The 56,070-nt window shown below is 69.8% G+C and carries 56 protein-coding genes; 49 read left to right on the top strand and 7 right to left on the bottom strand.

The features are described from left to right. Positions 1–478: 478 nt before the first annotated feature. From rpoB to gdhA, 11 genes are all read left to right on the top strand, one after another. Positions 479–3,964, top strand: coding sequence for a DNA-directed RNA polymerase subunit beta (rpoB, locus tag IO29_RS19920; RefSeq protein ID WP_030380872.1), 3,486 nt, complete (start codon positions 479–481; stop codon positions 3,962–3,964). A gap of 97 nt (positions 3,965–4,061) precedes the next feature. Next, the gene (locus IO29_RS19915) at positions 4,062–7,970 is read left to right on the top strand and encodes a DNA-directed RNA polymerase subunit beta' (RefSeq protein WP_030380871.1); all 3,909 of its coding nucleotides are present in this window, start codon (positions 4,062–4,064) and stop codon (positions 7,968–7,970) included. Positions 7,971–8,229: 259 nt separating this feature from the next. Then, complete coding sequence (locus tag IO29_RS19910; RefSeq protein WP_030380870.1) at positions 8,230–8,706, top strand: DUF1707 and DUF4190 domain-containing protein; 477 nt, start codon at positions 8,230–8,232, stop codon at positions 8,704–8,706. 267 nt (positions 8,707–8,973) lie between these two features. Continuing rightward, positions 8,974–9,345, top strand: a complete 372-nt coding sequence (gene rpsL, locus IO29_RS19905; RefSeq protein WP_003948652.1) for a 30S ribosomal protein S12 — start codon at positions 8,974–8,976, stop codon at positions 9,343–9,345. Between the two features lie 2 nt (positions 9,346–9,347). Further along, complete coding sequence (gene rpsG, locus IO29_RS19900) at positions 9,348–9,818, top strand: 30S ribosomal protein S7 (protein ID WP_003992340.1); 471 nt, start codon at positions 9,348–9,350, stop codon at positions 9,816–9,818. A gap of 39 nt (positions 9,819–9,857) precedes the next feature. Continuing rightward, positions 9,858–11,984 carry an elongation factor G gene (fusA, locus tag IO29_RS19895; protein WP_030380869.1) on the top strand — a complete coding sequence of 709 codons (2,127 nt, stop codon included), beginning with the start codon at positions 9,858–9,860 and terminating at the stop codon, positions 11,982–11,984. A 145-nt stretch (positions 11,985–12,129) separates the two neighbouring features. Further along, positions 12,130–13,323, top strand: coding sequence for an elongation factor Tu (tuf, locus tag IO29_RS19890; protein WP_030380868.1), 1,194 nt, complete (start codon positions 12,130–12,132; stop codon positions 13,321–13,323). Positions 13,324–13,553: 230 nt separating this feature from the next. Then, positions 13,554–16,757, top strand: a complete 3,204-nt coding sequence (locus IO29_RS19885; RefSeq protein ID WP_030380867.1) for a glycosyl hydrolase 115 family protein — start codon at positions 13,554–13,556, stop codon at positions 16,755–16,757. A 48-nt stretch (positions 16,758–16,805) separates the two neighbouring features. Next, positions 16,806–17,912 (top strand): endo-1,4-beta-xylanase, encoded by a 1,107-nt coding sequence (locus IO29_RS19880; protein WP_030380866.1) that lies wholly within the window; start codon positions 16,806–16,808, stop codon positions 17,910–17,912. A 191-nt stretch (positions 17,913–18,103) separates the two neighbouring features. Continuing rightward, entirely contained in the window at positions 18,104–19,351 is a 1,248-nt protein-coding gene (locus IO29_RS19875) for a hypothetical protein (protein ID WP_030380865.1), read from the top strand. Between the two features lie 228 nt (positions 19,352–19,579). Next, entirely contained in the window at positions 19,580–20,953 is a 1,374-nt protein-coding gene (gene gdhA / locus IO29_RS19870) for an NADP-specific glutamate dehydrogenase (protein ID WP_051707785.1), read from the top strand. Positions 20,954–20,969: 16 nt separating this feature from the next. Here the strand turns inward: gdhA and IO29_RS19865 are convergent, their stop codons facing one another. Further along, the gene (locus IO29_RS19865) at positions 20,970–23,102 is read right to left on the bottom strand and encodes a PIG-L family deacetylase (protein ID WP_234307568.1); all 2,133 of its coding nucleotides are present in this window, start codon (positions 23,100–23,102) and stop codon (positions 20,970–20,972) included. A 293-nt stretch (positions 23,103–23,395) separates the two neighbouring features. Then, positions 23,396–24,916 (bottom strand): MFS transporter, encoded by a 1,521-nt coding sequence (locus IO29_RS19860; protein ID WP_030380862.1) that lies wholly within the window; start codon positions 24,914–24,916, stop codon positions 23,396–23,398. A gap of 130 nt (positions 24,917–25,046) precedes the next feature. On the opposite strand from IO29_RS19860, the gene IO29_RS19855 reads away from it, so the two are divergent. From IO29_RS19855 to truA, 32 genes are all read left to right on the top strand, one after another. Beyond that, the gene (locus IO29_RS19855; protein ID WP_030380861.1) at positions 25,047–25,538 is read left to right on the top strand and encodes a MarR family winged helix-turn-helix transcriptional regulator; all 492 of its coding nucleotides are present in this window, start codon (positions 25,047–25,049) and stop codon (positions 25,536–25,538) included. A 562-nt stretch (positions 25,539–26,100) separates the two neighbouring features. After that, positions 26,101–26,409 carry a 30S ribosomal protein S10 gene (gene rpsJ, locus IO29_RS19850; protein WP_003948644.1) on the top strand — a complete coding sequence of 103 codons (309 nt, stop codon included), beginning with the start codon at positions 26,101–26,103 and terminating at the stop codon, positions 26,407–26,409. Positions 26,410–26,425: 16 nt separating this feature from the next. Further along, positions 26,426–27,070: a 50S ribosomal protein L3 gene (gene rplC, locus IO29_RS19845; RefSeq protein ID WP_030380860.1), complete on the top strand. Its 645-nt coding sequence runs from the start codon at positions 26,426–26,428 to the stop codon at positions 27,068–27,070. 7 nt (positions 27,071–27,077) lie between these two features. Further along, positions 27,078–27,737, top strand: coding sequence for a 50S ribosomal protein L4 (rplD, locus tag IO29_RS19840; RefSeq protein ID WP_030380859.1), 660 nt, complete (start codon positions 27,078–27,080; stop codon positions 27,735–27,737). Further along, positions 27,737–28,156, top strand: coding sequence for a 50S ribosomal protein L23 (rplW, locus tag IO29_RS19835; RefSeq protein ID WP_030380858.1), 420 nt, complete (start codon positions 27,737–27,739; stop codon positions 28,154–28,156). The genes rplD and rplW overlap by 1 nt, the downstream gene beginning before the upstream one ends. A 51-nt stretch (positions 28,157–28,207) precedes the next feature. Beyond that, the gene (gene rplB / locus IO29_RS19830) at positions 28,208–29,044 is read left to right on the top strand and encodes a 50S ribosomal protein L2 (protein ID WP_030380857.1); all 837 of its coding nucleotides are present in this window, start codon (positions 28,208–28,210) and stop codon (positions 29,042–29,044) included. Positions 29,045–29,056: 12 nt separating this feature from the next. Beyond that, the gene (rpsS, locus tag IO29_RS19825) at positions 29,057–29,338 is read left to right on the top strand and encodes a 30S ribosomal protein S19 (protein ID WP_006140908.1); all 282 of its coding nucleotides are present in this window, start codon (positions 29,057–29,059) and stop codon (positions 29,336–29,338) included. A 43-nt stretch (positions 29,339–29,381) separates the two neighbouring features. Further along, the gene (rplV, locus tag IO29_RS19820) at positions 29,382–29,729 is read left to right on the top strand and encodes a 50S ribosomal protein L22 (protein WP_003974262.1); all 348 of its coding nucleotides are present in this window, start codon (positions 29,382–29,384) and stop codon (positions 29,727–29,729) included. Then, positions 29,729–30,562: a 30S ribosomal protein S3 gene (rpsC, locus tag IO29_RS19815; RefSeq protein ID WP_030380856.1), complete on the top strand. Its 834-nt coding sequence runs from the start codon at positions 29,729–29,731 to the stop codon at positions 30,560–30,562. Before rplV ends, rpsC begins: the two co-directional genes overlap by 1 nt. Positions 30,563–30,567: 5 nt before the next feature. Then, entirely contained in the window at positions 30,568–30,987 is a 420-nt protein-coding gene (gene rplP / locus IO29_RS19810; RefSeq protein ID WP_006140905.1) for a 50S ribosomal protein L16, read from the top strand. Then, complete coding sequence (rpmC, locus tag IO29_RS19805; RefSeq protein WP_003998824.1) at positions 30,987–31,211, top strand: 50S ribosomal protein L29; 225 nt, start codon at positions 30,987–30,989, stop codon at positions 31,209–31,211. The genes rplP and rpmC overlap by 1 nt, the downstream gene beginning before the upstream one ends. Further along, positions 31,211–31,498: a 30S ribosomal protein S17 gene (gene rpsQ / locus IO29_RS19800; RefSeq protein WP_003992363.1), complete on the top strand. Its 288-nt coding sequence runs from the start codon at positions 31,211–31,213 to the stop codon at positions 31,496–31,498. The genes rpmC and rpsQ overlap by 1 nt, the downstream gene beginning before the upstream one ends. A 145-nt stretch (positions 31,499–31,643) precedes the next feature. Next, a complete protein-coding gene (gene rplN / locus IO29_RS19795) occupies positions 31,644–32,012 on the top strand; it encodes a 50S ribosomal protein L14 (protein WP_003974257.1) in 369 nt (122 codons plus the stop codon). 2 nt (positions 32,013–32,014) lie between these two features. After that, positions 32,015–32,338 carry a 50S ribosomal protein L24 gene (rplX, locus tag IO29_RS19790; protein ID WP_030380855.1) on the top strand — a complete coding sequence of 108 codons (324 nt, stop codon included), beginning with the start codon at positions 32,015–32,017 and terminating at the stop codon, positions 32,336–32,338. Beyond that, positions 32,338–32,895 (top strand): 50S ribosomal protein L5, encoded by a 558-nt coding sequence (gene rplE / locus IO29_RS19785; protein ID WP_030380854.1) that lies wholly within the window; start codon positions 32,338–32,340, stop codon positions 32,893–32,895. The genes rplX and rplE overlap by 1 nt, the downstream gene beginning before the upstream one ends. Before the next feature lie 5 nt (positions 32,896–32,900). Further along, the gene (locus IO29_RS19780) at positions 32,901–33,086 is read left to right on the top strand and encodes a type Z 30S ribosomal protein S14 (protein WP_003956452.1); all 186 of its coding nucleotides are present in this window, start codon (positions 32,901–32,903) and stop codon (positions 33,084–33,086) included. 238 nt (positions 33,087–33,324) lie between these two features. Beyond that, positions 33,325–33,723 carry a 30S ribosomal protein S8 gene (rpsH, locus tag IO29_RS19775; RefSeq protein WP_030380853.1) on the top strand — a complete coding sequence of 133 codons (399 nt, stop codon included), beginning with the start codon at positions 33,325–33,327 and terminating at the stop codon, positions 33,721–33,723. Positions 33,724–33,747: 24 nt separating this feature from the next. Further along, positions 33,748–34,287 carry a 50S ribosomal protein L6 gene (rplF, locus tag IO29_RS19770; RefSeq protein WP_030380852.1) on the top strand — a complete coding sequence of 180 codons (540 nt, stop codon included), beginning with the start codon at positions 33,748–33,750 and terminating at the stop codon, positions 34,285–34,287. A gap of 3 nt (positions 34,288–34,290) precedes the next feature. Continuing rightward, complete coding sequence (rplR, locus tag IO29_RS19765; RefSeq protein ID WP_030380851.1) at positions 34,291–34,674, top strand: 50S ribosomal protein L18; 384 nt, start codon at positions 34,291–34,293, stop codon at positions 34,672–34,674. Positions 34,675–34,710: 36 nt separating this feature from the next. Further along, on the top strand, positions 34,711–35,316 hold the full coding sequence (rpsE, locus tag IO29_RS19760; protein WP_006140899.1) for a 30S ribosomal protein S5: 606 nt from the start codon (positions 34,711–34,713) through the stop codon (positions 35,314–35,316). Between the two features lie 2 nt (positions 35,317–35,318). Beyond that, a complete protein-coding gene (gene rpmD, locus IO29_RS19755; protein ID WP_006140898.1) occupies positions 35,319–35,501 on the top strand; it encodes a 50S ribosomal protein L30 in 183 nt (60 codons plus the stop codon). A 2-nt stretch (positions 35,502–35,503) separates the two neighbouring features. Beyond that, the gene (gene rplO / locus IO29_RS19750; protein ID WP_006140897.1) at positions 35,504–35,959 is read left to right on the top strand and encodes a 50S ribosomal protein L15; all 456 of its coding nucleotides are present in this window, start codon (positions 35,504–35,506) and stop codon (positions 35,957–35,959) included. A 235-nt stretch (positions 35,960–36,194) separates the two neighbouring features. Continuing rightward, the gene (gene secY / locus IO29_RS19745; RefSeq protein WP_030380850.1) at positions 36,195–37,508 is read left to right on the top strand and encodes a preprotein translocase subunit SecY; all 1,314 of its coding nucleotides are present in this window, start codon (positions 36,195–36,197) and stop codon (positions 37,506–37,508) included. Beyond that, positions 37,508–38,170, top strand: a complete 663-nt coding sequence (locus tag IO29_RS19740) for an adenylate kinase (protein ID WP_030380849.1) — start codon at positions 37,508–37,510, stop codon at positions 38,168–38,170. The genes secY and IO29_RS19740 overlap by 1 nt, the downstream gene beginning before the upstream one ends. A gap of 163 nt (positions 38,171–38,333) precedes the next feature. Next, positions 38,334–39,170 carry a type I methionyl aminopeptidase gene (map, locus tag IO29_RS19735; RefSeq protein ID WP_030380848.1) on the top strand — a complete coding sequence of 279 codons (837 nt, stop codon included), beginning with the start codon at positions 38,334–38,336 and terminating at the stop codon, positions 39,168–39,170. Positions 39,171–39,312: 142 nt separating this feature from the next. Next, complete coding sequence (gene infA, locus IO29_RS19730; RefSeq protein ID WP_003948620.1) at positions 39,313–39,534, top strand: translation initiation factor IF-1; 222 nt, start codon at positions 39,313–39,315, stop codon at positions 39,532–39,534. 68 nt (positions 39,535–39,602) lie between these two features. Continuing rightward, positions 39,603–39,716: a 50S ribosomal protein L36 gene (rpmJ, locus tag IO29_RS19725; RefSeq protein ID WP_003998809.1), complete on the top strand. Its 114-nt coding sequence runs from the start codon at positions 39,603–39,605 to the stop codon at positions 39,714–39,716. A 191-nt stretch (positions 39,717–39,907) separates the two neighbouring features. Then, positions 39,908–40,288, top strand: coding sequence for a 30S ribosomal protein S13 (rpsM, locus tag IO29_RS19720; RefSeq protein ID WP_004984507.1), 381 nt, complete (start codon positions 39,908–39,910; stop codon positions 40,286–40,288). A gap of 65 nt (positions 40,289–40,353) precedes the next feature. Continuing rightward, a complete protein-coding gene (rpsK, locus tag IO29_RS19715; protein ID WP_003948617.1) occupies positions 40,354–40,758 on the top strand; it encodes a 30S ribosomal protein S11 in 405 nt (134 codons plus the stop codon). 246 nt (positions 40,759–41,004) lie between these two features. Further along, entirely contained in the window at positions 41,005–42,027 is a 1,023-nt protein-coding gene (locus IO29_RS19710; RefSeq protein WP_003966937.1) for a DNA-directed RNA polymerase subunit alpha, read from the top strand. Positions 42,028–42,112: 85 nt separating this feature from the next. Then, a complete protein-coding gene (rplQ, locus tag IO29_RS19705) occupies positions 42,113–42,616 on the top strand; it encodes a 50S ribosomal protein L17 (protein WP_030380847.1) in 504 nt (167 codons plus the stop codon). Between the two features lie 165 nt (positions 42,617–42,781). After that, the gene (gene truA, locus IO29_RS19700) at positions 42,782–43,651 is read left to right on the top strand and encodes a tRNA pseudouridine(38-40) synthase TruA (RefSeq protein WP_030380846.1); all 870 of its coding nucleotides are present in this window, start codon (positions 42,782–42,784) and stop codon (positions 43,649–43,651) included. A 49-nt stretch (positions 43,652–43,700) separates the two neighbouring features. On the opposite strand, the gene IO29_RS19695 is transcribed toward truA, so the two are convergent. After that, on the bottom strand, positions 43,701–44,582 hold the full coding sequence (locus tag IO29_RS19695) for a membrane protein (protein WP_030380845.1): 882 nt from the start codon (positions 44,580–44,582) through the stop codon (positions 43,701–43,703). Between the two features lie 294 nt (positions 44,583–44,876). Here IO29_RS19695 and rplM point away from each other — a divergent pair, with 294 nt between their 5' ends. From rplM to glmM, 3 genes are all read left to right on the top strand, one after another. Further along, entirely contained in the window at positions 44,877–45,320 is a 444-nt protein-coding gene (gene rplM / locus IO29_RS19690; RefSeq protein WP_030380844.1) for a 50S ribosomal protein L13, read from the top strand. A gap of 42 nt (positions 45,321–45,362) precedes the next feature. After that, complete coding sequence (rpsI, locus tag IO29_RS19685; protein ID WP_030380843.1) at positions 45,363–45,875, top strand: 30S ribosomal protein S9; 513 nt, start codon at positions 45,363–45,365, stop codon at positions 45,873–45,875. Between the two features lie 325 nt (positions 45,876–46,200). After that, a complete protein-coding gene (gene glmM / locus IO29_RS19680; RefSeq protein WP_030380842.1) occupies positions 46,201–47,559 on the top strand; it encodes a phosphoglucosamine mutase in 1,359 nt (452 codons plus the stop codon). 23 nt (positions 47,560–47,582) lie between these two features. Here glmM and IO29_RS19675 read toward each other — a convergent pair whose 3' ends face one another. The 3 genes from IO29_RS19675 to IO29_RS19665 all read right to left on the bottom strand — a co-directional run bounded on the left by IO29_RS19675 (position 47,583) and on the right by IO29_RS19665 (position 49,848). After that, positions 47,583–48,506, bottom strand: a complete 924-nt coding sequence (locus tag IO29_RS19675) for a DUF389 domain-containing protein (protein ID WP_030380841.1) — start codon at positions 48,504–48,506, stop codon at positions 47,583–47,585. Between the two features lie 34 nt (positions 48,507–48,540). Then, entirely contained in the window at positions 48,541–49,509 is a 969-nt protein-coding gene (gene coaA / locus IO29_RS19670) for a type I pantothenate kinase (protein WP_033226069.1), read from the bottom strand. A 111-nt stretch (positions 49,510–49,620) separates the two neighbouring features. Beyond that, the gene (locus tag IO29_RS19665) at positions 49,621–49,848 is read right to left on the bottom strand and encodes a hypothetical protein (RefSeq protein ID WP_030380839.1); all 228 of its coding nucleotides are present in this window, start codon (positions 49,846–49,848) and stop codon (positions 49,621–49,623) included. Between the two features lie 239 nt (positions 49,849–50,087). On the opposite strand from IO29_RS19665, the gene glmS reads away from it, so the two are divergent. Both glmS and IO29_RS19655 read left to right on the top strand, forming a co-directional pair. After that, positions 50,088–51,935 carry a glutamine--fructose-6-phosphate transaminase (isomerizing) gene (glmS, locus tag IO29_RS19660; protein WP_030380838.1) on the top strand — a complete coding sequence of 616 codons (1,848 nt, stop codon included), beginning with the start codon at positions 50,088–50,090 and terminating at the stop codon, positions 51,933–51,935. A gap of 183 nt (positions 51,936–52,118) precedes the next feature. After that, on the top strand, positions 52,119–52,490 hold the full coding sequence (locus IO29_RS19655; RefSeq protein ID WP_030380837.1) for a holo-ACP synthase: 372 nt from the start codon (positions 52,119–52,121) through the stop codon (positions 52,488–52,490). Positions 52,491–52,503: 13 nt separating this feature from the next. On the opposite strand, the gene IO29_RS19650 is transcribed toward IO29_RS19655, so the two are convergent. Then, a complete protein-coding gene (locus tag IO29_RS19650; RefSeq protein WP_030380836.1) occupies positions 52,504–54,297 on the bottom strand; it encodes a PP2C family protein-serine/threonine phosphatase in 1,794 nt (597 codons plus the stop codon). A gap of 134 nt (positions 54,298–54,431) precedes the next feature. Between IO29_RS19650 and IO29_RS19645 the strand changes: the two genes are divergently transcribed. After that, positions 54,432–55,868 carry an NAD(P)H-hydrate dehydratase gene (locus tag IO29_RS19645; RefSeq protein ID WP_030380835.1) on the top strand — a complete coding sequence of 479 codons (1,437 nt, stop codon included), beginning with the start codon at positions 54,432–54,434 and terminating at the stop codon, positions 55,866–55,868. Positions 55,869–56,070 lie beyond the last annotated feature (202 nt).

Below are 56,070 nucleotides of genomic sequence, written 5' to 3'. Positions count from 1 at the left end.
CCCGCCCCGGGGGGTAGGGTGATCTTCGTCGTGCCTCCAGGCACCCCTCGGTGCCTGCTGCACATGACGACGGCAGCAACCGGTTTGGGCAAGGGGGGCCTTGACGAACCGCACGCAGCGCGCAATTCTCAGGACGCGTCGTCACAACGATCCGAATCCGAGGCATGGATCGGCGACGAAGAGGGCAGTATCGATGTGCATCGAGGGCGTGGCTTGCCGCAGGTGTTGAGGAACAACGAGGGCCTCCGAGTGCCCGTAGACCCGCACTGGACATCAGTGTGCCAACTGGCTACACTGTCCCTTTGCGCTGCCTGTTAGCTGCTTCCTGCCCGTCACCAGGAGCATGCCCTCATTCGAGCCCGGCGACTGGATCGTCCCTGACCTGGCCTTTTGGCCGACCTCAGGAACCCCTGTCCCGGTGTCCCGGTGAGGTACCGGGACGCGCGTAGTGAGTCCGAGCCCTCGGAAGGACCCCCTCTTGGCCGCCTCGCGCAACGCCTCGACCGCGAATACGAACAACGCTGCCAGCACCGCCCCGCTGCGCATCTCCTTTGCAAAGATCAAGGAGCCCCTCGAGGTTCCGAACCTTCTCGCGCTGCAAACCGAGAGCTTCGACTGGCTGCTCGGCAACGACGCGTGGAAGGCTCGCGTCGAGTCGGCTCTGGAGTCCGGTCAGGACGTCCCCACCAAGTCCGGTCTGGAGGAGATCTTCGAGGAGATCTCCCCGATCGAGGACTTCTCCGGGTCGATGTCGCTGACCTTCCGCGACCACCGCTTCGAGCCGCCGAAGAACAGCATCGACGAGTGCAAGGAGCGCGACTTCACGTTCGCCGCCCCGCTCTTCGTCACCGCCGAGTTCACCAACAACGAGACCGGCGAGATCAAGTCCCAGACCGTCTTCATGGGCGACTTCCCGCTCATGACGAACAAGGGCACCTTCGTCATCAACGGCACCGAGCGTGTCGTGGTGTCGCAGCTGGTCCGTTCGCCGGGCGTCTACTTCGACTCCTCCATCGACAAGACGTCCGACAAGGACATCTTCTCGGCCAAGATCATCCCGTCCCGGGGTGCCTGGCTGGAGATGGAGATCGACAAGCGCGACATGGTCGGTGTGCGCATCGACCGCAAGCGCAAGCAGTCCGTCACCGTCCTGCTCAAGGCGCTCGGCTGGACGACCGAGCAGATCCTCGAGGAGTTCGGCGAGTACGAGTCCATGCGCGCCACCCTGGAGAAGGACCACACCCAGGGCCAGGACGACGCGCTGCTCGACATCTACCGCAAGCTGCGTCCGGGCGAGCCCCCCACGCGGGAGGCCGCGCAGACGCTGCTCGAGAACCTCTACTTCAACCCCAAGCGCTACGACCTCGCCAAGGTCGGCCGCTACAAGGTCAACAAGAAGCTGGGCGCCGACGCGCCGCTGGACGCCGGCATCCTGACCGTCGAGGACATCATCTCGACGATCAAGTACCTGGTGCAGCTGCACGCCGGTGAGACCGAGACCGTCGGGGACAACGGCCAGCCGGTCGTCGTCGAGACCGACGACATCGACCACTTCGGCAACCGCCGTCTGCGCAGCGTCGGCGAGCTCATCCAGAACCAGGTCCGCACGGGTCTGGCGCGGATGGAGCGCGTGGTGCGCGAGCGCATGACGACCCAGGACGTCGAGGCGATCACGCCGCAGACCCTGATCAACATCCGGCCGGTCGTCGCCTCCATCAAGGAGTTCTTCGGCACCAGCCAGCTGTCGCAGTTCATGGACCAGAACAACCCGCTGTCGGGTCTCACCCACAAGCGCCGTCTGTCGGCCCTTGGCCCGGGTGGTCTCTCCCGTGAGCGGGCCGGCTTCGAGGTCCGTGACGTGCACCCCTCGCACTACGGCCGCATGTGCCCGATCGAGACGCCCGAAGGCCCGAACATCGGTCTGATCGGCTCGCTCGCCTCCTACGGCCGGGTCAACGCGTTCGGCTTCGTCGAGACGCCGTACCGCAAGGTCGTCGACGGCCAGGTCACCGACGAGGTGGACTACCTGACCGCCGACGAGGAGGACCGCTTCGTCATCGCGCAGGCCAACGCCACGCTCAACGACGACATGCGGTTCGCCGAGGCCCGCGTCCTGGTCCGCCGCCGCGGCGGCGAGGTCGACTACGTCGGCCCCGAGGACGTGGACTACATGGACGTCTCGCCGCGCCAGATGGTGTCGGTCGCGACCGCCATGATCCCGTTCCTGGAGCACGACGACGCCAACCGTGCCCTCATGGGCGCGAACATGATGCGTCAGGCTGTGCCCCTCATCAAGAGCGAGGCCCCGCTCGTCGGCACCGGCATGGAGTACCGCTCCGCCGTCGACGCCGGCGACGTGGTCAAGGCCGAGAAGGACGGTGTGGTCCAGGAGGTCTCCGCGGACTACATCACCACCGCCAACGACGACGGCACGTACATCACGTACCGCCTGGCCAAGTTCTCCCGGTCCAACCAGGGCACCTCGGTCAACCAGAAGGTCATCGTCAACGAGGGCGACCGCGTCATCACGGGCCAGGTGCTCGCCGACGGCCCGGCCACCCAGAACGGCGAGATGGCGCTCGGCAAGAACCTGCTCGTCGCGTTCATGCCGTGGGAGGGTCACAACTACGAGGACGCGATCATCCTGTCGCAGCGCCTCGTCCAGGACGACGTCCTCTCCTCGATCCACATCGAGGAGCACGAGGTCGACGCCCGTGACACCAAGCTCGGCCCCGAGGAGATCACCCGGGACATCCCGAACGTCTCCGAGGAGGTCCTCGCCGACCTCGACGAGCGCGGCATCATCCGCATCGGTGCCGAGGTCATCGCCGGCGACATCCTGGTCGGCAAGGTCACGCCCAAGGGCGAGACCGAGCTGACCCCGGAGGAGCGCCTGCTGCGCGCCATCTTCGGCGAGAAGGCCCGTGAGGTCCGCGACACCTCGCTGAAGGTGCCGCACGGCGAGACCGGCAAGGTCATCGGCGTGCGCGTCTTCGACCGTGAGGAGGGCGACGAGCTTCCCCCCGGTGTGAACCAGCTGGTGCGCGTGTACGTGGCGCAGAAGCGCAAGATCACCGACGGTGACAAGCTCGCCGGCCGGCACGGCAACAAGGGCGTCATCTCCAAGATCCTGCCGATCGAGGACATGCCGTTCCTGGAGGACGGCACCCCGGTCGACATCATCCTCAACCCCCTCGGCGTCCCGTCCCGCATGAACCCGGGACAGGTCCTGGAGATCCACCTCGGCTGGCTCGCCAGCCGCGGCTGGGACGTCTCCGGCCTCGCGGAGGAGTGGGCGCAGCGGCTCCAGGTCATCGGCGCCGACAACGTCCAGCCCGGCACCAACGTCGCCACCCCGGTGTTCGACGGCGCCCGTGAGGACGAACTGGCGGGTCTGCTCCAGCACACCATCCCCAACCGGGACGGCGAGCGCATGGTGCAGCCCACCGGCAAGGCGAGGCTGTTCGACGGCCGCTCCGGCGAGCCGTTCCCGGCGCCGATCTCGGTCGGCTACATGTACATCCTCAAGCTGCACCACCTGGTCGACGACAAGCTGCACGCCCGTTCGACCGGTCCGTACTCGATGATCACCCAGCAGCCGCTGGGTGGTAAGGCCCAGTTCGGTGGCCAGCGCTTCGGCGAGATGGAGGTGTGGGCGCTGGAGGCGTACGGCGCCGCGTACGCCCTCCAGGAGCTGCTGACCATCAAGTCCGACGACGTCACCGGCCGCGTGAAGGTCTACGAGGCCATCGTCAAGGGCGAGAACATCCCCGAGCCCGGCATCCCCGAGTCCTTCAAGGTGCTCATCAAGGAGATGCAGTCCCTGTGCCTCAACGTGGAGGTGCTGTCCAGCGACGGCATGTCCATCGAGATGCGCGACACCGACGAGGACGTCTTCCGCGCGGCGGAGGAGCTCGGCATCGACCTGTCCCGGCGCGAGCCGAGCAGCGTCGAAGAGGTCTGACGGGAGTCAGGCGGGGCCTCTCGTGCAGAGGCCCCGCCGATCCCGCGACCCCCGTTTCAGACCACAGACTTACAACCCTGAGAGGGATTGACGCATAGTGCTCGACGTCAACTTCTTCGACGAGCTCCGGATCGGCCTGGCCACCGCTGACGACATCCGTCAGTGGAGCCACGGCGAGGTCAAGAAGCCCGAGACGATCAACTACCGCACCCTCAAGCCGGAAAAGGACGGGCTCTTCTGCGAGAAGATCTTCGGCCCCACCCGGGACTGGGAGTGCTACTGCGGCAAGTACAAGCGCGTCCGCTTCAAGGGCATCATCTGTGAGCGCTGCGGCGTCGAGGTGACCCGCGCCAAGGTGCGCCGTGAGCGGATGGGCCACATCGAGCTGGCCGCTCCCGTCACCCACATCTGGTACTTCAAGGGCGTTCCGTCGCGCCTCGGTTACCTGCTCGACCTCGCTCCGAAGGACCTGGAGAAGGTCATCTACTTCGCGGCGTACATGATCACGTACGTCGACGAGGAGCGCCGCACCCGCGACCTGCCCTCCCTGGAGGCGCACGTCTCCGTCGAGCGGCAGCAGGTCGAGAACCGCCGCGACGCCGACCTGGAGGCCCGCGCCAAGAAGCTCGAGACCGACCTGGCCGAGCTCGAGGCCGAGGGCGCCAAGGCCGATGTGCGCCGCAAGGTGCGCGAGGGCGCCGAGCGCGAGATGAAGCAGCTGCGCGACCGCGCGCAGCGCGAGATCGACCGCCTCGACGAGGTGTGGACCCGGTTCAAGAACCTCAAGGTCCAGGACCTCGAGGGCGACGAGCTGCTCTACCGCGAGCTGCGCGACCGCTTCGGCACCTACTTCGACGGCTCGATGGGTGCCGCGGCGCTCCAGAAGCGCCTGGAGTCCTTCGACCTCGACGAGGAGGCCGAGAGGCTCCGCGAGATCATCCGCACCGGCAAGGGCCAGAAGAAGACCCGTGCCCTGAAGCGGCTGAAGGTCGTCTCCGCGTTCCTCCAGACCTCCAACAGCCCCAAGGGCATGGTCCTGGACTGCGTCCCGGTCATCCCGCCGGACCTGCGTCCGATGGTGCAGCTGGACGGTGGCCGCTTCGCGACCTCCGACCTGAACGACCTGTACCGCCGTGTCATCAACCGCAACAACCGCCTGAAGCGGCTTCTCGACCTCGGCGCGCCCGAGATCATCGTGAACAACGAGAAGCGCATGCTCCAGGAGGCCGTCGACGCGCTCTTCGACAACGGCCGCCGCGGCCGCCCGGTCACGGGCCCCGGCAACCGTCCGCTGAAGTCGCTGTCCGACATGCTCAAGGGCAAGCAGGGCCGCTTCCGTCAGAACCTGCTCGGCAAGCGCGTGGACTACTCCGCGCGTTCCGTGATCGTCGTCGGTCCGCAGCTCAAGCTGCACCAGTGCGGTCTGCCGAAGGCGATGGCGCTGGAGCTGTTCAAGCCGTTCGTGATGAAGCGCCTGGTCGACCTGAACCACGCGCAGAACATCAAGAGCGCCAAGCGCATGGTCGAGCGCGGCCGCACCGTGGTGTACGACGTCCTCGAAGAGGTCATCGCCGAGCACCCGGTGCTGCTGAACCGTGCGCCCACCCTGCACCGCCTCGGCATCCAGGCCTTCGAGCCGCAGCTGGTCGAGGGCAAGGCCATCCAGATCCACCCGCTCGTCTGCACCGCGTTCAACGCGGACTTCGACGGTGACCAGATGGCCGTGCACCTGCCGCTGTCCGCGGAGGCGCAGGCCGAGGCCCGCATCCTGATGCTGTCCTCGAACAACATCCTCAAGCCCGCCGACGGCCGTCCGGTGACGATGCCGACCCAGGACATGGTCCTCGGTCTGTTCTTCCTCACCACCGACGGCGAGATGCGGGACACCAAGGGCGAGGGCCGGGCCTTCGGCTCCACCGCCGAGGCGACCATGGCGTTCGACGCCGGCGAGCTGGCCCTCCAGTCGCCCGTCGACATCCGCTTCCCGGTGGGCACCATCCCGCCGCGCGGCTGGACCCCGCCGGTCTCCGAGGAGGACGACGCCGACGCCGCCGCCTGGCAGCAGGGCGACCCGTTCCGCCTGCGGACCACGCTGGGCCGCGCGCTCTTCAACGAGCTGCTGCCCGAGGACTACCCGTTCGTCGACTACTCGGTGGGCAAGAAGCAGCTCGGCGAGATCGTCAACGACCTGGCCGAGCGTTACCCGAAGGTGGTCGTGGCGGCGACGCTCGACAACCTGAAGGCGGCCGGCTTCTACTGGGGCACCCGCTCCGGCGTCACCGTGGCCATCTCCGACGTCGTCGTTCCCGAGGCGAAGAAGGAGATCGTCAAGGGCTACGAGGCGCAGGACGAGAAGGTCCAGAAGCAGTACGAGCGCGGTCTGATCACCAAGGAAGAGCGCACGCAGGAGCTCATCGCGATCTGGACCAAGGCGACCAACGAGGTCGCCGAGGCGATGAACGCGAACTTCCCGAAGACGAACCCCATCTTCATGATGGTCGACTCGGGTGCGCGCGGAAACATGATGCAGATGCGTCAGATCGCCGGTATGCGCGGTCTGGTGTCCAACGCCAAGAACGAGACGATCCCGCGTCCCATCAAGGCGTCCTTCCGTGAGGGCCTCTCCGTCCTGGAGTACTTCATCTCCACGCACGGTGCCCGTAAGGGTCTGGCGGACACCGCCCTGCGTACGGCCGACTCGGGTTACCTCACCCGTCGTCTGGTCGACGTCTCGCAGGACGTCATCATCCGCGAGGAGGACTGCGGCACCGACCGCGGTCTGCGCCTCAAGATCGCCGAGCGCGGTGCGGACGGCGTGCTGAGCAAGACCGAGGACGTCGAGACGTCCGTGTACGCGCGCTGCCTCGCCGAGGACATCGTCGTCGAGGGCAAGGTGCTGGCCCCGGCCGGCACCGACCTGGGCGACGTCCTCATCGAGGAGCTCGTCAGGCACGGCGTCGAGGAGGTCAAGACCCGCTCGGTCCTGACCTGCGAGTCCGCCGTCGGCACCTGCGCCATGTGCTACGGCCGTTCGCTGGCCACCGGCAAGCTGGTCGACATCGGTGAGGCGGTCGGCATCATCGCCGCCCAGTCCATCGGTGAGCCCGGCACCCAGCTGACGATGCGTACCTTCCACACCGGTGGTGTGGCCGGTGACGACATCACGCAGGGTCTGCCGCGTGTCGTCGAGCTCTTCGAGGCCCGTACCCCGAAGGGTGTCGCCCCGATCTCCGAGGCCTCCGGCCGGGTGCGGATCGAGGAGACCGAGAAGACCAAGAAGATCGTCGTCACCCCGGACGACGGCAGCGACGAGACGGCGTTCCCGATCTCCAAGCGTGCCCGTCTGCTGGTCTCCGAGGGCGACCACGTCGACGTGGGCCAGAAGCTCACGGTGGGTGCCACCAACCCGCACGACGTGCTGCGCATCCTCGGTCAGCGCGCGGTCCAGGTGCACCTGGTCGGCGAGGTCCAGAAGGTCTACAACTCGCAGGGCGTGTCGATCCACGACAAGCACATCGAGATCATCATCCGGCAGATGCTCCGCCGGGTGACGATCATCGAGTCCGGCGACGCGGAGCTGCTGCCGGGCGAGCTCGTCGAGCGCGGCAAGTTCGAGACCGAGAACCGTCGTGTGGTCCAGGAGGGCGGACACCCGGCCTCCGGCCGTCCGCAGCTGATGGGTATCACCAAGGCCTCGCTGGCGACGGAGTCCTGGCTGTCGGCCGCCTCCTTCCAGGAGACGACCAGGGTCCTGACGGACGCGGCGATCAACGCCAAGTCCGACAGCCTCATCGGCCTCAAGGAGAACGTCATCATCGGTAAGCTCATCCCGGCCGGTACGGGTCTGTCCCGCTACCGCAACATCCGGGTCGAGCCGACCGAGGAGGCCAAGGCGGCGATGTACTCGGCCGTCGGCTACGACGACATCGACTACTCGCCGTTCGGCACGGGCTCCGGCCAGGCGGTGCCGCTGGAGGACTACGACTACGGTCCGTACAACCAGTAAGCGGTCGGTAGGCGCGGTCGAGGGCCGCGCCGGCGGTTCGTGAGCACGCGACGGGCGGTCACCCCCAGGGGTGGCCGCCCGTCGGCGTGTGCGGCCTCCTCACGCCCTCGGAGGTGTCTTCCGGCGGGGAGGGAACCATCGCGCATCGGGGCGCGTTTGGAGATGATGGAGGCCATACCGCCGCCGGGGGAGGTGTTCCGTGACATATCCGACACCGTGGCAGCCGTGGAGCGGGCAGAACGCGCAGCACGGCTCGTCGATGCTCGCGTCCCACGCGGACCGGGAGCGGGCCGTCGACGTCCTCAGAGCGGGGTTCAGCGAGGGCCGGCTTCAGCAGCCCGAACTGGAAAAGCGCATCGCGCGGGCGTACGAGGCGCGGACGGTGGGGGAGCTGGGACTGCTCGTCGCCGACCTGCCGCAGGGGCCGGTCCCGATGCAGCCCGCCGTGGCCGCGGCCCCCGTGCCGCGTACGTTCCTGCCGGCGCCGACGCTGCCGCCGCCCAACAACGGCAAGGCCGTGGGCGCCCTGGTGTGCGGCATCCTGACGACGATGACGGCGGGGCTGACGGGTATCCCCGCCGTGGTGCTGGGCCACACGGCCCGCAGCGAGATACGCCGGACGGGCGAGGGGGGCGACGGCTTCGCGCTGGCCGGCCTGATCCTGGGCTGGCTGTCGATCGCGGGCTGGACGCTGTTCCTGATCTTCGTGATCGCGGCGGCGTCGATGTCCACCTGAACGCTGCGGCGGTGTCCGTGGGGGCCCGGCCGTGGCGGAGTTGTTTTGACCGCAGGCAATGAGGTAGGTACGCTCAGACCTTGTGCCTGGGGTGTGCCCTGGCCCTCGTGCGTGCCTGCACCCGTACGGGGAGCCGTCACCGGCCACCGTAATCTGCGCCTTTTCTGCCTCGCGGCGGGGATCCGCAGTATTCGACACACCCGACCGCGTGGGTCGGAGATGTTCCAGGTTAGCTGTACCCATCGGCACACAGAAACCGGAGAAGTAGTGCCTACGATCCAGCAGCTGGTCCGCAAGGGCCGGCAGGACAAGGTCGAGAAGAACAAGACGCCCGCACTCGAGGGTTCGCCCCAGCGTCGCGGCGTCTGCACGCGTGTGTTCACGACCACCCCGAAGAAGCCGAACTCGGCCCTCCGCAAGGTCGCGCGTGTGCGTCTGACCAGCGGCATCGAGGTCACTGCTTACATTCCGGGTGAGGGACACAACTTGCAGGAGCACTCCATCGTGCTCGTGCGCGGCGGCCGTGTGAAGGACCTGCCGGGTGTTCGCTACAAGATCATCCGTGGCTCCCTCGACACCCAGGGTGTCAAGAACCGCAAGCAGGCCCGCAGCCGTTACGGCGCCAAGAAGGAGAAGTAAGAATGCCTCGTAAGGGCCCCGCCCCGAAGCGTCCGGTCATCATCGACCCGGTCTACGGCTCTCCTCTGGTGACCTCCCTGATCAACAAGGTGCTGCTGAACGGCAAGCGCTCCACCGCCGAGCGCATCGTCTACGGCGCCATGGAGGGTCTGCGTGAGAAGACGGGCAACGACCCGATCATCACGCTGAAGCGCGCGCTGGAGAACATCAAGCCGACCCTCGAGGTCAAGTCCCGCCGTGTCGGTGGCGCCACCTACCAGGTGCCGATCGAGGTCAAGCCCGGTCGCGCCAACACCCTCGCGCTGCGCTGGCTGGTCGGCTACTCCCGCGCCCGTCGCGAGAAGACCATGACCGAGCGCCTGCTCAACGAGCTCCTCGACGCCTCCAACGGCCTCGGTGCCGCGGTGAAGAAGCGCGAGGACACCCACAAGATGGCCGAGTCCAACAAGGCCTTCGCGCACTACCGCTGGTAGTCGCTTCCCACATCGAGACCGAGAGAAGACTGAAGCCTTATGGCTACCACTTCACTTGACCTGGCCAAGGTCCGCAACATCGGGATCATGGCCCACATCGACGCGGGCAAGACGACCACCACCGAGCGGATCCTGTTCTACACCGGCGTTTCGTACAAGATCGGTGAGGTCCACGACGGCGCCGCCACCATGGACTGGATGGAGCAGGAGCAGGAGCGTGGCATCACGATCACGTCCGCTGCCACCACCTGTCACTGGCCGCTCGAGGACAACGACTACACCATCAACATCATCGACACCCCGGGGCACGTCGACTTCACCGTCGAGGTGGAGCGCTCCCTGCGTGTGCTCGACGGTGCCGTGACGGTGTTCGACGGTGTCGCGGGTGTCGAGCCGCAGTCCGAGACGGTGTGGCGTCAGGCCGACCGCTACGGCGTGCCGCGCATCTGCTTCGTGAACAAGCTGGACCGTACGGGTGCCGAGTTCCACCGCTGCGTGGACATGATCTCGGACCGCCTGGGTGCCCAGCCGCTGGTCATGCAGCTCCCGATCGGTGCCGAGGCCGACTTCAAGGGCGTCGTGGACCTGGTCCGCATGAAGGCGCTCGTGTGGTCCGCCGAGGCGGCCAAGGGCGAGATGTACGACACCGTCGACATCCCGGCCACGCACACCGAGGCCGCCGAGGAGTGGCGCGGCAAGCTGGTCGAGGCCGTCGCCGAGAACGACGAAGAGATGATGGAGCTGTTCCTGGAGGGCCAGGAGCCCACCGAGGAGCAGCTGTACGCGGCGATCCGCCGCATCACCATCGCCTCCGGCAAGTCCAGCGACACCACGGTCACCCCGGTGTTCTGCGGCACCGCGTTCAAGAACAAGGGCGTCCAGCCCCTGCTCGACGCGGTCGTGCGCTACCTGCCGACCCCGCTCGACGTCGAGGCCATCGAGGGCCACGACGTCAAGGACCCCGAGGTCGTCGTCACGCGCAAGCCGTCCGAGGACGAGCCGCTGTCCGCCCTCGCGTTCAAGATCATGAGCGACCCGCACCTGGGCAAGCTCACCTTCGTCCGCGTGTACTCCGGCCGCCTGGAGTCCGGCACCGCCGTGCTGAACTCCGTCAAGGGCCGCAAGGAGCGCATCGGCAAGATCTACCGCATGCACGCCAACAAGCGTGAGGAGATCGAGTCGGTGGGCGCCGGTGACATCGTCGCCGTCATGGGCCTGAAGCAGACCACCACCGGTGAGACGCTGTCCGACGAGAAGAACCCGGTCATCCTGGAGTCCATGGACTTCCCGGCGCCGGTCATCGAGGTCGCGATCGAGCCCAAGTCCAAGGGCGACCAGGAGAAGCTGGGTGTCGCCATCCAGCGTCTCGCGGAGGAGGACCCCTCCTTCCAGGTGCACACCAACGAGGAGACCGGCCAGACCGTCATCGGCGGCATGGGCGAGCTTCACCTCGAGGTGCTGGTCGACCGGATGCGGCGCGAGTTCAAGGTCGAGGCCAACGTCGGCAAGCCGCAGGTCGCCTACCGTGAGACGATCCGCAAGGCCGTCGAGCGCGTGGACTACACCCACAAGAAGCAGACCGGTGGTACCGGTCAGTTCGCCAAGGTGCAGATCGCGATCGAGCCCATCGAGGGCGGCGACGCCAGTTACGAGTTCGTGAACAAGGTGACCGGTGGCCGCATCCCGAAGGAGTACATCCCTTCGGTCGACGCCGGTGCGCAGGAGGCCATGCAGTTCGGCATCCTCGCCGGCTACGAGATGACGGGCGTCCGCGTCACGCTCATCGACGGTGGTTACCACGAGGTGGACTCCTCGGAGCTCGCCTTCAAGATCGCCGGTTCGCAGGCCTTCAAGGAGGCCGCGCGCAAGGCCAGCCCCGTGCTGCTCGAGCCGATGATGGCCGTCGAGGTCACCACGCCCGAGGATTACATGGGCGACGTGATCGGCGACATCAACTCCCGCCGTGGCCAGATCCAGGCCATGGAGGAGCGTGCCGGCGCCCGCGTCGTCAAGGGCCTGGTTCCGCTGTCGGAGATGTTCGGCTACGTCGGCGACCTCCGCAGCAAGACGTCGGGTCGCGCCAGCTACTCGATGCAGTTCGACTCCTACGCCGAGGTTCCGCGGAACGTCGCCGAGGAGATCATCGCGAAGGCCAAGGGCGAGTAACGCACCCCGTTCACACGCTTTAGGCTTGACACCGACCGCCGGGAATTCGACCGGTGAGGGAGATTCCCGGCGGGCGGCACCCCAGCAAAGATCATCCTGGCGCCGATGAGTAAGGCGTACAGAACCACTCCACAGGAGGACCCCAGTGGCGAAGGCGAAGTTCGAGCGGACTAAGCCGCACGTCAACATCGGCACCATCGGTCACATCGACCACGGTAAGACGACCCTCACGGCCGCCATTACCAAGGTGCTGCACGACGCGTACCCGGACCTGAACGAGGCCTCGGCCTTCGACCAGATCGACAAGGCTCCTGAGGAGCGCCAGCGCGGTATCACCATCTCCATCGCGCACGTCGAGTACCAGACCGAGTCGCGTCACTACGCCCACGTCGACTGCCCCGGTCACGCGGACTACATCAAGAACATGATCACCGGTGCGGCGCAGATGGACGGCGCCATCCTGGTGGTCGCCGCCACCGACGGCCCGATGCCGCAGACCAAGGAGCACGTGCTCCTGGCCCGCCAGGTCGGCGTTCCGTACATCGTCGTCGCCCTGAACAAGGCCGACATGGTGGACGACGAGGAGATCATGGAGCTCGTCGAGCTCGAGGTCCGTGAGCTCCTCTCCGAGTACGAGTTCCCGGGCGACGACCTTCCGGTCGTGCGCGTCTCGGCGCTCAAGGCGCTCGAGGGCGACAAGGAGTGGGGCGAGTCGGTCCTCAACCTGATGAAGGCCGTCGACGAGTCCATCCCGGAGCCGGAGCGGGACGTCGACAAGCCGTTCCTGATGCCGATCGAGGACGTCTTCACCATCACCGGTCGCGGTACGGTCGTCACCGGCCGCATCGAGCGTGGTGTCCTCAAGGTCAACGAGACCGTCGACATCATCGGCATCAAGCAGGACAAGACCTCCACCACGGTCACCGGCATCGAGATGTTCCGGAAGCTGCTGGACGAGGGCCAGGCCGGTGAGAACGTCGGTCTGCTGCTCCGCGGCATCAAGCGCGAGGACGTCGAGCGCGGCCAGGTCATCATCAAGCCGGGCTCGGTCACCCCGCACACCGAGTTCGAGGCGCAGGCCTACATCCTGTCCAAGGACGAGGGTGGCCGCCACACGCCGTTCTTCAACAACTACCGCCCGCAGTTCTACTTCCGCACGACGGACGTGACCGGCGTGGTGTCCCTCCCCGAGGGCACCGAGATGGTCATGCCGGGTGACAACACCGAGATGAAGGTGGAGCTCATCCAGCCCGTCGCCATGGAGGAGGGCCTCAAGTTCGCCATCCGTGAGGGTGGCCGGACCGTCGGCGCCGGCCAGGTCACCAAGATCGTCAAGTAACTCTTGACGGCTTCGGCCTGGTAGCTCCGCTGCGAGCACCGTCGAGGGCCCGTACGACTTCGGTCGTACGGGCCCTTCGCGTTGCCCGGGGCCGTACCACCGATTCGCGAGCCTCCCCGTCCACGAAAGTTTTTCGTTGCCGACGGCCTATTGTTTCGGGGAATTCTCCGAACCATGATGTGGCGCGGCCGTGATCGCTTACTCGCGGCCCGTGACGGACGGAGGAGCGCATGGACAGGCATGTCGGCGAGCGGCCGAGCCGGAGAGCCGTCATCGGAGCGGGCGCGGGCAGCGCGCTGGGCCTCGGTCTGCTCGGGAGCGTCCCGGGCCTGTCCGGCTCGGCGCACGCGGCCACCCCCGCGACGGCGGCCGGCGGCGGGCCGCGGGTGACGGACCCCGGCGCCTACGTCTCCTTCACGCCCCGGCACGGCGCACTCGCCCTCGTGCGCGCCGGGCGCGCGCTGCCGATCGCCGTCGACGGCGGCGACCACGCCGGTGTCGTGCGCGTCGCCGGGGACCTCCGGGACGACGTCGAACGCGTCACCGGTGTCCGTCCCGCCCTCGTGAAGACCGGCGGGGACGAACTGCCCGCCGCCCGCGAGGTCGTCGTCCTCGGCACGCTCGGCCGCAGCGCGCTCGTCGACCGCCTGGTCGCGAGCGGCAAGCTGGACGTCAGCGGCGTCGAGGGCGCGTGGGAGACCTCGCTGGAGACGATCGTCGAGCACCCGTTCCCCGGCGTGGACCGTGCCTTCGTCGTCGTGGGCAGCGACCAGCGCGGCACCGTCTTCGGCGCCTACGACGTCAGCCTCGGCATCGGCGTCTCGCCCTGGTACTGGTGGGACGACGTCGAGCCGGTCCGCCGCACCGCCCTCTACGTCCTGCCCGGCCGGCACACCCAGGGCACCCCCGCCGTGAAGTACCGCGGCGTCTTCCTCAACGACGAGAACCCCGCCCTCGGCACCTGGGCCCCCGCCTACTTCGGCCCCGGCAGGGCCGAGGGGTACGAGGGCGGTTTCAACGCCGACTTCTACGCCAAGGTCTTCGAACTGCTGCTCCGCCTCAAGGCGAACTACCTGTGGCCCGCCGTATGGGGCCGCGCCTTCGCCGAGGACGACCCGGAGAACCACGCCCGCGCCACCCGGTACGGCATCGTCATGGGCACCTCCCACGAGGCGCCCATGATGCGCGGCATCGAGGAGTGGAACCGGCACGCCGTGGCCGCCGTCCGCGACAGGGACGGCACGATCATCACCCCCGGCCACGACCCGTACGGCGGCACCGGCGAGTGGTCCTTCCGCAACAACGCCGACGCGCTGAAGAAGTACTGGGCCGACGGCATCAGGCGGATGGTCGAACAGGACTTCGAGGGTGTGGTCACCCTCGGCATGCGCGGCAACGGCGACACCAGCCTCCCCGACGGCGACGGCATCGAGCTGATGCGGGAGATCATCGCCACCCAGCGGAAGATCCTCGCCGACGTCACCGGCAAGGACGTCACGACCATCCCCCAGGTGTGGACGCTCTACAAGGAGGTCCAGCGCTACTGGGACCGCGGGCTGCGCGCCCCCGACGACGTCACCGTCGTCCTCACCGACGACAACTGGGGCAACATCCGCAAGCACCCCGACCCCGCCGAACCCGCCCGCCCCGGCGGCTACGTGCTGTACTACCACTTCGACTACGTGGGCGCCGGCCGCAACTACAAGTGGGTCGACACCACCTCCCTGCCGAACATGTGGGACCAGCTCCGCCAGGCCGTCGCCTACGGCAACCACGGACTGTGGGTCACCAATGTGGGTGATCTCAAGGGCAACGAGGTGCCGACCCAGTTCTTCCTCGACTACGCCTGGAACCCCGCCCGCTGGGACCTCGACGCCCTCCCCGAGTGGGAGCGCCGCTACGCCCGGCAGAACTTCGGCGAGGCCCAGTCCACCGCGATCGCCTCGATCCTCGCCGAGTACGCGCGGCTCCAGTCGCTGCGCAAGCCCGAGCTGCTCAACCGGAGGATCAGCCTCGACCCGGACAAGGATCCCGCGAAGGACGAGTCCGCGATCGTCTACGACGACGAGGCGACGCCGTTCTCCCTCACCGACCACCGCGAACTCGAACGCGTGACCGCCCAGTGGCGCCGGCTCGCCGAGCGGGCCGAGAAGGTCGCCCGGCGGCTGCCCGAGAAGGACCAGGACGCCTGGTTCGAGCTGGTCGGCTACGAGGTCGCCGCCACCGCCAACCTCTACGCGCTGCGCGAGGCCGAGTTCACCAACCTGCTGTACGCCGCGCAGGGCCGGGCCGCCGCCAACGACCGCGCGACGAGCGCCGAGGCCCGCCTCAAGGACGACTTCGCCCTCCAGGACCGGTTCGACAACGAGGTCGCGGACGGCAAGTGGAAGGGGTTCCAGACCCAGCCGCACATCGACTACGGCGACGTCGAACGGTACGGGCCCAACGCGCCCTGGCAGCAGCCGGAGCTGAACAACGTGGCCCTCCCCGACGTGCTCTTCCCCGCCGTCAAGCGCGTCGAGCTGCCGGAGGAGGCCGAGCTAGGCGTCGCGGTCGACGGCTCCGCCGACTGGTGGCCGCACGCGGAACAGCGGGCCGTACTGCCCGAGTTCAGCCCCTACCAGACCAGGCCCGACCAATACCTCGAGGTCTTCAACCGGGGCAGCCGCCCCTTCGACTACCGGATCACCAGTTCCGCCCGCTGGCTGCGCGTCGACCGCCCGCACGGCCACGTCGACCAGCAGGTGCGCGTCACCGTGACGGTCGACTGGGCGAAGGCGCCGGAGGGGCGCGGCGAGGCGGAGCTGGTGGTGCACGGCCCCGGCGGCCGGACCGTCACCGTCACCGCCGTGGCCCACCGGCCCGACCGGCGCACCGCGCGCGGACTGCGCGGCTTCGTCGAGGCCGGCGGGTACCTCGCGATCGACGCCGCGCACCACACGCGTGCGGTCGGCGCACACGGGGTGAGCTGGCAGCGCGTCGACGGCATCGGCCGCACCGGCGCGGGCATGACACCGGTGCCGGTCACCGCCGCCGCGCAGACCCCCGGCGGCCACTCGCCCCGGCTGGAGTACGAGGTGAGCGTGCTGACCCCGGGCGAGGTCACCGTGTGGGCGTATCTGTCGCCGCGCAACCCGGCCCTCGCCCGCGCCGGACTGCGGTACGCGGTCTCCTTCGACGACGACACCCCCCGGACCGTCGACGTCATCGGCTCCACCGGCGCGGACGACGGAACCATGAACAGGCAGTGGGCCCGTCACACCTCGGACAACGTCAACCGCACGGCCACCCGGCACACGATCGGTTCGGCGGGCGTGCACCGCCTGACGTTCTGGATGGTCGACCCGACGGTCGTGCTGCAACGGCTCGTCGTGGACACGGGCGGGCTGACGCCGACGTATCTGGGACCGCCGGAGAGCAAGCGGCTGCGCTGACGCGCGCGGCACACCGACCCACCCCCCCATTCCGCAGAGAGGAAACCCATGCACCCCCACCGCACCACCCTGCGAAGAGCCGCCGTCGCCGTGCTGAGCGCGGCCCTGGTGGCGACCGCCGCCGGCACGGCACAGGCGCACGCCGGCCACGGGCAGCACGGCAAGGGCCACCACAAGCCCGCCGACTCCTCGCTGCGCGAGCTCGCCGACCGCCGGCACGTCCTGATCGGCACCGCCGTCGACACCACCGCACTCGCCGACGACAGCGTCTACCGGGCCACCACCGCCCGGGAGTTCAGCTCGGTCACCGCGGAGAACGTCATGAAGTGGGAGGTCGTCGAGCCGGAGCGGGGCCGGTACGACTGGTCGCAGGCGGACGAGCTGGTCCGCTTCGCCCGCGCCCACGGCCAGCAGGTCCGCGGGCACACCCTGCTCTGGCACAACCAGCTCCCGGCCTGGCTGACCGACGGCGTCGCCGACGGCTCCCTCGACGCGAAGGCGCTCCGGGGCATCCTGCGCGACCACATCACCGCCGAGGTCACGCACTTCAAGGGCAGGATCTACCAGTGGGACGTCGTCAACGAGGTGTTCAACGACGACGGCACCCTGCGCGACTCGCTCTGGCTGCGGCAACTCGGCCCGTCGTACATCGCCGACGCCTTCCGCTGGGCGCACCGGGCCGACCCCAAGGCCAAGCTGTTCATGAACGACTACAACGTCGAAGGCGTCAACGCGAAGTCGACCGCCTACTACGAACTGGCGAAGAAGCTGCGCGCCGAGGGAGTTCCGGTGCAGGGCATGGGCGTCCAGGCCCACCTCGACATCCAGTACGGCTTCCCGGCCGACCTCGCCGACAACCTGGCCCGCTTCGACCGGCTCGGGCTGCGCACCGCGATCACCGAGGCCGACGTGCGGATGTACACGCCGTCCGACGAGGCGAAGCTGACCCGGCAGGCCTCCGACTACCGGGCGCTGCTCGCCGCCTGCCTGGCGACGAGGGGCTGCACGTCGTTCACGGTGTGGGGCTTCACCGACAAGTACTCCTGGGTGCCCGGCACCTTCGAGGGCGAGGGCGAGGCGAACCTCCTCGACGCGGACTTCGGCCGCAAGCCGGCGTACGAGGCGCTGCGGGCGGAACTGGCACGGCGCGGCTGAGGGAGGCGGGGCCCGCCCGGTGCGGTCGTACGGACGTACGGGCGGGCCTCGAACCCGTACCGGTTGGATCACAGCTCTCGTGACGGCCCTGTGCACCCCTTGTGAACTGCGGATACGGAGCCTAGGAATGATCGGGCCCCCCGCACGGCCCATCCGTGCAGCACGACGTACAGCACCCCGAGAGTGAGCCCGTGAGCACCGTTCCGCCCCCCGAACAGCCCGACGAGGAGTCGGCCCCCGCGGCGTCCTCGATGCCGTCCTCCCTATCCGACGAGGAGTGGGCGGCGTTCCAGCGCGACGCGGCGGAGGGCGGTGGCGCGGCCCCGCCGAAGGAGCCGTCGGCGCGGGCCCGGATGGTGGCCCGGCGGCTGCGGGAGCAGGACGAGGCGGCGGAGCGGGGCGGCAGGGGCGGCCGGCGGTGGCGCCGGGGCGGCCGGAAGGCGGCGCGGTCCGCTCCCGCGACCCCGCCCGGCTGGCGCACGGGCCCCGCCTGGCAGGAGATGAACGGCGGCCGCGGGCGCCGGCGGGGGGTGTGGTCGGCCGTCGGCGTGGTGGCCGCGGTGGCGCTGGCGGTGGTCGCCATCCGCCCGTCACTGCTCCTCGACCGGTTCTCCGGGGGCGGGTCGGCGGACTCGGTCCCCACCGCGCTCCCGGCCGAGACCGCGCTGCCGACCGGGGCGCCCGGCGAGGTGGGCCAGGTCAGGGCGCCCACCCGTGACCACCCGTTCCTCGGCTCCCCGGCCCGCTCCTGGGCCGGGGGCCCGGACGCCATCGTGCTGCCGGCCGCCAAGGCCGTCGGCGGCATGAGCAAGGACGACGTGGCGCTGGCGCTGCGCCGCACGAAGGAGTTCCTGGTCGCGGCCAACCTGGACCCGAAGGTGCTGCGCGGCGGCGAGCCGAAGGCGGCGCTGGCGCTCCTGGACCCCGAACAGCCGAAGCTGCTGTCCGGCATCCGGAGCGCGCTGCGCGCCCCGGGGCGCGAGAACGACCCGCTGAACTACGTCACCCGCTTCGACCCCGAGCAGGTGCGGCTCGCCGGCGACACGGTCAAGGTGCGCGGCCACCTGACGTTCGAGGCCGGGAAGCCGGGTCAGGTGCGGGTGCACGCGGACTACAGCTTCGTCTACCCGCTCGTGCACACGGAGGCGGACGGCGACAGCCGGGTGGCGCGCACCGTCGTGCGCCGCGAGCTGACCATGACGCTCGCCGACCCGGCCAGGTGGATCGCCACCAAGGGCAAGCTCTCGCTCGCCGAGAACGACGCCGAGTTCTACAACTTCGAGTGCGGCGTCCACGACGGCTACATCCACACCGTCTTCCCCGGCGACGCCCCCACGGGCGCCCCCGCCACGGGCGCGGCGGCGGACCCGTACGACCGCAGCGACACGCTGACGGACGAGACCGACCGCGACGCCTGCGGGACGGTCACACGGACGTGACGCCTCCGCCGACGGGACCGGTCGGTCCTCCTGGTTCGACGAAGGCTCTGGCCAGACGGTTTACCTGTGCGTAACACTGAAGGGTCGGCCGTCTCGCGGGCGGCACCTCGGTGGGGTGCGTCCGGCGGCGGCCGTGTTCCCGCGCGCGGCAACGGCGCCGAGCGCCCGTACCCGGTTCCGTACGACGATGTCGTACGACCGGTTGCAGCCGTGCCAGAAAGGGAATCCGTGGCGACACGACCCGTGACGAAGCAGTCCGCCCTGTCCTCGCTCGAACACCTGCGCGAGGAGATCGAGCAGCGCAACCCGGCGCAGCCGGAGTTCCACCAGGCCGTCCACGAGGTGCTGGAGACGCTCGCACCCGTGCTCGCCGCCCGGCCCGAGTACGCGGAGCCGGGGCTCGTCGAGCGGCTGTGCGAGCCGGAGCGGCAGGTCATCTTCCGGGTGCCGTGGACCGACGACCACGGCCGTGTGCGGGTCAACCGCGGCTACCGCGTCGAGTTCAACAGCGCGCTGGGTCCGTACAAGGGCGGTCTGCGCTTCCACCCGACCGTCAACCTCGGTGTCATCAAGTTCCTCGGCTTCGAGCAGGTGTTCAAGAACGCGTTGACCGGGCTCGGCATCGGCGGCGGCAAGGGCGGCAGCGACTTCGACCCGCACGGCCGCTCCGACGCGGAGGTCATGCGGTTCTGCCAGTCGTTCATGACGGAACTCCAGCGGCACATCGGCGAGCACACCGACGTGCCCGCCGGTGACATCGGTGTCGGCGGCCGCGAGATCGGCTATCTGTTCGGCCAGTACCGGCGGATCACCAACCGCTGGGAGGCCGGCGTGCTCACCGGCAAGGGCCCGCTGTGGGGCGGCTCCCTGATCCGCCCGGAGGCCACCGGCTACGGCAACGTGCTGTTCGCCGCCGCGATGCTGCGCCAGCAGCGCGGCGAGGACCTGGAGGGGCAGACGGCGGTCGTCTCCGGCTCCGGGAACGTCGCGATCTACACCATCGAGAAGCTCGCCGCCCTCGGCGCCAACGCCGTCACCTGCTCGGACTCCTCCGGCTACGTCGTCGACGACAAGGGCATCGACGTCGAGCTGCTCAAGCAGGTCAAGGAGGTCGAGCGAGGCCGCGTCGACGTCTACGCCGAGCGCCGGGGCGCCTCCGCGCGGTTCGTGCCCGGCGGCCGGGTCTGGGAGGTCCCGGCCGACCTCGCGCTGCCGTCGGCCACCCAGAACGAACTGAACGCCGACGACGCCGCCACCCTCATCCGCAACGGCGTCAAGGCGGTCTCCGAGGGCGCCAACATGCCGGCCACCCCCGAGGCCGTGCACGCCCTGCGGCAGGCGGGCGTCGCCTTCGGCCCCGGCAAGGCGGCCAACGCGGGCGGGGTCGCGGTCAGCGGCCTGGAGATGGCGCAGAACCACGCCCGTACGTCCTGGCCGGCGGCGCGCGTGGAGGAGGAGCTGACCGGCATCATGAACGCCATCCACACCACCTGCCACGAGACCGCCGAGCGCTACGGCGCCCCCGGCGACTACGTCACCGGGGCCAACATCGCCGGCTTCGAACGCGTGGCCGACGCGATGCTCGCGCAGGGCGTGATCTGACGCCCCGGAAGTGGCGTCAGACCTTGCGGGCCGGTGCCTCCGACGACTCGGACGGTTCGGGCGACGGGTCCGGCTGCCACAGCCAGGGCCGGCCCTCCGGGGTCAGGCCCGCGGCGACCGGGCCCCGGCGGCGCGAGGCGTGCAGCACGGAGCCGTCCAGCGCCTCCGTCGTGGACGTGACGTGCCTGCCGGTCCCGCGGTGGACGAGGCGGAGCCGGCCGTCCAGCGCCCGGCCCAGCAGATGGGACCCGGCCGCGACGACCGGCCCGTAGCCGGGGAAGGACACGGCCCCGCCCGCGGGGGCGAGGAGCCTGGCGGAGGCGGGCGGACGGTAGTACAGGTGTCCGCCCGCCACGGCTATCGCGTCCGCGGGAGCCGCCGCGCCCGTCCCGACGCCCGGGGCGGGGGAGGGGCCCTGCGGGGTCCAGTGGTGCACGGCGTCGCGGCCCGGCGCGTACACGTGCACCTCGCCGTCCGCCCCCACCACCGCGGTCAGCCCGTCCTGCACCTGCCCGCCGCCCAGGTCCCGCCACGGCGACCAGGCGCCGCCGGTCTCCCGGACGCGGGTGCTGATCCCCTGATCGGCGTTGCGCACGAACAGGTGGACGCGGCCGTCGGGCGCCGTGACCGCGACGGGGACGCCGATCCGCCGGCCCCGGTCCGCGTCGGTGCCCTCGGGGTTGCCGAGCCCCGTCCACGCCTTGAAGCGGCCGCCGGGCGCGCGCTGCTCCAGCGCCACGATCTCCCGCGTGTTGGCCCCGCCCAGCCCCTGCAAGGCCGCGAACCGCAGCGCGAACAGCAGCAGCCGGCCGTCGTCCAGCACCGCCGAGCCCAGCGCCGGCGCCAGCGGGCCGCCGCCCAGGTCGGCCGGCTCGCCGAACGTCCCGTCCGCGGACTCGCGCCAGCGCACCACCCGCATCCCGAGCACCCCGTACGCCGTCAGCCGCCCGTCCGCCGCCTCGGTCAGCGCGAGCCGGGGGCCGGGGTGGCGGTAGTGCGTGGAACGGACCCAGTGCTTGCGGTTGGTCAGCGGCTGGTCGCCGCCGACGTTGTAGTCGCCGCAGCCGGCCGCGTTGCCGCACTTCCACTCCGGGGAGCCGCCGTAGGGCACCAGGTGCGAGGCTTTGGGCCCCAGGACGGCGGGCGGGAGGTTGTCCGGCCAGTGGTGGTTGTAGTAGCCGCGGTAGGAGACCGTGGTGAACGGCGGCGGCCCGTCCGGCGAGTCCGTCCGCGCCCAGCGGGCCAGCGCGGCCCAGGTGAAGGAGGCGACGGCGGTGTGGTCGGCGTGGTCGGAGTAGCCGGGCTGCTCGCTGTCGCGGATCCGGGTGAGCCGGTCGCTGAGCTGGATGTCCGGATCGGGGTCCAGCGTGTGCACGAGGGTGGGCCGATAGTGCGTGAACAGCCCGACGAGGACGTCGAGCAGCTCCTCGTGGTCGTACGACCGCACGGTCCGCAGCGGTGAGCCGTCGGCGATGACGGTGGCCAGCCGCAGCCCGGTCTGCTGCCACAGCGCGGGAACGCCCATGCGCCGGAACGGCGTGTGCATGGCCAGGTCGAGATGGACCAGCTCGACCCGGCGGCCCTGGTGTTCGAGGGTGTTCAGCTCGGCGCGGTGCCCCCCGGGCAGGCTGAGCACGGATTCATTCCATCGAATGAACACGGGGAGCCCGAGCTGGGTCGCGTAGCTCTGCCGCAGGCCCTGGTGGCGGGCGGAGGAGTACGCGGCCTTGTCGGCGGGCTGGCGCGGGCGCCCCGGGATCTTGTTGACGCCGTTGGCCTCGCCCGCGGTGACGTACACGCAGACGAGCGGGGCCCCGGCGGCCACCGCGTACTGGGTGTCCGGGTTCATGAAGTACAAGTCGTCGTCCGGGTGCGCGAGGACCTGCATCACCAGCGCGCGCCTGCCCTGCACGGCGGGGCGCCCCGTGACGGGGGCCGGACCGGCGGTGGGCGCCTTCGCGGAGGCGCCGCCGGCCCGGGACAGGCCGTACCCGACGACGGCCCCGCCCAGCCCGACACCACCCCCGACGAGCACGGCCCGCCGGGCGGTACCGGCTCTGCCGGTCCCGGCGCCGCCGGTGCGCGCACTGTCCTCCGTGTGTCGTTTCGCCCTGTCTGCCCACGCAGCCCGGACATGCCTGAACCGCATGCTCCACACTCCGATCGCCGCCTTGCAGCGGTCGGGTGCGCTGCGGTGCTCAGTGGTACTTGGGCCGCCCGGGGCCGGGCCGCGCACTGCGCGCCGGTCCGTGCGGCTTCCGACTGAGGAGAGGGGAGCGAGAGAGGCGGGGTTCCCCGGGAGGACGGGTTCCGTTCACCTGGGGGCGTGATGTCGATCACCGGAGGTGGTGCGCGGCGGACGTCGGCCGGGAACGCGACGGCCGCCGCACGCGTGGCGTTCGCCCCGCGCACGGCGGCCGTTCGGTGCCACCGGGTGTGCGCTCAGTGCGCGCCCGCGCCCGCCGGGGCGCCGCGGCCCTGGGGGCGGGCGGTGACCAGGACGCCCGAGGCCACGGCGGCGATCAGCATGGCGGCCACGCCCCACCAGATGGCGGTCGTGTAGCCGTGCACGATGCCCTCCCGCAGCACCTGCGCCTTGCGCGAGGGGTCGGTGAGGTGGCCGGCGACGTACGTCGAGGTCGCCGATGTGGCGATCGTGTTCAGCAGCGCTGTGCCGAGCGAACCGCCCACCTGCTGCGAGGTGTTGACCATCGCCGAGGTCACGCCCGCGTCCTGCGGCCGGACGCCGTGGGTCGCGGTGGAGAAGACCGGCATGAAGGTCAGACCCATGCCGAGCCCCAGCAGCAGTTCGGCCGGGAGGATGTGCGTGGCGTACGCGGAGTCGACGCCGAGCTGGGTCAGCACCAGGAGCCCGGAGGCGGCGAGCAGCATGCCGGGCACCATCAGCATGCGGGCGGGCACGCGCGGCAGCAGCCGGGCGGAGATCTGGGTGGAGCCGATGATGATCGACGCGGACATCGGCAGGAACGCCAGACCACTCCTGACCGGGGAGTATCCGAGGATGCCCTGGAGGTAGTAGGTCATGAACAGGAACAGACCGAACATGCCGATCGTGGCGAGGGCCATCGTCAGGAAGGAGCCCGCGCGGTTGCGGTCGCTCAGGATCCGCAGCGGCAGCAGCGGGGACTTCGCCTTCGTCTGCCAGAAGACGAACGCCACGAGCAGCGCCAGGCCGCCGAAGAGCAGGATCAGCACCAGGCTGTCGCTCCAGCCGCGCGGCTCGGCCTCGGAGAAGCCGTAGACGACGGCGACCAGGCCGCCGCAGCCGAGGATGACGCCGGGGACGTCCAGCCTGGCCTCGCTGTGGCCGGGGCGGTCGTGCAGCAGCATGACGGCGCCGATCACCGCGACGATCGCGATCGGGATGTTGACGTACAGGCACCAGCGCCAGTTCGCGTACGAGGTCAGCACGCCGCCCAGCAGCAGGCCGAGCGCGGCGCCCGCGCCCGCGATGGCGCCGTAGATGCCGAACGCCTTGCCGCGCTCGCGCGGGTCGGTGAACGTCGTGGTCATCAGGGAGAGCGCGGAGGGCGCGAGGACGGCGCCGAAGACGCCCTGGAGCGCGCGGGCGGCGAAGAGCATCCCGGAGCTGCCGGCCGCGCCGCCGATCGCGGAGGCGACGGCGAAGCCGACCAGGCCGATGATGAAGGTGCGCTTGCGGCCGACGAGGTCGGCGATGCGGCCGCCGAGGAGCAGCAGGCCGCCGAAGGCGAGGGTGTAGGCGGTGATGACCCACTGGCGGTTGCCGTCGGTCATGTCCAGCGCCTTCTGCGCGGACGGCAGCGCGATGTTCACGATGGTCGCGTCGAGGACGACCATCAGCTGGGCCAGCGCGATGACGACCAGACCCCACCAGCGGCGGGGGTCCGGTTCCTCGACGGCACGGCCGGAGGTGGGTGCCGGCGCCGTGCGTATGGCGTCGACGGATGAGGAGTCGCTCATGTCGCGGGGTGTCGCTTCCTTGGGTTTGTGAGGGTTGGTGAGGGCCGGTGTGCTCGGGCCGCCGGCCCGACCGTCACTAGTGCGGATCGTCAGTACCGCTGATCGTCAGACCCCAGGATACGCTATGGGTATGACGGGCGCGTATCTCCCCGGTGACCCCTCCGGTGTCCTGGCCACGAGGCTGGGCTACCTGTTCAAGCACGCCTATTTCCGGCTCAGCGAGCGGATGACGGCGGCGCTGGCGCCGTACGGGATGAATCCGCGCGAGCTGGGGGTGCTCTCGACGATCGAGGGGGGCGGCCAGGAGTGGTCGCAGATGGAGCTCGCGGGGCGGCTCGGGGTGGACCGCACGACGATGGTCGCGCTCATCGACGGCCTGGAGGGCAAGGGCCTGGTCGAACGGCGCCGCAGCGAGCGCGACCGGCGGCGGAACGTCGTCCGGCTGACGGCGGAGGGGAAGCGGTGCCGGCGTGAGGCGGACGAGGCGCGGGAGCGTGTCGAACGTGACTTCCTCGCTCCGCTGGACGAGGCGACGACGGCGACCCTGACCGCCGCCCTGCGCACCCTGTACGCCTCCCACGGCGCGGTGACGCGTCCCCCGCACTGCCCCCCGCCGAGTTAGGGGCTCGGTGACGCGCCCCCCCCCGCACTGCCCCCGCCCCGTCAGGGGCGCGGGGAATGGCGCGGCCGGCCACACGGCACGCGCACCCGCCGGTGAACGCCGGACTCCCGCGCTCTCAGGCGCCCCCGACCCCCGTTGGTTTGATCCAGATCACCTTAGGGGTATTCTCCTCCGCCCAATTGGCGCGCGAAGCGCCCCGTATGGCAGACTAGCGGGGTTGCTCGGTCGAGTGCCGATGCTGCGCGCCTCCCGCCGGGAGGACCGGAAGCGAGTCCCACAGTACTCGTCGTCCCAACTGCCCTCGGGCAGCTCTGGGGCGGACGTACGGGAATCTTCCGGGAAGCGTCAGCGGGGTACCGGCCAGGCACCCGGTGGGCCTCTCGCCCCTGGTCCGCGGTTCCGGAAGGGCCCGCACTTCCCACAGCAGGGATGTTCGAACCAAGGGACATCTGTGTCGGCGGGAGTGCGACACACCCGACCGCGTGGGTCGGAGGGGCAGGGAGACGGCAAGACACCCCGCCGGGTTCCGGAGCGTTACGAGAGACAGGACTACTGAGTAGCCATGGCGGGACAGAAGATCCGCATCCGGCTCAAGGCCTACGACCACGAGGTCATCGACTCCTCGGCGAAGAAGATCGTCGAGACGGTGACCCGCACTGGTGCGTCGGTCGCGGGCCCGGTGCCGCTGCCCACTGAGAAGAACGTGTACTGCGTCATCAAGTCGCCGCACAAGTACAAGGACTCGCGCGAGCACTTCGAGATGCGCACGCACAAGCGCCTGATCGACATCCTCGACCCGACCCCCAAGACCGTTGACTCTCTGATGCGACTCGACCTCCCGGCCGGTGTCGACATCGAGATCAAGCTCTGAGGCCGGTGATCTGAAGATGACCAAGCAGATCAAGGGCATCCTGGGCGAGAAGCTCGGCATGACGCAGGTGTGGGACGAGAACAACCGTGTCGTCCCGGTCACCGTCGTCAAGGCCGGCCCAAACGTCGTCACCCAGGTCCGCACGAACGACGCCGACGGCTACGAGTCCGTCCAGATCGCGTTCGGCGACATCGACCCCCGCAAGGTGAACAAGCCCCTCAAGGGCCACTTCGCCAAGGCCGACGTCACCCCCCGCCGCCACCTCGTCGAGATCCGCACGGCCGACGCCGCCGAGTACACCCTCGGTCAGGAAGTCACCGCCGAGGTCTTCGAGGCGGGCGTGAAGGTCGACGTCACCGGCAAGAGCAAGGGCAAGGGCTTCGCCGGTGTCATGAAGCGTCACAACTTCAAGGGCCTCGGCGCCGGACACGGCACCCAGCGCAAGCACCGCTCGCCCGGTTCCATCGGCGGCTGCGCCACCCCGGGCCGTGTGTTCAAGGGCCTCCGCATGGCGGGCCGCATGGGCAACGAGCGGGTCACCACCCAGAACCTGACCGTCCACGCCGTTGACGCGGAGAAGGGTCTGCTGCTCATCAAGGGCGCGGTTCCCGGTCCGAACGGCGGCCTCGTCCTGGTCCGCACCGCGGCCAAGGGGGCCTGAGGTAACGATGAGCACTGTTGACATCCTTTCGCCGGCGGGCGAGAAGGCCGGGACCGTCGAACTGCCCGAGGGCATCTTCGGCGTGGAGAAGGTCAGCATCCCGCTGATCCACCAGGTCGTCGTCGCGCAGCTGGCCGCCGCCCGCCAGGGCACGCACAAGACCAAGACCCGCGGTGAAGTCCGCGGTGGCGGCAAGAAGCCGTACCGCCAGAAGGGCACCGGCCGCGCCCGTCAGGGTTCGACCCGCGCCCCGCAGTTCGCCGGCGGTGGCGTCGTCCACGGCCCGCAGCCGCGTGACTACTCGCAGCGGACCCCGAAGAAGATGAAGGCCGCGGCCCTGCGCCACGCCCTCACCGACCGGGCCCGCCACAACCGCATCCACGTCGTCACCGGCGTGGTCGAGGGCGAGACCGCCTCCACGAAGGCCGCCCGGACGCTGTTCGGCAAGATCTCGGAGCGCAAGAACCTGCTCCTGGTCGTCGACCGCGCCGACGAGGCCGCGTGGCTGTCCGCCCGCAACCTGCCCCAGGTCCACATCCTGGAGCCGGGCCAGCTGAACACGTACGACGTTCTCGTCTCGGACGACGTGGTCTTCACCCAGGCCGCCTTCGAGTCCTTCGTGTCCGGCCCGAACAAGGCCAACGACACCGAAGGGAGCGAGGCCTGATGGCTACGCGTCACCCGAGCATCGCCTCCAAGGCCGCGAAGGCCGCCAAGGCCGCGCGCGTCGCCAAGGCGCGCCGCCACGCCGCGGAGGGCCGGAACACGGTCGAGACCCCGGCCAGCAAGTCCTTCACGGACCCCCGTGACGTGCTGCTGAAGCCGGTCGTCTCCGAGAAGAGCTACGCCCTGCTCGACGACAACAAGTACACGTTCATCGTCGCGCCGGGCAGCAACAAGACCCAGATCAAGCAGGCCGTCGAGGCGGTCTTCGAGGTCAAGGTCACCGGGGTCAACACGATCAACCGGCAGGGCAAGCGCAAGCGCACCCGCACCGGTTTCGGTCAGCGTGCCGCCACCAAGCGCGCGATCGTGACCCTTGCCGAGGGCGACCGTATCGACATCTTCGGCGGTCCGACCTCCTGACGGAGGTCCGGAACGTCCAGATAATCGGAACTTTCCGAGGACTGAGAGACAATGGGTATCCGCAAGTACAAGCCGACGACTCCTGGCCGTCGTGGCGCCAGCGTCGCCGACTTCGTCGAGGTCACGCGGTCCACGCCGGAGAAGTCGCTGGTCCGTCCCCTGCACAGCAAGGGCGGCCGTAACAATTCCGGTCGTGTGACCGTTCGCCACCAGGGTGGCGGACACAAGCGCGCCTACCGCGTGATCGACTTCCGTCGTCACGACAAGGACGGCGTGCCGGCGAAGGTCGCGCACATCGAGTACGACCCCAACCGCACCGCGCGCATCGCGCTGCTGCACTACGCCGACGGCGAGAAGCGCTACATCCTCGCCCCGCGTGGTCTGGCCCAGGGCGACCGCGTCGAGAACGGTCCCGGCGCCGACATCAAGCCGGGCAACAACCTCGCGCTGCGCAACATCCCGGTCGGTACCACGCTGCACGCCATCGAGCTGCGGCCGGGCGGCGGCGCCAAGTTCGCCCGCTCCGCCGGTGCCTCGGTGCAGCTGCTCGCGAAGGAGGGCTCGATGGCCCACCTCCGCATGCCGTCCGGCGAGATCCGCCTGGTCGACCAGCGCTGCCGCGCCACGGTCGGCGAGGTCGGCAACGCCGAGCAGTCGAACATCAACTGGGGCAAGGCCGGCCGCAAGCGCTGGCTGGGCGTCCGCCCGACCGTCCGTGGTGTGGTCATGAACCCCGTCGACCACCCGCACGGTGGTGGTGAGGGCCGTACCTCCGGTGGTCGCCACCCGGTGTCCCCGTGGGGCAAGAAGGAAGGCCGTACTCGTTCGCCCAAGAAGGCGTCGAACAAGTACATCGTCCGCCGCCGCAAGACGAACAAGAAGCGCTAGGAGCGGGTTCAGATGCCGCGCAGTCTCAAGAAGGGGCCCTTCGTCGACGACCACCTCATGAAGAAGGTGGACGTGCAGAACGAAGCGGGTTCCAAGAACGTCATCAAGACCTGGTCCCGTCGCTCGATGATCGTCCCGGCCATGCTCGGCCACACGATCGCGGTGCACAACGGCAAGACCCACATCCCGGTGTTTGTCACCGAGTCCATGGTCGGCCACAAGCTCGGCGAGTTCTCGCCGACGCGCACCTTCCGGGGGCACGTCAAGGACGACCGGAAGTCGAAGCGCCGCTAGTCGGCGGGTGCAATCGACCATGACAAACACTGAAGGGACAACCATGGAAGCCAGGGCCCAGGCGCGGTACATCCGCGTCACGCCCATGAAGGCCCGCCGCGTGGTGGACCTCATCCGTGGCATGGACGCCACGGAGGCTCAGGCGGTCCTGCGTTTCGCCCCGCAGGCCGCGAGCGTGCCGGTCGGCAAGGTGCTGGACAGCGCCATCGCCAACGCCGCGCACAACTACGACCACACCGACGCCGACAGCCTCTTCATCTCCGAGGCCTACGTCGACGAGGGCCCGACCCTGAAGCGGTTCCGTCCGCGCGCCCAGGGCCGCGCCTACCGGATCCGCAAGCGGACCAGCCACATCACCGTGGTCGTCAGCAGCAAGGAAGGAACCCGGTAATGGGCCAGAAGGTTAACCCGCATGGGTTCCGGCTCGGTGTCACCACGGACTTCAAGTCCCGGTGGTACGCCGACAAGCTGTACAAGGACTACGTCAAGGAAGACGTCGCCATCCGCCGGATGATGACGTCCGGCATGGAGCGCGCCGGCATCTCCAAGGTCGAGATCGAGCGCACCCGGGACCGCGTCCGTGTGGACATCCACACCGCGCGTCCGGGCATCGTCATCGGCCGCCGCGGCGCCGAGGCCGACCGCATCCGCGGTGACCTCGAGAAGCTGACGGGCAAGCAGGTCCAGCTGAACATCCTCGAGGTCAAGAACCCCGAGACGGACGCTCAGCTCGTGGCCCAGGCCGTCGCCGAGCAGCTCTCCAGCCGTGTCTCCTTCCGCCGTGCCATGCGCAAGAGCATGCAGTCGGCGATGAAGGCGGGCGCCAAGGGCATCAAGATCCAGTGCGGTGGCCGCCTCGGCGGCGCCGAGATGTCCCGCTCGGAGTTCTACCGCGAGGGCCGCGTGCCCCTGCACACGCTCCGCGCGAACGTGGACTACGGCTTCTTCGAGGCCAAGACGACCTTCGGCCGCATCGGTGTGAAGGTCTGGATCTACAAGGGCGACGTCAAGAACATCGCCGAGGTCCGCGCCGAGAACGCGGCCGCCCGTGCCGGCAACCGCCCGGCCCGTGGTGGCGCCGACCGTCCGGCCCGTGGTGGCCGCGGTGGCGAGCGTGGCGGCCGCGGTCGCAAGCCGCAGCAGCAGTCGGCTCCGGCAGCCGAGGCCCCCAAGGCCGACGCGCCCGCCGCTGCTCCGGCTGAGAGCACCGGAACGGAGGCCTGACCGACATGCTGATCCCCCGTAGGGTCAAGCACCGCAAGCAGCACCACCCGAAGCGCCGTGGTCAGGCCAAGGGCGGTACGACGGTCTCGTTCGGCGAGTACGGCATCCAGGCCCTCACGCCGGCGTACGTGACCAACCGCCAGATCGAGGCGGCCCGTATCGCGATGACCCGCCACATCAAGCGTGGTGGCAAGGTCTGGATCAACATCTACCCGGACCGCCCGCTCACGAAGAAGCCTGCCGAGACCCGCATGGGTTCCGGTAAGGGTTCTCCCGAGTGGTGGATCGCGAACGTGCACCCGGGCCGGGTCATGTTCGAGCTGTCCTACCCCAACGAGAAGATCGCCCGTGAGGCGCTGACTCGTGCGGCCCACAAGCTGCCGATGAAGTGCCGGATCGTCAAGCGCGAGGCAGGTGAAGCGTGATGTCGGCCGGTACCAAGGCGTCCGAGCTGCGCGAACTGGGTGACGAGGAGCTTCTGGCGAAGCTCCGCGAAGCCAAGGAAGAGCTGTTCAACCTCCGCTTCCAGGCGGCGACCGGTCAGCTCGAGAACCACGGTCGGCTGAAGGCCGTCCGGAAGGACATCGCGCGGATCTACACCCTGATGCGTGAGCGCGAGCTGGGCATCGAGACGGTGGAGAGCGCCTGATGAGTGAGAGCAACGTGACTGAGCAGACTGCAGAGGCCCGCGGCTTCCGCAAGACCCGTGAGGGTCTCGTCGTCAGCGACAAGATGGACAAGACCGTCGTCGTCGCCGTCGAGGACCGCGTCAAGCACGCGCTGTACGGCAAGGTCATCCGCCGTACCAACAAGCTCAAGGCGCACGACGAGCAGAACGCCGCGGGTGTCGGCGACCGCGTCCTCCTCATGGAGACCCGGCCGCTGTCCGCGACGAAGCGCTGGCGCGTCGTCGAGATCCTCGAGAAGGCCAAGTAGGTAATTCCCGCAAGGGAATTCCAAAGAGTACGTTCCTGCGGGGCATTCCTCGCAGGACAGTTCCGCCAGGCTCCACCGGGGCTGCTGCGCTTGATCGAAGCAAGTCAGCCCCGGTGGGGAACCGGCAGACAAACAGGAGATAGACGTGATCCAGCAGGAGTCGCGACTGCGTGTCGCCGACAACACGGGTGCGAAGGAAATTCTCACCATCCGTGTGCTCGGTGGCTCCGGTCGCCGCTACGCGGGCATCGGTGACGTCATCGTCGCCACCGTCAAGGACGCGATCCCCGGTGGCAACGTGAAGAAGGGTGACGTCGTCAAGGCGGTCATCGTTCGCACCGTCAAGGAGCGCCGCCGTCCCGACGGCTCGTACATCCGCTTCGACGAGAACGCCGCCGTCATTCTCAAGAACGACGGCGACCCCCGCGGCACCCGTATCTTCGGCCCCGTCGGCCGTGAGCTGCGCGAGAAGAAGTTCATGAAGATCATCTCCCTCGCGCCGGAGGTGCTGTGAGCATGAAGATCAAGAAGGGCGACCTGGTCCAGGTCATCACCGGTAAGGACAAGGGCAAGCAGGGCAAGGTCATCGCGGCCTACCCCCGCGAGGACCGCGTCCTGGTCGAGGGTGTCAACCGGGTCAAGAAGCACACCAAGGCCGGCCCGACCGCCAGCGGCTCGCAGGCCGGCGGCATCGTGACCACCGAGGCCCCGGTCCACGTCTCCAACGTCCAGCTGGTCGTGGAGAAGGACGGGAACAAGGTCGTCACGCGCGTCGGTTACCGCTTCGACGAGGACGGCAACAAGATCCGCGTTGCCAAGCGGACGGGTGAGGACATCTGATGGCTACCACCACCACTCCGCGTCTCAAGACGAAGTACCGCGAGGAGATCGCGGGCAAGCTGCGTGACGAGTTCAAGTACGAGAACGTCATGCAGATCCCCGGCCTCGTCAAGATCGTGGTCAACATGGGTGTCGGCGACGCCGCCCGTGACTCCAAGCTCATGGACGGTGCCGTCCGTGACCTGACCATCATCACCGGGCAGAAGCCGGCCGTCACCAAGGCCCGCAAGTCCATCGCGCAGTTCAAGCTGCGCGAGGGCCAGCCGATCGGTGCCCACGTCACGCTCCGTGGCGACCGCATGTGGGAGTTCCTGGACCGCACCCTGTCGCTCGCGCTGCCGCGCATCCGCGACTTCCGCGGTCTGTCCCCCAAGCAGTTCGACGGCCGTGGCAACTACACCTTCGGTCTCACGGAGCAGGTCATGTTCCACGAGATCGACCAGGACAAGATCGACCGCGTCCGGGGTATGGACATCACCGTGGTGACCACGGCGACCAACGACGCAGAGGGCCGCGCGCTCCTCCGTCACCTCGGCTTCCCCTTCAAGGAGGCGTGAGCGAGATGGCGAAGAAGGCTCTGATCGCGAAGGCTGCCCGCAAGCCCAAGTTCGGCGTGCGCGCCTACACCCGCTGCCAGCGCTGTGGGCGTCCGCACTCCGTCTACCGCAAGTTCGGCCTGTGCCGTGTGTGCCTCCGTGAGATGGCTCACCGCGGCGAGCTGCCGGGCGTGACCAAGAGCTCCTGGTAAACCCCCACTTGGGGTGCACCAGGGCTCTCGGTAGGCAACCGGGTCCGGCAGGAGGCCCGCTCGGCATGCCGTAGGCTTGCGGGGTTGGGCGCCTGCCGCGCCCTGTACATACGCGGGTTCGCCCGCCAATGAATGCTTACTACGCCGTAGGTCCACCGCGCCGCACCCGTCCCGTCTCGGATCGGGGAGAGGGATGGCGCACCAGGAAACCCCGGCGAGAGAGGCCGAAGGCCAATTCATGACCATGACTGATCCGATCGCAGACATGCTCACGCGTCTGCGTAACGCGAACTCGGCGTACCACGACTCCGTGGCGATGCCGGCATCGAAGATCAAGTCTCACATCGCGGAGATCCTCCAGCAGGAGGGCTTCATCACGGGCTGGAAGGTCGAGGACGCCGAGGTCGGCAAGAACCTCGTCCTGGAGCTGAAGTTCGGCCCCAACCGTGAGCGCTCCATCGCGGGCATCAAGCGGATCTCCAAGCCCGGTCTCCGGGTGTACGCGAAGTCCACCAACCTGCCGAAGGTGCTCGGCGGCCTCGGCGTGGCGATCATCTCCACGTCGCACGGGCTCCTCACCGACAAGCAGGCCGGCAAGAAGGGCGTGGGTGGGGAAGTCCTCGCCTACGTCTGGTAGCGGAAGGGAACGGAGGAAACAGCTATGTCGCGCATCGGCAAGCTCCCCATCGCGGTTCCCGCCGGCGTGGACGTCACCATCGACGGCCGTCAGGTGCAGGTGAAGGGACCCAAGGGCTCCCTGTCGCACACCATCGCGGCGCCGATCGAGATCGCTAAGGGCGAGGACGGCGTGCTGAACGTCACCCGCCCGAACGACGAGCGTCAGAACAAGGCCCTGCACGGCCTGTCCCGCACGCTGGTGGCGAACATGATCACCGGCGTGACCCAGGGTTACGTGAAGAAGCTCGAGATCAGCGGTGTCGGTTACCGCGTGACCGCCAAGGGCTCGAACCTCGAGTTCGCGCTCGGCTACAGCCACTCGATCACCGTCGAGGCGCCCGAGGGCATCACCTTCAAGGTGGAGAACCCGACGCACTTCTCGGTCGAGGGCATCGACAAGCAGAAGGTGGGCGAGGTCGCGGCCAACATCCGCAAGCTGCGCAAGCCCGACCCGTACAAGGCCAAGGGTGTCAAGTACGAGGGTGAAGTCATCCGCCGCAAGGTCGGAAAGGCGGGTAAGTAAGCCATGGCATACGGGCAGAAGATCGCCAAGGGCGACGCCTACAAGCGCACCGCCATCAAGCGGCGGCACATCCGGATCCGCAAGAAGGTCTCCGGTACGGCCGAGCGCCCCCGCCTGGTCGTGACCCGCTCCAACCGTCACATCGTGGCGCAGGTGATCGACGACCTCAAGGGTCACACCCTGGCGTCGGCGTCCACCCTGGACACGTCGATCCGCGGCGGCGAGGGCGACAAGTCCGCGCAGGCCAAGCAGGTCGGCGCCCTGGTCGCCGAGCGTGCCAAGGCCGCCGGTGTCGAGGCCGTCGTGTTCGACCGTGGTGGCAACCAGTACGCCGGGCGCATCGCCGCCCTGGCGGACGCCGCCCGCGAAGCCGGGCTCAAGTTCTGAGCCGCTTGTAGCTAGCGGAAAGAGAGAGGTAATCCAATGGCTGGACCCCAGCGCCGCGGTGGCGGTGCCGGTGGCGGCGAGCGGCGGGACCGGAAGGGCCGTGACGGCGGAGCATCCGCCGCCGAGAAGACCGCGTACGTCGAGCGCGTCGTCGCGATCAACCGTGTCGCCAAGGTTGTGAAGGGTGGTCGTCGCTTCAGCTTCACCGCGCTGGTCGTGGTGGGCGACGGTGACGGCACCGTGGGTGTCGGATACGGCAAGGCCAAGGAGGTGCCGGCCGCCATCGCCAAGGGTGTTGAGGAGGCCAAGAAGCACTTCTTCAAGGTCCCCCGCATCCAGGGCACCATCCCGCACCCGATCCAGGGTGAGAAGGCGGCCGGCGTCGTGCTGCTCAAGCCCGCGTCGCCCGGTACCGGCGTTATCGCCGGTGGTCCGGTGCGCGCCGTGCTCGAGTGCGCCGGTATCCACGACATCCTGTCGAAGTCGCTCGGCTCCGACAACCAGATCAACATCGTGCACGCGACCGTGGAGGCCCTCAAGGGCTTGCAGCGTCCCGAGGAGGTCGCGGCCCGCCGCGGTCTGCCGCTCGAGGACGTCGCCCCCGCGGCCCTGCTGCGTGCGCGTGCCGGGGCAGGTGCGTAATCGTGGCACAGCTCAAGATCACGCAGGTCAAGTCCTACATCGGCAGCAAGCAGAACCACCGTGACACCCTGCGTTCCCTTGGTCTCAAGGGGATCAACACGCAGGTCGTCAAGGAGGACCGCCCCGAGTTCCGCGGCATGGTGCACACCGTCCGCCACCTCGTGTCGGTCGAGGAGGTCGACTGATCATGGCGGAGAACAACCCGCTCAAGATCCACAACCTCCGTCCGGCCCCGGGCGCCAAGACCGCCAAGACCCGTGTCGGTCGTGGTGAGGCGTCGAAGGGCAAGACGGCCGGTCGTGGTACCAAGGGCACGAAGGCCCGCTACCAGGTTCCGGAGCGCTTCGAGGGCGGGCAGATGCCCCTCCACATGCGCCTCCCGAAGCTGAAGGGCTTCAAGAACCCGTTCAAGACCGAGTACCAGGTCGTGAACCTCGACAAGCTGGCCGCGCTGTACCCCGAGGGTGGCGAGGTCACCGTCGAGGGCCTGGTGGCCAAGGGTGCCGTTCGCAAGAACAGCCTCGTCAAGGTCCTCGGCCAGGGCGAGGTCTCCGTGGCGCTTCAGGTGACGGTCGACGCCGTCTCCGGCTCCGCCAAGGAGAAGATCACCGCCGCCGGCGGTACGGTCACCGAGCTCGTCTGACTCCGTCAGGCACGCCGATGACGTGAACGAATCCGACCGGGGATACCCCACATTTGGGGTATCCCCGGTTGGTCGTTCCAAGGGGGGCAGTGTCGCCGGTAAGGTGGCCTGCGCTGTCAAGTTTCACCAGGTGCTCCACCCGGGGCACCAGGAGATGCCGGCAGCCGTTATGTATTCGTCGAACCTCACCAATCGTCACCTCTGACGCACGTGCGCGGGGGTCGCAGGAGGCACCGTGCTCACCGGCTTCGCCCGGGCGTTCAGGACGCCCGACCTGCGCAAGAAGCTGCTCTTCACGCTCGGGATCATCGTGGTGTACCGCGCCGGTACGCACATTCCGATCCCCGGCGTCGACTACAAGAGCGTCCAGACCTGTATCGACGTCGCCAAGGGCAACCAGGGCCTGTTCGGCCTGGTGAACATGTTCAGTGGCGGTGCGCTGCTGCAGATCACGATCTTCGCGCTGGGCATCATGCCGTACATCACGGCGAGCATCATTCTCCAGCTGCTGACCGTGGTGATCCCGCGTCTGGAAGCCCTGAAGAAGGAGGGCCAGGCCGGTACGGCGAAGATCACGCAGTACACGCGTTATCTGACGGTCGCGCTCGCCATCCTCCAGGGCACCGGCCTGGTCGCCACCGCCCGCAGCGGCGCGCTCTTCACCGGCTGCCCGGTCGCCACGGACATCGTCCCCGACCAGTCGATCTTCACCACCATCACGATGGTCATCACCATGACCGCCGGTACGGGCATGGTGATGTGGCTCGGCGAGCTGATCACCGACCGCGGCATCGGCAACGGCATGTCGATCCTGATGTTCATCTCGATCGCCGCCACCTTCCCGTCCGCGCTGTGGGCCATCAAGACCTCGGGCACGCTGGCCGACGGCTGGATCGAGTTCGGCACGGTCATCCTGATCGGCCTGGTCATGGTCGGCCTGGTGGTCTTCGTCGAGCAGGCCCAGCGCCGCATTCCCGTCCAGTACGCGAAGCGCATGATCGGCCGCCGTTCCTACGGCGGCACCTCGACGTACATTCCGCTGAAGGTCAACCAGGCGGGTGTGATTCCCGTCATCTTCGCGTCGTCGCTGCTGTACATCCCCGCTCTGATCGCGCAGTTCTCCGACGGCAACTCCAGCTGGAAGACCTGGATCCAGGCGAACATGGTGAAGGGCGACCACCCGGTCTACATCACCCTGTACTTCCTGCTGATCGTGTTCTTCGCCTTCTTCTACGTGGCGATCTCCTTCAACCCCGAAGAAGTCGCCGACAACATGAAGAAGTATGGTGGCTTCATCCCGGGCATCCGGGCTGGCCGGCCGACCGCCGAGTACCTGAGCTACGTACTCAACCGGATCACCTGGCCGGGTTCGCTGTATCTGGGTCTGATCGCTCTCGTGCCGACAATGGCGTTGGTGGGCTTCAAGGCGAACCAGAACTTCCCGTTCGGCGGGACGAGCATCCTGATCATCGTGGGTGTCGGTCTCGAGACCGTGAAGCAGATCGAGAGTCAGCTCCAGCAGCGCAATTACGAAGGGTTCCTCCGCTGATGCGAATTGTCCTCGTCGGGCCACCCGGGGCCGGGAAGGGAACGCAGGCCGCGTTCCTGGCCAAGAACCTGTCGATCCCGCACATCTCCACGGGCGACCTGTTCCGCGCCAACATCAGCTCCCAGACGGAACTGGGCAAACTCGCGAAGTCCTACATGGACGCGGGCAACCTGGTGCCGGACGAGGTCACCATCGGCATGGCCAAGGACCGCATGGAGCAGTCCGACGCGGCCGGTGGGTTCCTGCTCGACGGCTTCCCGCGCAACGTCTCGCAGGCCGAGGCGCTGGACGACATGCTCGGGAGCGAGGGCATGAAGCTGGACGCGGTGCTGGACCTGGAGGTCCCGGAGGACGAGGTCGTCAAGCGCATCGCCGGGCGGCGGATCTGCCGCAAGGACTCCAGCCACGTCTTCCACGTGACGTACAACCCGCCGAAGACGGAGGGGGTGTGCGACGCGTGCGGGGGTGAGCTGTACCAGCGCGACGACGACTCCGAGGAGACGGTGCGGACGCGGCTGGAGGTCTACCACACGCAGACCGAGCCGATCATCGACTACTACAAGGCGCAGGGGCTCGTCGTGACGATCTCGGCGCTGGGGAAGGTCGAGGACGTGACGGGGCGGGCGATGCGGGCGTTGCAGCGTGAGGGGGCGCCGCAGTAGGCGGTGCCGGTTCGCTTCTCGACCGCGGCTCCCCATGGCGGGGGGCCGCGGTCGTTGTGTGCGGGGTGCGCGGTGTGCGGTTCCCCGGGCCCCTTCGGGGTGCGGGCGCGCCGTATTGTTGATGGGTCCGCAGGTTTTCCGGGTCAGAAAGGCGCTTGTCGTCATGGTGCAGATCAAGAGCCCCGAGCAGATCGCGAAGATGCGCGAGGCGGGGCTGGTCGTCGCGGCCATTCACGCGGCCACGCGCGAGGCGGCCGTGCCCGGCGCGACGACCAGGGATCTGGACCAGGTCGCCCGCAAGGTGCTGGCCGAGCACGACGCCAAGCCGAACTTCCTCGGCTACGGCGGCTTCCCGGCCACGATCTGCACCTCCGTGAACGATGTCGTCGTGCACGGCATCCCGTCCGACGAGGTGGTCCTCAAGGACGGCGACCTCATCTCCATCGACTGCGGCGCCATCGTCGACGGCTGGCACGGCGACGCCGCCTACACCGCGTTCGTCGGCTCCGGCCACGCCCCCGAGCTGGTCGAGCTGTCCCGGGTGACGGAGGAGTCGATGTGGGCCGGCATCGCGGCCATGAAGCCGGGCAACCGGCTCGTCGACATCTCGCGTGCCGTCGAGACGTACATCCGCCGTCAGCCGAAGCCCGGCGGCGGCCGCTATGGGATCATCGAGGACTACGGCGGCCACGGCATCGGCACCGAGATGCACATGGACCCGCACCTGCTGAACTACGTCGAGCGCAAGCGCGGCAAGGGCCCGAAGCTGGTCCCCGGCTTCTGCCTGGCCATCGAGCCGATGGTCTCCCTGGGCACCCCGAAGACCGAGGTCCTCCAGGACGACTGGACGGTCATCACGACCGACGGCACCTGGTCCTCCCACTGGGAGCACTCGGTGGCCCTGACGGAGGAGGGCCCCCTCGTCCTCACCGCCCCGGACGGGGGCCGGGCCAAGCTCGCGGAGCTGGGGATCACGGCGGCCCCGGATCCGCTGGCATGATGATCTCCCTGCCAGGGCAGAATTCCTCGTTTCGCCTTTCCGGGTGCGCTGACGTAGACTGACTCGTCGGCTCTCGTGCACCCGCATGTCCGCATGCGGACGTACCGGAGTCGATCAAGGTAGTCGATTCGAAGGGCGAAGCGTGGCCAAGAAGCAAGGTGCCATCGAGATCGAGGGCACTGTCGTCGAGTCTCTTCCGAACGCCATGTTCAAGGTCGAGCTCCAGAACGGCCACCAGGTCCTGGCACACATCAGCGGCAAGATGCGCATGCACTACATCCGCATCCTCCCTGACGACCGGGTCGTGGTGGAGCTGTCTCCGTACGACCTGACGCGTGGCCGGATCGTCTACCGGTACAAGTAGATCTTGCCCACGTCCCGCGTGCGTTCCGCGCGGGTCCGCCGGCAACTGACCCGGAGAACCTCACACCCATGAAGGTCAAGCCGAGCGTCAAGAAGATCTGCGACAAGTGCAGGGTGATCCGCCGTCACGGCCGGGTCATGGTCATCTGCGAGAACCCGCGCCACAAGCAGCGCCAGGGCTGACGCACGACCGTACCCTCTGCGATTCGCAGAATTTCGCGCGACGCGAGCTGAATTTGTTCATACGCAGGGCCCGGACCTGGCACTCAGGTCCGACACCCCCGGTTCGGAGGCCGGGGACCCAGTTCGTACCTCGTACGGCGGCTGGGAGCCGGTCCTGTGGAAGACCTCCGACAATCAACTGGAGCCATTGAATGGCACGCGTTTCCGGTGTTGACATCCCGCGCGAAAAGCGCGTGGAGATCGCCCTCACCTACGTGTTCGGCATCGGCCGGACTCTTTCGCAGCAGACGCTGGCAGCCACCGGCGTCGACCCGAACACCCGCGTTCGCGACCTCTCCGAGGAGCAGCTCGTCGCGATCCGCGAGTACGTCGACAACAACATCAAGACCGAGGGTGACCTCCGTCGCGAGATCCAGGCCGACATCCGCCGCAAGGTCGAGATCGGCACGTACCAGGGTCTGCGGCACCGCCGCGGTCTGCCCGTCCGCGGTCAGCGCACCAGCACCAACGCCCGTACCCGCAAGGGCCCGCGTCGCGCCATCGCCGGCAAGAAGAAGCCGGGCAAGAAGTAGTCCTCAGCGACTTCGCCGTCCAGCGGTCTTCGCTGTAGGACCGACCACCTCCCGTAGGAGAAGACATGCCCCCCAAGGGACGTCAGGGCGCTGCCAAGAAGGTGCGCCGCAAGGAAAAGAAGAACGTCGCTCACGGCCACGCGCACATCAAGAGCACGTTCAACAACACCATCGTTTCGATCACCGACCCGACCGGCAACGTGATCTCCTGGGCCTCCGCCGGCCACGTCGGCTTCAAGGGCTCCCGGAAGTCCACGCCGTTCGCCGCGCAGATGGCCGCCGAGTCGGCCGCCCGCCGCGCGCAGGAGCACGGCATGCGCAAGGTCGACGTGTTCGTCAAGGGCCCGGGCTCCGGTCGTGAGACCGCGATCCGTTCCCTCCAGGCCACGGGCCTCGAGGTCGGCTCCATCCAGGACGTCACCCCGACCCCGCACAACGGCTGCCGCCCGCCGAAGCGTCGTCGCGTCTGACGTACGGCCTACGGCGGCTCGGTATCCGGCTGGGGGTGTGGGGGTCGTCCCCCACAATGTCGCAGCACGGCTGCCGCCCGCCGAAGCGTCGTGGCGTCTGAGGCGTCGCCTTCGCGGCTCGCGGTTTTCGGGCGGTACGGCTCTGCACGGGTCGTACCGCCCGTACCCTTGTAGTAACTCCGTCAGGCTCCGCCTGGTGGCCTCAGGGCATCAAATAGTGGGTGCCCCTGAACCTGAAGGATTCACATGCTGATCGCTCAGCGCCCCTCGTTGACCGAAGAGGTCGTCGACGAGTTCCGCTCCCGGTTCGTGATCGAGCCGCTGGAGCCGGGCTTCGGCTACACCCTCGGCAACTCCCTGCGCCGCACGCTCCTCTCGTCGATCCCCGGTGCCGCCGTCACCAGCATCCGGATCGACGGTGTCCTGCACGAGTTCACCACCGTGCCGGGCGTCAAGGAGGACGTCACCGACCTGATCCTCAACATCAAGCAGCTGGTCGTCTCCTCGGAGCACGACGAGCCGGTCGTGATGTACCTGCGCAAGCAGGGCCCGGGTCTGGTCACCGCCGCCGACATCGCGCCCCCGGCCGGTGTCGAGGTGCACAACCCCGACCTCGTCCTCGCCACGCTCAACGGCAAGGGCAAGCTGGAGATGGAGCTGACGGTCGAGCGCGGCCGCGGTTATGTCTCCGCCGTGCAGAACAAGCAGGTCGGCCAGGAGATCGGCCGCATCCCGGTCGACTCGATCTACTCGCCGGTCCTCAAGGTCACGTACAAGGTCGAGGCCACGCGTGTCGAGCAGCGCACCGACTTCGACAAGCTGATCGTCGACGTCGAGACCAAGCAGGCCATGCGGCCGCGCGACGCCATGGCGTCGGCCGGTAAGACCCTGGTCGAGCTGTTCGGTCTCGCCCGCGAGCTGAACATCGACGCAGAGGGCATCGACATGGGTCCGTCCCCGACGGACGCGGCGCTGGCGGCCGACCTCGCGCTCCCGATCGAGGAGCTCGAACTCACCGTCCGCTCGTACAACTGCCTCAAGCGCGAGGGCATCCACTCCGTGGGTGAGCTCGTGGCGCGGTCCGAGGCGGACCTGCTGGACATCCGCAACTTCGGTGCGAAGTCCATCGACGAGGTCAAGGCGAAGCTGGCCGGCATGGGCCTGGCCCTCAAGGACAGCCCGCCCGGATTCGACCCCACGGCCGCTGCCGACGCCTTCGGCGCCGACGACGACGCGGACGCGGGTTTCGTGGAGACCGAGCAGTACTGATCGGTCGATGCCGGTGAGCATCCGCTCATCGGGTTCCTGACCCCGGTACCTGATACGGCCGGGGCAGACACACAGGAGAAAGAACATGCCGAAGCCCACCAAGGGTGCCCGTCTGGGCGGCAGTGCCGCGCACGAGAAGCTGCTCCTCGCGAACCTCGCGAAGGCGCTCTTCGAGCACGGCCGCATCACCACCACCGAGGCCAAGGCGCGCCGGCTGCGGCCGTACGCCGAGCGTCTGGTGACCAAGGCGAAGAAGGGCGACCTTCACAACCGCCGTCAGGTGTTGCAGGTCATCACGGACAAGAGCATCGTCCACACGCTCTTCACCGAGATCGGCCCGCGCTACGAGAACCGTCCGGGTGGCTACACCCGCATCACCAAGATCGGTAACCGCCGTGGCGACAACGCGCCCATGGCCGTCATCGAGCTGGTCGAGGCGCTGACGGTCGCGCAGCAGGCGACGGGCGAGGCGGAGGCCGCGACGAAGCGCGCCGCGAAGGATGCGGACGCTTCCGAGGCCAAGGCCGACCTCACGAAGGACGAGGCCGTCGAGGCCGAGACCTCGGACGAGGAGTCGAAGGACGCGTAAGCGTCCGCGGGGGGCTGTGTGAGTGCGGCCGCGGCCGCGTCGTGGTCGATCGCGCCCACGCGGCGGAGCCGCATGTCGAGCACAGCCCCGCGCCCCTGAGGGGCGCTGGTGGGCCCGTTCCTTTCGAGGAGCGGGCCCGCTTTCGTGGGGTGAAAGGATCTGAACGTGAGTGACGAAGTGCGGCCCGGGTTCGTGCGGGTGCGGTTGGACCTTTCCTACGACGGCACCGCGTTCTCCGGGTGGGCCAAGCAGGCCGGGGGGCGGCGGACCGTGCAGGGGGAGATCGAGGACGCGCTGCGGACCGTGACGCGGTCCGGGGGGACGACGTACGAGCTGACGGTCGCCGGGCGGACCGACGCCGGCGTGCACGCGCGCGGGCAGGTCGCGCATGTCGACCTGCCGCGCGAGGTGTGGGCCGAGCACCACGAGAAGCTGCTCAAGCGGCTCGCAGGGCGGCTGCCCAGGGACGTGCGCGTGTGGGCGCTCAGGGAGGCGCCCGCGGGCTTCAACGCGCGGTTCTCGGCGGTCTGGCGCCGGTACGCCTACCGCGTCACCGACAACCCCGGCGGCGTCGACCCGCTGCTGCGCCACCACGTCCTCTGGCACGACTGGCCGCTCGACGTCGACGCCATGAACGAGGCGGCGCGGGGGCTGCTGGGGGAGCACGACTTCGCCGCCTACTGCAAGAAGCGGGAGGGGGCGACCACCATCCGCACCCTCCAGGAGCTGAGCCTGGCGCGCGGCGACGACGGGATCGTCACCGCGACCGTGCGCGCCGACGCCTTCTGCCACAACATGGTGCGCTCGCTGATCGGCGCGCTGCTGTTCGTGGGGGACGGGCACCGGGGGTCCGAGTGGCCGGGAGAGGTGCTCGCGGCGGGCGTACGGGACTCCGCCGTGCACGTCGTACGGCCGCACGGGCTGACGCTGGAGGAAGTCGGCTACCCGGCCGACGAGTTGCTCGCCGCGCGGAACAGGGAGGCGCGCAACCGGCGGACGCTGCCGGGGGCGGTGTCCGGCGCCGGCTGCTGCTGAGCGGCGGGCCCCCGCGCCCCGTCCCCCGTGCGTCCTGCTCGGGTGCGTCCTACTTGTTGGCGGCGGCCGACGCCTGGGTCTCGCCGCGCCGGTGGATCTGCCGGAAGGTGTACTCGGCGAGGTCGTCGCCGGCGGTGAAGACCTTGGTGTCCTTGGTCGTCACGTCCTTGTTGCCGGTGAAGCCGCCGAGCGTGAAGTAGGCGTAGCGGCCGACCGAGTTGCGGGTGCTGCGGCAGACCGAGGTGCGGCAGAAGTCGTCGACGCCGGAGCCCGGCAGCGAGGTGAGGATGCTCTTGTCGTCCGTGGCCTTGCGGGCCTTGGTCGCGTCGTCCGCGGTGTCGAAGACGGCGACGCCCACGGTGACGGCCACGCCGCCCTTGGTGGTGTAGGTGACGCGCATGACACGGGTGCAGCCGTTGTCCGTCAGCGCCTTGTCGAGTGTGCCGCGGACGGCGGAGGCGCAGTTGGTGGTGGAGGAGCGGGCGTGCTTGGTGTAGGCGTTCGAGCCCAGGGTGACCTGCGAGTCCGGGAACAGGGTGTCCGGGCTGAGCGCGGCCTTGTCCTTCTTGGCGCTGGATATGAAGTCCATCGGGTCCAGCGGCGGCGGGGCGGAGGTCGGGTCGAACGACGGGTCCACGGCGGAGGTGGAACCGCCGGGGATGTCGGCGCTGCCGGGCAGGCTGGTGGTGGGCTTGTTGTCGGACCCGCTGTTGGCGGACACGACGGCCATGGCCACGGCGGTGCCGACGGCGACCGTGGCGACGGCGCCGCCCACGATCAGCAGCAGCCGGCGCCGCTTGTTGCGCGACGCGGAGGCGTCGGCCAGCGCGGCCCAGTCCGGTGTGTCACTGGTGCCCTGATTGCCCCATTGCTGTTGCTGGGAGCCCGGTTTCCAGGGATCCCACGGGGGCTCCCCCTGCCCATAACTCATGCGCCGCATCTTAGACGGGCCGGACGGGGTCCGGGCCAGTCCCCGGGGGCCGGGCCCCCGGGCCCCGGTGGGGTGGCCGTTTTGACCCGTCCGGGGTGCCGCCGTTATTCTTCTTGTTCGTTGTGTGTATTGGCTTGCTCATTCTCACGTGAGGGGCCCTTACACCGGTCTCCGGACCGATGACCAGCGACCCATGTACGCGGTTTGCGTCGCCGCCATGCGGTCAGGGCTGTCGTGATCGTCTTCGGTGACCAATGTCAGGACCACTCACTGAAGAAGCGAAGGCTACGAACCGTGCGTACGTACAGCCCCAAGCCCGGCGATGTGACGCGTCAGTGGCACGTCATCGACGCCCAGGACGTCGTCCTGGGCCGTCTGGCCTCCACCGCCGCCTCCATCCTGCGTGGCAAGCACAAGCCGATCTACGCGCCCCACGTCGACACCGGTGACTTCGTCATCATCATCAACGCCGACAAGGTGCACCTGTCCGGCAACAAGCGGACCCAGAAGATGGCGTACCGCCACTCCGGCTACCCGGGCGGTCTGCGCTCCGTCCGCTACGACGACCTGCTGGACAAGAACCCCGAGAAGGCCGTCGAGAAGGCCGTCCGGGGCATGCTCCCCAAGAACTCCCTGGGCCGTCAGATGCTCTCGAAGCTGAAGGTCTACAGGGGTGACCAGCACCCGCACCAGGCGCAGCAGCCGGTGCCGTTCGAGATCACCCAGGTCGCGCAGTAAGTCCGGCCACCCCCTAAGACCGAAGAGAATCTGAGGAGAATCGTGGCCGAGACCACTGCCGAGCAGCCGCTCGAAGAGCTTGACATCGAGAGCTACACCAGCGAGTCCGAGGTGCCCGTCGAGGGCGAGTACACCTCCGAGTCGCTGTCGTCCCGCTTCGGCGAGCCCCAGCCGGCCGCCGGCCTGGGCCGTCGCAAGAACGCCATCGCCCGCGTCCGGATCATCCCGGGCACCGGCAAGTGGAAGATCAACGGTCGCACCCTCGAGGACTACTTCCCGAACAAGGTGCACCAGCAGGAAGTCAACGAGCCCTTCAAGGTGCTCGAGCTCGAGGGCCGCTACGACGTCGTCGCCCGCATCGCCGGCGGCGGTGTCTCCGGCCAGGCCGGTGCGCTCCGTCTCGGTGTCGCCCGCGCGCTGAACGAGGCGGACGTGGACAACAACCGCGGCCCGCTGAAGAAGGCCGGCTTCCTGCGCCGCGACGACCGTGCGGTCGAGCGCAAGAAGGCCGGTCTGAAGAAGGCCCGCAAGGCCCCGCAGTACAGCAAGCGCTAAACCGCGCACCGGGCCGCCGCACCGGCGTCCGCGCAGTACCGCCGTACCCGCCCCGGTGGCACGTTCCGTGCCGCCGGGGCGGTGCGTTTCCCGGGGCGGGCTTACCACAGGTTTATGCGGCTTGGGGTATGGGCTTCCAGTAATTTCCGGTAGTTTCCGGTATGAACCCTCCGGCACAGGTTCGCGCGGTACAACCTGAGAGCGGGCCCGGCGGTCAGAAGTCATGTCCGGGGGATGTGCGGGCCCCGGGCCGTGCCCGACACTCGCACGAGCCGCACTTCACTCGCACGAGCCGCACTTTCTGAGCACATTCGGAGGCACCACAGTGGGACGACTCTTCGGCACGGACGGCGTGCGCGGTGTCGCCAACGCGGATCTGACGGCGGAGCTGGCGCTCGGCCTCTCCGTCGCGGCGGCACACGTACTGGCCGAGGTGGGCACGTTCGAGGGCCACCGGCCGAAGGCGGTCGTCGGGCGCGATCCGCGCGCGTCGGGGGAGTTTCTGGAGGCCGCCGTCGTCGCGGGCCTCGCCAGCGCGGGCGTCGACGTCCTGCGGGTGGGCGTGCTGCCGACGCCCGCCGTGGCGTATCTGACCGGCGCGCTCGGCGCCGACCTCGGCGTGATGCTCTCCGCCAGCCACAACGCCATGCCCGACAACGGCATCAAGTTCTTCGCCCGCGGCGGGCACAAGCTCGCCGACGAGCTGGAGGACCGCATCGAGTCCGTGTACGCCGAGCACCGCACCGGCGCCCCCTGGGAGCGGCCCACCGGCGCCGGCGTCGGCCGGGTCACCGACTACGACGAGGGCTTCGACCGTTACGTCGACCACCTCACCGGCGTTCTCCCCAACCGTCTCGACGGCCTGACCGTCGTCCTCGACGAGGCCCACGGCGCCGCCTCCCGTGTCTCCCCGGAGGCCTTCACCCGGGCCGGGGCCACCGTCGTCACCATCGGCGCCGAGCCCGACGGCCTCAACATCAACGACGGCTACGGCTCGACCCACCTGGACAAGCTCCGCGCCGCCGTCGTCGAGCACGGCGCCCACCTCGGCATCGCGCACGACGGCGACGCCGACCGCTGCCTGGCCGTGGACCACGAGGGCACCGAGGTCGACGGCGACCAGATCCTCGCCGTGCTGGCGCTCGCCATGCGCGAGCAGGGCACGCTGCGCGCGGACGCGGTCGTCGCCACCGTGATGTCCAACCTCGGGTTCACGCTCGCCATGGAGCGCGAGGGGCTGCGGCTCGTGCAGACGGCCGTGGGCGACCGGTACGTCCTGGAGGAGATGAAGAACAAGGGGTACGCGCTCGGCGGCGAGCAGTCCGGCCACGTCATCGTCCTCGACCACGCGACGACCGGCGACGGCACGCTCACCGGACTGCTGCTCGCCGCCCGGGTCGCCGGAACGGGCCGTACGCTCAAGGACCTCGCCTCCGTCATGGAGCGGCTGCCGCAGGTCCTGGTGAACGTGCCGGACGTGGACAAGTCCCGGGTGACGACGTCGGCGGAGCTGGCGGCGGCGGTGACGGACGCGGAGCGTGAGCTCGGTACGACGGGGCGGGTCCTCCTCCGTCCCTCCGGTACGGAGCCGCTCGTGCGGGTCATGGTGGAGGCGGCCGACATCGAACAGGCGCGCTCCGTGGCGGGGCGGCTCGCCGACGCGGTCAAGTCCGCCCTCGGCTAGGCAGGCAGAGGCGCGCGCCCCTCTCAGGGGCGCGTGCGCGCCCACAGCCACTTCTGCATGAGCAGTGTCGAAGTCCCCGCCAGCACGATGCCCGCCAGGTTCAGCAGCAGTTGGTAGGTCGAACCGGCCGTCTGGTGGGTGTCGCCGTAGCTCAGCGCGACGGCGGCGTTCGCGGCGGCGGGGACCGTGGTGACGGAGATGGCGACGCCCACCAGGGCGCCGGACTTGGCCGAGGTCAGGGACAGGGTGCCCGCGATGCCGGCCAGGACGGCGACGACGAAGGAGAAGGCGTCCGGGGCGTACACGAACCCGGTGTTGGGCCGGTCGCCCTCCAACTCGGCCTCGCTGAACAGGTTGAGGGCGTCCATCAGCAGGCTGAAGCCGACGGTGAGCACCATGGCGGCGGCGAAGCCGGCGATCAGGGCGATCAGGGAACGCAGCGCCAGGCGCGGTGCGCGGCGCACGATCGCCGTGGACAGCCCCGCCAGCGGGCCGAACTCCGGGCCCACCGCCATCGCGCCGACGATCAGGATGGCGTTGTCCAGGACGACACCGCACGCCGCGATCATCGTCGCCAGGGTGAGGAAGGCGACGTAGGTGACCGACAGCGTCGACTCCTCGTGCGTGGCCTCGGTCAGCTGCTCCCACAGCACCGCGTCCGCGCCCTCGCCGGGCGCGTCCTCCTCGGCCTTGTCGGCCCGCCGGGACAGCGACAGGTCGATGTTCTCCACGGCGATCGAACCGGCGTCGTCGAGCCCCAGCTCCCGCAGGGAGCCGATGAGTTCGTCGCCGGCCTCGCGGGCCACGTCGCACATCACGACGTCCCCGACCGGATTGCGGGCGGCTCCCGGGAGCACCACGACATGCGTGGTCCCGACGGTCTTCTCGATCACCCGGACCACGTCCTCGGTCCGCCCCGCCGGGGTGATCAGGCGCAGATGCAGCATGCCCGCAGCGTAGCCGGGCGGCCGGGCGCCCTCGTCAGAGTTTGCGCAGGCTCAGGCGCTGCACCGTGTGGTCGGGGCCCTTGCGGAGGATCAGGGTGGCGCGGCCGCGGGTGGGGGCGATGTTCTCCGTGAGGTTGGGCCTGTTGATGGTGCGCCACATCGTGCGTGCGTAGTCCAGGGCCTCCTCCTCGGAGACCTGGGTGTACTTGCGGAAGTACGAGGAGGGGTTCTGGAACGCGGTTTCGCGCAGTTTGCGGAACCGGCTCAGGTACCAGCGTTCGATGTCCTCGGTGCGGGCGTCGACGTACACGCTGAAGTCGAAGTAGTCGGCGAGCCCGACGCGGGTGCGGCCGTCGTCGCCGGGCAGCGCGGGCTGGAGGACGTTCAGGCCCTCGACGATCAGGATGTCCGGCCGCCGTACGACGAGCCGTTCGTCGGGGACGATGTCGTAGATGAGGTGCGAGTAGACGGGCGCCGTCACCTCGTCCTTGCCGGCCTTGACGTCGGCGACGAACCGGGTGAGCGCGCGGCGGTCGTACGACTCGGGGAAACCCTTCCGCGACATCAGGCCGCGCGCCTGAAGCTCCTTGGTGGGGAGCAGGAAGCCGTCGGTGGTGACCAGTTCGACGCGGGGGTGTTCGGGCCAGCGGGAGAGCAGTGCGCGCAGCAGCCGGGCCACCGTCGACTTGCCGACCGCGACGGAGCCGGCGACGCCTATGACGAACGGGGTGCCGGACTGGGAGCCCTGCTCGCCGAGGAAGGTGTTGAGGGCGCCGCGGAGGGTGTCGGTGGCGCCGACGTAGAGGTTGAGCAGCCGGGAGAGCGGGAGGTAGATGTCCCGCACCTCGTCGAGGTCGATGACGTCGCCGAGGCCGCGCAGCTTCTCGACCTCCTCGGCGGTGAGCGGCAGCGGCGTCTTGTCGCGCAGCGCGCTCCACTCCGTGCGGGTGAGGTCGACGTAGGGAGTCGCCTCCGGCCGGGACCGGTGGGCGCTCCGGGGCATCGAGGAGACCGGAGAGATCACAGTCCATTGTTACGGGAAGACGAACGGAAAGGGCGGGTGGGATGCGTCACTCGCCCGGCGCCCCGGGTCCGGGGTCTCGGTCCGGACGTGTCACTCGCCCTCGGCCAGGCGGTCGATGGCGTCCTGGACCAGGGCCAGGTACTCGACCTCCTCGCAGCGCGGCTTGCTGCCGAGCCGGTAGTTCGCGAGGCAGTCGTCGAGATCCTCCCCGACGTCCTCGTCGGGCAGATCCGCGGCCAGCTCGCTGCACACCCGTCCGGCGAGATCGGACGGACGCACCGGGCGGCGGCGCACGAACCGGTGAAGTCGAAGGCGCACGGCCGTTCCCCCCTGCCCCGGGAGACGGCTCACTCCCGAATGGGGGACCGTATCCCTCTTGTCGGGGGAAGGTCCATACCGCGAACACAGAAAGCACACAGATACGGGCGTTGTGTAAAGCGATACCGGCGCCTCGCGCTTCGCGGCGGGCGCATAGAGGCCCTCTCGGCGGCGATTTCTTTCCGAAATCGGGCAAGATCGACGAGATTCGGTGCCCCTTCGCCGCATAGGCTGCCCGCATGTGCGGAATCGTGGGATACGTAGGGGCGCAGTCGGCGCTCGAGGTGGTCGTGGCCGGTCTCAAGCGGCTGGAGTACCGGGGGTACGACTCCGCCGGTGTCGCCGTCCTCGCCGACGGCGGTCTCGCCGCGGCGAAGAAGGCCGGGAAGCTGATCAACCTGGAGAAGGAACTCCAGGACCGCCCGCTGCCGACCGGCACCACCGGCATCGGCCACACCCGCTGGGCCACCCACGGCGGCCCCACCGACGCCAACGCGCACCCGCACCTGGACAACGCCGGGCGGATCGCCGTCGTGCACAACGGCATCATCGAGAACTTCGCCGCCCTGCGCGCCGAGCTGGAGGAGCGCGGGCACGAGCTGTCCTCCGAGACGGACACCGAGGTCGTCGCGCATCTGCTCGCCGAGGAGTTCTCCTCCTGCGCCGACCTCGCCGAGGCCATGCGGCTGGTGTGCCGGCGGCTGGAGGGCGCGTTCACGCTGGTCGCGACGCACGCCGACCAGCCGGACGTGGTCGTGGGCGCCCGCCGCAACTCCCCGCTCGTCGTGGGCGTCGGCGAGGGCGAGGCGTTCCTCGCCTCCGACGTCGCCGCGTTCATCGCGCACACCCGGTCCGCCGTCGAGCTCGGTCAGGACCAGGTCGTGGAGCTGCGCCGGGACGGCGTCACCGTCACCGGCTTCGACGGCAGCCCCGCCGACGTGCGCGCCTACCACGTCGACTGGGACGCCTCGGCGGCCGAGAAGGGCGGCTACGAATACTTCATGCTCAAGGAGATCGCCGAGCAGCCGAAGGCGGTCGCCGACACCCTGCTCGGCCGGATCGACGCGGCCGGGTCGCTGACCCTGGACGAGGTCCGCATCGCCGACTCCGAGCTGCGCGAGATCGACAAGGTCGTGATCGTGGCGTGCGGGACGGCCTTCCACGCCGGGATGATCGCCAAGTACGCCATCGAGCACTGGACCCGGCTGCCCTGCGAGGTCGAGCTGGCCAGCGAGTTCCGCTACCGGGACCCGATCCTCGACGGGCAGTCCCTCGTCATCGCGATCTCGCAGTCCGGCGAGACGATGGACACGCTGATGGCGCTGCGGCACGCCCGTGAGCAGGGCTCGCGGGTGCTGGCCATCTGCAACACCAACGGTTCGACGATCCCGCGCGAGTCCGACGCCGTGCTGTACACGCACGCGGGGCCGGAGGTCGCCGTCGCCTCGACCAAGGCGTTCCTGACGCAGCTCGTCGCCTGTTATCTGGTGGCGCTGTACCTGGGGCAGATGCGGGGGACCAAGTGGGGCGACGAGATCCGGGCCGTCATCCGCGACCTGTCCGGGATCTCGGCGGCGGTCGACCGGGTGCTGGAGACCATGGAGCCGGTGCGGGCGCTCGCGCGCTCCCTCGCGGAGAAGGACACGGTGCTGTTCCTGGGGCGGCATGTGGGCTATCCGGTCGCGCTGGAGGGGGCGCTGAAGTTGAAGGAGCTCGCGTACATGCATGCGGAGGGGTTCGCGGCGGGGGAGCTGAAGCACGGGCCGATCGCGCTGATCGAGGAGGATCTGCCGGTGGTGGTGGTCGTGCCGTCGCCGCGGGGGCGGTCCGTGCTGCACGACAAGATCGTGTCGAACATCCAGGAGATCCGGGCGCGGGGGGCGCGGACGATCGTGATCGCGGAGGAGGGGGACGAGGCGGTCGTCCCGTACGCCGACCATCTGATCCGTATTCCGGCGACGCCCACGTTGTTGCAGCCGCTGGTGGCGACGGTGCCGTTGCAGGTGTTCGCGTGCGAGTTGGCGACGGCGCGGGGGAACGAGGTGGATCAGCCGCGGAACCTGGCGAAGTCGGTGACGGTGGAGTAGGGGCCGCGGGGGGCGTTGTCGGGTGCGGGTGGGTGGGGCTTCTCGCGCAGTTCCCCGCGCCCCTGAAAGGGGCGCGGGGAACTGCGCGATCGGCCACGACGGACCCGCGGTCGCCCGACACCCGCACCCCCGACCCCGTAGGCGCCCGAACCCCGAGCCCAGGCGGCAGCCTATGGTTCCCGTATGGGAATCATCGGGGTCGGGATCGATGTCGCCGAGATCGAACGGTTCGCGGCGTCACTGGAACGTACGCCCGGCCTGCTCCGGCGGCTGTTCGTGGAGAGCGAGCTGCTGCTTCCCGGCGGGGAGCGCCGCGGCCCCGCCTCGCTGGCCGCGCGGTTCGCCGCGAAGGAGGCCCTCGCGAAGGCGCTCGGCGCCCCCGCGGGCCTGCTCTGGACGGACGCCGAGGTGTACGTCGAGGACAGCGGCCGCCCCCGCCTGCGGGTGCGGGGCTCGGTCGCGGCCCGGGCCGCCGAGCTCGGCGTACGGCAGTGGCACGTCTCGCTGAGCCACGACGCCGGCATCGCGTCGGCGGTCGTGATCGCCGAGGGGTGACGCAGCCCCCCGCTTACGCGTTCCGCTCCACCAGGCGGAACGCCAGCACCGTCGCGTCGTCCTCCGCGTCCGGTCCCACGAGCCCGTCGACGAGTCCCCGTACGTACGCGTCGAGGGCCGCGCCGCCCGGCGGGATGCCGGCCCCCGCCCCGTCCCGCACCGCCCGCAGCAGGCGGGACGCGTCCCGGTCCAGGTCCGAGCCGCGGCGTTCGATCAGCCCGTCCGAGTAGAGCAGCACCACGTCACCGGGGTGCAGCAGCGTCTCGGCCGCCGTGTACGGCACGCCGGGCAGGACGCCCAGCGGCATGCCGGGCCCGCCCGGCGGCGGGCCGAGGAGCCGGGCCTGCCCCGCGCGGACCAGGACCGGCGGCGGATGGCCCGCGCAGGTCCAGCGCAGCAGCCCCCGGTCGGGGTGGTAGCGGGCGATGACCGCCGTCGCCGTCGACTCCTCGCCGTCGTCGCAGGCGAGCAGGTTGAGCCAGCCGGTCAGTTCCTCCACCCGCGCGCCGGTGAACGCCAGCCCCGCCAGCGCGTACCGCAGCTTGGCCATCAGGGTGACGGCGTCCAGGCCGTGCCCGCGCGCGTCGCCGAGGGCGATGAGGATCTGGCCGGTGGGCAGGACACGGGTCTTGTACCAGTCGCCGCCCACCCGTGCCGTCCGCCCCTCGGGCCGGTACACGGCGGCCGCCTCCACGCCGTGCCGGGCCAGTTCCGGCGGGAAGCCGGGCAGCACCGCCTCGCGCAGCCGTTCGGCCACCTCGGCGACCGCGTCCGCCCGCTCCCGCTGCGCCCGCGCCTCCCGTACCGCCCGCTCGGCCACCTCCCGGCCGCGCACGTCGGCGGTCACGTTGCGGCAGACCGCGCGCACGGTCCACACCGGCCCGGTCTCCGGACGCACCGGCTCGGCGATGAAGCGCAGCACCCGCGCCTCCGGCTCGCGCGGCCCCAGGCGCAGTTCCAGGTCGACGACGTCCCGTGCGCCAAGGAGCACGTCGTGGAGCCCCCGGTACAGCGGCTCCCGGCCCTCCGGCAGCGCCATGCGGCCGAGCTCCGCCAGGTCCGGCAGCGGGTCCGGGGCGGGCAGACCGAGCACGTCGCGCAGTCCCGTCTCCTCGACCGTCCCGTCGGCGAGATTCCACTCCGCCCAGCACACGCGGGCGAGCTGCTGCGCCGCGCGGGCCATCCGGGCGCGCGCCTGCTCCCCGCGCTCCCAGGTGAGCAGCAGCAGCTCCCCGACGGGAGCCACGCGCACCTCGCTGCTGATCCGCACCGCCCGCCCGCCCGGGCCGGTCAGCGACCACTCGGCGGACTCGGGTCCCTGCGGCCGTCCCGTCCGGCGCGCCTCGTCGAGCAGACGGGGCACGGGCGTGTCCGCCAGGCTCGGGAAGCGCGCCAGCAGCGGCACATCCCCGCCCCACGACGGCCAGGACACCGCAGGCTGCCGGGCGACGGCCGGGAAGCGGCGCTCGGCGTACTCCCGTGCGGCCGCGTTGTGCCCCAGATAGCGGTACTCGGTCCCCGCGCCCGGCCCGCCCGGCACCGCCCGCACCACCATCGAGGCGAGCGGCACGGCGTCCAGCAGCTGCCGGGCCGGGGGCTCGGCGACGGGCGGCGGCGGGGGAGGCGTACGGGACGGCTGCCGGGGACCGCCGAGGGGCGCGCCGGACGGCGCCTCCGGGGACGCCGAGGGCAACGTCACGGGCGACACGGCATGCGCGTCGACGTACCGCCCGATGCGGAACCGCTGCTCGGCCAGCAGCAGCTCGAGCGCCCGGAGCCACCGGTCGCCGCCGCCCTCGTCGGCCATCCGCCCGCCTTCTTCCCTGCCTGTTCCGTGCCGGTCCCTCTACGCATGCTCGGTGACCGGCGGGCGGCGGGCCACTCGGCGGCAGCGCGGGCCGCCGGACGTACGCCCGGCGGATACGGGGCAGACTCGGTCACATGCGTACCGCGTACAGCGTCGAAACGGTCAGGACCGCCGAGCGCGCGCTCATGGAGCGACTCCCCGACGGCACCCTCATGCAGCGCGCCGCCGCCGGACTGGCGACGGCCTGCGCACAACTCCTCGGCAAGGTGTACGGCGCCCGCGTCGTCCTCCTCGTCGGCAGCGGCGACAACGGCGGCGACGCCCTGTACGCCGGCGCCCGGCTCGCCGCCCGGGGTGCGGGCGTCACCGCCGTCCTGCTCGCCCCCGAACGCACCCACCCCGGCGGCCTCGCGGCCCTGCGCCGGGCCGGCGGCACGACGGTGAGCGCCGGGGACGCCGCGCCGCCGCTGCGCCGCGCCGGCCTCGTCGTCGACGGCATCGTCGGCATCGGCGGCCGGGGCGGACTGCGGCCGGAGGCGGCCCGGCTGGCGCGGATCGTGGCCGAGGGGGACGCGTCCGTCGTCGCCGTCGACCTGCCGAGCGGCGTCGAGGCCGACACCGGCGAGGTGCGGGGACCAGCACTCCGGGCCGATCTCACGGTCACCTTCGGCACGCACAAGCCGGGGCTGCTGGTCGACCCCGCGCGGGAGTACGCCGGTTCCGTGCGCCTCGTCGACATCGGGCTCGGCCCGCACCTGCCGGACGTGCCCGAACTGGAGGCGTTGCAGCACGCGGAGGTGGCGGCGCTGCTGCCGGAGCCGGCGGCGGAGAGCGACAAGTACCGGCGGGGCGTCGTCGGTATCGCCGCCGGGTCCGCGCGCTACCCCGGGGCGGCCGTGCTGGCGGTGGCCGGGGCGCTGCGCGGCGGGGCGGGGGCGGTGCGGTACGTGGGGGCGGCCGGGGAGGCGGTCCTCGCCCGCTTCCCGGAGACGCTGATCTCCGACCGGGGGCCGGCGAAGGCGGGGCGTGTACAGGCGTGGGTCGTCGGGCCCGGCGCGGGCGACGACGCGGGGCCGGTGGCGGAGGTGCTGACGGCCGACGTACCCGTGCTGCTGGACGCGGACGGGCTGCGCCTGGCCGACCGGGACACGGTCCGCGCCCGCACCGCGCCGACCCTGCTGACCCCGCACGCCGGCGAGGCCGCCGCCCTGCTGGGCGTCGCCCGCGAGGAGGTCGAGGGCGCCCGGCTGACGGCGGTGCGCGAACTGGCGGCGCGGTACCGGGCGACGGTGCTGCTCAAGGGCTCGACGACGCTGGTCGCGGGGGAGGCGGGGGCGCCGGTGCGGGTCAACGCGACGGGGACGCCGTGGCTCGCCACGGCGGGGAGCGGTGACGTCCTGTCGGGCCTCGCCGGCAGCCTCCTCGCGGCGGGGCTGCCGCCGCGTGACGCCGGCAGCGTCGCCGCGTACGTCCACGGCCTCGCCGGGCGCCTGGCCGCCGAGGGCGCGCCGGCCGGCGCCCACGACGTGGCGGGGGCGATCCCCCGTGCGTGGCGGTCGGTGAGGGGGTGACACGCATGGCCGCGGGTACTGTCACGGCGGCTTCGCGACCCGGCGCCGGCCGGGTGGGCGCGACCGGGAAGGGGCGCGGGGCTGTGCCGACGTGCGGCTCCGCCGCGCGGGCGCGAGAAGTCCCACCGGCCGTCAGCCGAGAACACCCACCGACCCCCCCACCGGCCGTCAGCCGAGAGCACCCACCGACCCCCCACCCGCC

It is taken from the genome of Streptomyces sp. NRRL F-6676, from assembly GCF_000725625.1.
Lineage (GTDB): Bacteria > Actinomycetota > Actinomycetes > Streptomycetales > Streptomycetaceae > Streptomyces.
The sequence above is the reverse complement of the archived record's forward strand: the minus strand, read 5'-3'. Positions and strand labels throughout refer to the sequence as shown.

Excerpts from the sequence above, each read along its gene's own strand:
- IO29_RS19910 (WP_030380870.1), top strand. The coding sequence starts at position 8,230 with ATGCTCGCGTCCCACGCGGACCGGGAGCGGGCCGTCGACGTCCTCAGA.
- rpsG (WP_003992340.1), top strand. The coding sequence starts at position 9,348 with ATGCCTCGTAAGGGCCCCGCCCCGAAGCGTCCGGTCATCATCGACCCG.
- fusA (WP_030380869.1), top strand. The coding sequence starts at position 9,858 with ATGGCTACCACTTCACTTGACCTGGCCAAGGTCCGCAACATCGGGATC.
- IO29_RS19885 (WP_030380867.1), top strand. The coding sequence starts at position 13,554 with ATGGACAGGCATGTCGGCGAGCGGCCGAGCCGGAGAGCCGTCATCGGA.
- IO29_RS19880 (WP_030380866.1), top strand. The coding sequence starts at position 16,806 with ATGCACCCCCACCGCACCACCCTGCGAAGAGCCGCCGTCGCCGTGCTG.
- IO29_RS19865 (WP_234307568.1), bottom strand. The coding sequence starts at position 23,102 with ATGCGGTTCAGGCATGTCCGGGCTGCGTGGGCAGACAGGGCGAAACGA.
- IO29_RS19860 (WP_030380862.1), bottom strand. The coding sequence starts at position 24,916 with ATGAGCGACTCCTCATCCGTCGACGCCATACGCACGGCGCCGGCACCC.
- IO29_RS19855 (WP_030380861.1), top strand. The coding sequence starts at position 25,047 with ATGACGGGCGCGTATCTCCCCGGTGACCCCTCCGGTGTCCTGGCCACG.
- rpsJ (WP_003948644.1), top strand. The coding sequence starts at position 26,101 with ATGGCGGGACAGAAGATCCGCATCCGGCTCAAGGCCTACGACCACGAG.
- rplC (WP_030380860.1), top strand. The coding sequence starts at position 26,426 with ATGACCAAGCAGATCAAGGGCATCCTGGGCGAGAAGCTCGGCATGACG.
- rplD (WP_030380859.1), top strand. The coding sequence starts at position 27,078 with ATGAGCACTGTTGACATCCTTTCGCCGGCGGGCGAGAAGGCCGGGACC.
- rplW (WP_030380858.1), top strand. The coding sequence starts at position 27,737 with ATGGCTACGCGTCACCCGAGCATCGCCTCCAAGGCCGCGAAGGCCGCC.
- rplB (WP_030380857.1), top strand. The coding sequence starts at position 28,208 with ATGGGTATCCGCAAGTACAAGCCGACGACTCCTGGCCGTCGTGGCGCC.
- rpsS (WP_006140908.1), top strand. The coding sequence starts at position 29,057 with ATGCCGCGCAGTCTCAAGAAGGGGCCCTTCGTCGACGACCACCTCATG.
- rplV (WP_003974262.1), top strand. The coding sequence starts at position 29,382 with ATGGAAGCCAGGGCCCAGGCGCGGTACATCCGCGTCACGCCCATGAAG.
- rpsC (WP_030380856.1), top strand. The coding sequence starts at position 29,729 with ATGGGCCAGAAGGTTAACCCGCATGGGTTCCGGCTCGGTGTCACCACG.
- rplP (WP_006140905.1), top strand. The coding sequence starts at position 30,568 with ATGCTGATCCCCCGTAGGGTCAAGCACCGCAAGCAGCACCACCCGAAG.
- rpmC (WP_003998824.1), top strand. The coding sequence starts at position 30,987 with ATGTCGGCCGGTACCAAGGCGTCCGAGCTGCGCGAACTGGGTGACGAG.
- rpsQ (WP_003992363.1), top strand. The coding sequence starts at position 31,211 with ATGAGTGAGAGCAACGTGACTGAGCAGACTGCAGAGGCCCGCGGCTTC.
- rplX (WP_030380855.1), top strand. The coding sequence starts at position 32,015 with ATGAAGATCAAGAAGGGCGACCTGGTCCAGGTCATCACCGGTAAGGAC.
- rplE (WP_030380854.1), top strand. The coding sequence starts at position 32,338 with ATGGCTACCACCACCACTCCGCGTCTCAAGACGAAGTACCGCGAGGAG.
- IO29_RS19780 (WP_003956452.1), top strand. The coding sequence starts at position 32,901 with ATGGCGAAGAAGGCTCTGATCGCGAAGGCTGCCCGCAAGCCCAAGTTC.
- rpsH (WP_030380853.1), top strand. The coding sequence starts at position 33,325 with ATGACCATGACTGATCCGATCGCAGACATGCTCACGCGTCTGCGTAAC.
- rplF (WP_030380852.1), top strand. The coding sequence starts at position 33,748 with ATGTCGCGCATCGGCAAGCTCCCCATCGCGGTTCCCGCCGGCGTGGAC.
- rplR (WP_030380851.1), top strand. The coding sequence starts at position 34,291 with ATGGCATACGGGCAGAAGATCGCCAAGGGCGACGCCTACAAGCGCACC.
- rpsE (WP_006140899.1), top strand. The coding sequence starts at position 34,711 with ATGGCTGGACCCCAGCGCCGCGGTGGCGGTGCCGGTGGCGGCGAGCGG.
- rplO (WP_006140897.1), top strand. The coding sequence starts at position 35,504 with ATGGCGGAGAACAACCCGCTCAAGATCCACAACCTCCGTCCGGCCCCG.
- IO29_RS19740 (WP_030380849.1), top strand. The coding sequence starts at position 37,508 with ATGCGAATTGTCCTCGTCGGGCCACCCGGGGCCGGGAAGGGAACGCAG.
- map (WP_030380848.1), top strand. The coding sequence starts at position 38,334 with ATGGTGCAGATCAAGAGCCCCGAGCAGATCGCGAAGATGCGCGAGGCG.
- rpmJ (WP_003998809.1), top strand. The coding sequence starts at position 39,603 with ATGAAGGTCAAGCCGAGCGTCAAGAAGATCTGCGACAAGTGCAGGGTG.
- rpsM (WP_004984507.1), top strand. The coding sequence starts at position 39,908 with ATGGCACGCGTTTCCGGTGTTGACATCCCGCGCGAAAAGCGCGTGGAG.
- rpsK (WP_003948617.1), top strand. The coding sequence starts at position 40,354 with ATGCCCCCCAAGGGACGTCAGGGCGCTGCCAAGAAGGTGCGCCGCAAG.
- IO29_RS19710 (WP_003966937.1), top strand. The coding sequence starts at position 41,005 with ATGCTGATCGCTCAGCGCCCCTCGTTGACCGAAGAGGTCGTCGACGAG.
- rplQ (WP_030380847.1), top strand. The coding sequence starts at position 42,113 with ATGCCGAAGCCCACCAAGGGTGCCCGTCTGGGCGGCAGTGCCGCGCAC.
- IO29_RS19695 (WP_030380845.1), bottom strand. The coding sequence starts at position 44,582 with ATGAGTTATGGGCAGGGGGAGCCCCCGTGGGATCCCTGGAAACCGGGC.
- IO29_RS19675 (WP_030380841.1), bottom strand. The coding sequence starts at position 48,506 with ATGCTGCATCTGCGCCTGATCACCCCGGCGGGGCGGACCGAGGACGTG.
- coaA (WP_033226069.1), bottom strand. The coding sequence starts at position 49,509 with ATGCCCCGGAGCGCCCACCGGTCCCGGCCGGAGGCGACTCCCTACGTC.
- glmS (WP_030380838.1), top strand. The coding sequence starts at position 50,088 with ATGTGCGGAATCGTGGGATACGTAGGGGCGCAGTCGGCGCTCGAGGTG.
- IO29_RS19655 (WP_030380837.1), top strand. The coding sequence starts at position 52,119 with ATGGGAATCATCGGGGTCGGGATCGATGTCGCCGAGATCGAACGGTTC.
- IO29_RS19650 (WP_030380836.1), bottom strand. The coding sequence starts at position 54,297 with ATGGCCGACGAGGGCGGCGGCGACCGGTGGCTCCGGGCGCTCGAGCTG.
- IO29_RS19645 (WP_030380835.1), top strand. The coding sequence starts at position 54,432 with ATGCGTACCGCGTACAGCGTCGAAACGGTCAGGACCGCCGAGCGCGCG.